Annotated in this window: 51 protein-coding genes (2 of these 51 cut by a window edge); 15 read left to right on the forward strand and 36 right to left on the reverse strand. The window is 59.4% G+C overall.

Going from position 1 to position 57,521, the window contains the following annotated elements:
- The 18 genes from tssM to tssA all read right to left on the reverse strand — a co-directional run.
- Positions 1-3,104 carry the 5' portion of a type VI secretion system membrane subunit TssM gene (gene tssM, locus ACA066_RS28525; protein ID WP_497697517.1) on the reverse strand. It extends 436 nt beyond the left edge of the window, so only the first 3,104 of its 3,540 coding nucleotides appear in the window; it begins with the start codon at positions 3,102-3,104; its stop codon lies off the left edge, out of view.
- Between the two features lie 13 nt (positions 3,105-3,117).
- Complete coding sequence (icmH, locus tag ACA066_RS28530; protein WP_497697518.1) at positions 3,118-3,993, reverse strand: type IVB secretion system protein IcmH/DotU; 876 nt, start codon at positions 3,991-3,993, stop codon at positions 3,118-3,120.
- Positions 3,994-3,998: 5 nt separating this feature from the next.
- Positions 3,999-5,330 (reverse strand): type VI secretion system baseplate subunit TssK, encoded by a 1,332-nt coding sequence (gene tssK / locus ACA066_RS28535; RefSeq protein WP_497697519.1) that lies wholly within the window; start codon positions 5,328-5,330, stop codon positions 3,999-4,001.
- A gap of 2 nt (positions 5,331-5,332) precedes the next feature.
- Entirely contained in the window at positions 5,333-5,833 is a 501-nt protein-coding gene (gene tssJ / locus ACA066_RS28540) for a type VI secretion system lipoprotein TssJ (RefSeq protein ID WP_497697520.1), read from the reverse strand.
- Between the two features lie 5 nt (positions 5,834-5,838).
- The gene (gene tagH, locus ACA066_RS28545; protein WP_497697521.1) at positions 5,839-7,035 is read right to left on the reverse strand and encodes a type VI secretion system-associated FHA domain protein TagH; all 1,197 of its coding nucleotides are present in this window, start codon (positions 7,033-7,035) and stop codon (positions 5,839-5,841) included.
- Positions 7,036-7,052: 17 nt separating this feature from the next.
- The gene (locus ACA066_RS28550; protein WP_008030659.1) at positions 7,053-7,193 is read right to left on the reverse strand and encodes a hypothetical protein; all 141 of its coding nucleotides are present in this window, start codon (positions 7,191-7,193) and stop codon (positions 7,053-7,055) included.
- A gap of 270 nt (positions 7,194-7,463) precedes the next feature.
- Positions 7,464-8,981 (reverse strand): sigma-54 interaction domain-containing protein, encoded by a 1,518-nt coding sequence (locus ACA066_RS28555; protein WP_497697522.1) that lies wholly within the window; start codon positions 8,979-8,981, stop codon positions 7,464-7,466.
- Positions 8,982-8,991: 10 nt separating this feature from the next.
- The gene (gene tssH / locus ACA066_RS28560; RefSeq protein WP_497697523.1) at positions 8,992-11,628 is read right to left on the reverse strand and encodes a type VI secretion system ATPase TssH; all 2,637 of its coding nucleotides are present in this window, start codon (positions 11,626-11,628) and stop codon (positions 8,992-8,994) included.
- Between the two features lie 13 nt (positions 11,629-11,641).
- Positions 11,642-12,649: a type VI secretion system baseplate subunit TssG gene (gene tssG, locus ACA066_RS28565; RefSeq protein WP_497697524.1), complete on the reverse strand. Its 1,008-nt coding sequence runs from the start codon at positions 12,647-12,649 to the stop codon at positions 11,642-11,644.
- Complete coding sequence (gene tssF / locus ACA066_RS28570; protein WP_497697525.1) at positions 12,613-14,400, reverse strand: type VI secretion system baseplate subunit TssF; 1,788 nt, start codon at positions 14,398-14,400, stop codon at positions 12,613-12,615. The genes tssG and tssF overlap by 37 nt, the downstream gene beginning before the upstream one ends.
- Positions 14,401-14,469: 69 nt before the next feature.
- Entirely contained in the window at positions 14,470-14,892 is a 423-nt protein-coding gene (locus ACA066_RS28575) for a hypothetical protein (protein WP_497697526.1), read from the reverse strand.
- A 15-nt stretch (positions 14,893-14,907) separates the two neighbouring features.
- Positions 14,908-15,345, reverse strand: coding sequence for a hypothetical protein (locus ACA066_RS28580; RefSeq protein ID WP_497697527.1), 438 nt, complete (start codon positions 15,343-15,345; stop codon positions 14,908-14,910).
- Between the two features lie 425 nt (positions 15,346-15,770).
- Entirely contained in the window at positions 15,771-16,703 is a 933-nt protein-coding gene (locus ACA066_RS28585; protein ID WP_497697528.1) for a DUF6402 family protein, read from the reverse strand.
- Between the two features lie 66 nt (positions 16,704-16,769).
- Entirely contained in the window at positions 16,770-17,294 is a 525-nt protein-coding gene (locus ACA066_RS28590) for a PAAR domain-containing protein (RefSeq protein WP_497697529.1), read from the reverse strand.
- 10 nt (positions 17,295-17,304) lie between these two features.
- The gene (gene tssE / locus ACA066_RS28595) at positions 17,305-17,712 is read right to left on the reverse strand and encodes a type VI secretion system baseplate subunit TssE (RefSeq protein WP_497697530.1); all 408 of its coding nucleotides are present in this window, start codon (positions 17,710-17,712) and stop codon (positions 17,305-17,307) included.
- A 14-nt stretch (positions 17,713-17,726) separates the two neighbouring features.
- Positions 17,727-19,202 carry a type VI secretion system contractile sheath large subunit gene (gene tssC, locus ACA066_RS28600; protein ID WP_497697531.1) on the reverse strand — a complete coding sequence of 492 codons (1,476 nt, stop codon included), beginning with the start codon at positions 19,200-19,202 and terminating at the stop codon, positions 17,727-17,729.
- Positions 19,203-19,227: 25 nt separating this feature from the next.
- Positions 19,228-19,731, reverse strand: a complete 504-nt coding sequence (tssB, locus tag ACA066_RS28605; RefSeq protein ID WP_497697532.1) for a type VI secretion system contractile sheath small subunit — start codon at positions 19,729-19,731, stop codon at positions 19,228-19,230.
- A 32-nt stretch (positions 19,732-19,763) separates the two neighbouring features.
- Complete coding sequence (tssA, locus tag ACA066_RS28610) at positions 19,764-21,320, reverse strand: type VI secretion system protein TssA (protein WP_497697533.1); 1,557 nt, start codon at positions 21,318-21,320, stop codon at positions 19,764-19,766.
- Between the two features lie 676 nt (positions 21,321-21,996).
- Here tssA and tssI point away from each other — a divergent pair.
- The 4 genes from tssI to ACA066_RS28630 all read left to right on the forward strand — a co-directional run bounded on the left by tssI (position 21,997) and on the right by ACA066_RS28630 (position 27,995).
- The gene (gene tssI, locus ACA066_RS28615; RefSeq protein WP_497697534.1) at positions 21,997-25,425 is read left to right on the forward strand and encodes a type VI secretion system tip protein TssI/VgrG; all 3,429 of its coding nucleotides are present in this window, start codon (positions 21,997-21,999) and stop codon (positions 25,423-25,425) included.
- The gene (locus tag ACA066_RS28620) at positions 25,418-26,089 is read left to right on the forward strand and encodes a DUF2931 family protein (RefSeq protein WP_497697535.1); all 672 of its coding nucleotides are present in this window, start codon (positions 25,418-25,420) and stop codon (positions 26,087-26,089) included. The genes tssI and ACA066_RS28620 overlap by 8 nt, the downstream gene beginning before the upstream one ends.
- 12 nt (positions 26,090-26,101) lie before the next feature.
- A complete protein-coding gene (locus tag ACA066_RS28625) occupies positions 26,102-27,184 on the forward strand; it encodes a hypothetical protein (protein ID WP_497697536.1) in 1,083 nt (360 codons plus the stop codon).
- A gap of 415 nt (positions 27,185-27,599) precedes the next feature.
- Positions 27,600-27,995, forward strand: a complete 396-nt coding sequence (locus ACA066_RS28630; protein ID WP_497697537.1) for a DUF6124 family protein — start codon at positions 27,600-27,602, stop codon at positions 27,993-27,995.
- Positions 27,996-28,215: 220 nt separating this feature from the next.
- On the opposite strand, the gene ACA066_RS28635 is transcribed toward ACA066_RS28630, so the two are convergent.
- The 3 genes from ACA066_RS28635 to ACA066_RS28645 all read right to left on the reverse strand — a co-directional run bounded on the left by ACA066_RS28635 (position 28,216) and on the right by ACA066_RS28645 (position 30,020).
- Entirely contained in the window at positions 28,216-28,491 is a 276-nt protein-coding gene (locus tag ACA066_RS28635) for an HU family DNA-binding protein (RefSeq protein ID WP_003213368.1), read from the reverse strand.
- Positions 28,492-28,682: 191 nt separating this feature from the next.
- Positions 28,683-29,831, reverse strand: a complete 1,149-nt coding sequence (locus ACA066_RS28640) for an NAD(P)/FAD-dependent oxidoreductase (protein WP_497697538.1) — start codon at positions 29,829-29,831, stop codon at positions 28,683-28,685.
- 21 nt (positions 29,832-29,852) lie between these two features.
- Positions 29,853-30,020, reverse strand: coding sequence for a rubredoxin (locus tag ACA066_RS28645; RefSeq protein ID WP_007954349.1), 168 nt, complete (start codon positions 30,018-30,020; stop codon positions 29,853-29,855).
- 201 nt (positions 30,021-30,221) lie between these two features.
- On the opposite strand from ACA066_RS28645, the gene ACA066_RS28650 reads away from it, so the two are divergent.
- A complete protein-coding gene (locus ACA066_RS28650) occupies positions 30,222-30,773 on the forward strand; it encodes a chorismate--pyruvate lyase family protein (RefSeq protein WP_497697539.1) in 552 nt (183 codons plus the stop codon).
- On the forward strand, positions 30,773-31,663 hold the full coding sequence (gene ubiA / locus ACA066_RS28655) for a 4-hydroxybenzoate octaprenyltransferase (RefSeq protein WP_497697540.1): 891 nt from the start codon (positions 30,773-30,775) through the stop codon (positions 31,661-31,663). Before ACA066_RS28650 ends, ubiA begins: the two co-directional genes overlap by 1 nt.
- Positions 31,664-31,792: 129 nt before the next feature.
- Here the strand turns inward: ubiA and ACA066_RS28660 are convergent, their stop codons facing one another.
- Positions 31,793-32,185, reverse strand: coding sequence for a COG4315 family predicted lipoprotein (locus ACA066_RS28660; RefSeq protein WP_497697541.1), 393 nt, complete (start codon positions 32,183-32,185; stop codon positions 31,793-31,795).
- A gap of 153 nt (positions 32,186-32,338) precedes the next feature.
- Here ACA066_RS28660 and phoB point away from each other — a divergent pair, with 153 nt between their 5' ends.
- The 3 genes from phoB (at position 32,339) to ACA066_RS28675 (ending at position 35,926) form a co-directional block, all read left to right on the forward strand.
- Entirely contained in the window at positions 32,339-33,028 is a 690-nt protein-coding gene (phoB, locus tag ACA066_RS28665; RefSeq protein ID WP_007896474.1) for a phosphate regulon transcriptional regulator PhoB, read from the forward strand.
- Positions 33,029-33,175: 147 nt separating this feature from the next.
- A complete protein-coding gene (gene phoR, locus ACA066_RS28670; protein ID WP_497699975.1) occupies positions 33,176-34,462 on the forward strand; it encodes a phosphate regulon sensor histidine kinase PhoR in 1,287 nt (428 codons plus the stop codon).
- 123 nt (positions 34,463-34,585) lie between these two features.
- Positions 34,586-35,926, forward strand: a complete 1,341-nt coding sequence (locus tag ACA066_RS28675) for a hemolysin family protein (protein WP_497697542.1) — start codon at positions 34,586-34,588, stop codon at positions 35,924-35,926.
- A 122-nt stretch (positions 35,927-36,048) separates the two neighbouring features.
- On the opposite strand, the gene ACA066_RS28680 is transcribed toward ACA066_RS28675, so the two are convergent.
- From ACA066_RS28680 to ACA066_RS28715, 8 genes are all read right to left on the reverse strand, one after another.
- The gene (locus ACA066_RS28680) at positions 36,049-36,945 is read right to left on the reverse strand and encodes a peptidoglycan DD-metalloendopeptidase family protein (RefSeq protein WP_497697543.1); all 897 of its coding nucleotides are present in this window, start codon (positions 36,943-36,945) and stop codon (positions 36,049-36,051) included.
- Positions 36,946-37,107: 162 nt separating this feature from the next.
- On the reverse strand, positions 37,108-38,016 hold the full coding sequence (locus ACA066_RS28685; RefSeq protein ID WP_497697544.1) for a response regulator: 909 nt from the start codon (positions 38,014-38,016) through the stop codon (positions 37,108-37,110).
- Positions 38,017-38,183: 167 nt separating this feature from the next.
- Positions 38,184-38,945 carry a phosphate signaling complex protein PhoU gene (gene phoU / locus ACA066_RS28690; RefSeq protein ID WP_497697545.1) on the reverse strand — a complete coding sequence of 254 codons (762 nt, stop codon included), beginning with the start codon at positions 38,943-38,945 and terminating at the stop codon, positions 38,184-38,186.
- A gap of 122 nt (positions 38,946-39,067) precedes the next feature.
- Positions 39,068-39,901: a phosphate ABC transporter ATP-binding protein PstB gene (gene pstB, locus ACA066_RS28695; protein WP_497697546.1), complete on the reverse strand. Its 834-nt coding sequence runs from the start codon at positions 39,899-39,901 to the stop codon at positions 39,068-39,070.
- Positions 39,902-40,053: 152 nt separating this feature from the next.
- Positions 40,054-41,724 (reverse strand): phosphate ABC transporter permease PstA, encoded by a 1,671-nt coding sequence (gene pstA / locus ACA066_RS28700; protein ID WP_497697547.1) that lies wholly within the window; start codon positions 41,722-41,724, stop codon positions 40,054-40,056.
- A 15-nt stretch (positions 41,725-41,739) separates the two neighbouring features.
- Positions 41,740-43,773 (reverse strand): ABC transporter permease subunit, encoded by a 2,034-nt coding sequence (locus tag ACA066_RS28705; RefSeq protein WP_497699976.1) that lies wholly within the window; start codon positions 43,771-43,773, stop codon positions 41,740-41,742.
- Positions 43,774-44,182: 409 nt separating this feature from the next.
- Positions 44,183-45,181: a phosphate ABC transporter substrate-binding protein PstS gene (locus tag ACA066_RS28710; RefSeq protein ID WP_497697548.1), complete on the reverse strand. Its 999-nt coding sequence runs from the start codon at positions 45,179-45,181 to the stop codon at positions 44,183-44,185.
- Positions 45,182-45,414: 233 nt separating this feature from the next.
- Positions 45,415-46,713 (reverse strand): MFS transporter, encoded by a 1,299-nt coding sequence (locus tag ACA066_RS28715; RefSeq protein WP_497697549.1) that lies wholly within the window; start codon positions 46,711-46,713, stop codon positions 45,415-45,417.
- A gap of 361 nt (positions 46,714-47,074) precedes the next feature.
- Here ACA066_RS28715 and ACA066_RS28720 point away from each other — a divergent pair, with 361 nt between their 5' ends.
- Together ACA066_RS28720 and ACA066_RS28725 are read left to right on the forward strand one after the other, a co-directional pair.
- Positions 47,075-47,479, forward strand: coding sequence for an acyl-CoA thioesterase (locus ACA066_RS28720; RefSeq protein ID WP_096514186.1), 405 nt, complete (start codon positions 47,075-47,077; stop codon positions 47,477-47,479).
- Positions 47,480-47,536: 57 nt separating this feature from the next.
- On the forward strand, positions 47,537-48,436 hold the full coding sequence (locus ACA066_RS28725; RefSeq protein WP_497697550.1) for a D-hexose-6-phosphate mutarotase: 900 nt from the start codon (positions 47,537-47,539) through the stop codon (positions 48,434-48,436).
- 115 nt (positions 48,437-48,551) lie between these two features.
- On the opposite strand, the gene ACA066_RS28730 is transcribed toward ACA066_RS28725, so the two are convergent.
- From ACA066_RS28730 to ACA066_RS28755, 6 genes are all read right to left on the reverse strand, one after another.
- Positions 48,552-49,088 carry a DUF3299 domain-containing protein gene (locus ACA066_RS28730; RefSeq protein WP_462020511.1) on the reverse strand — a complete coding sequence of 179 codons (537 nt, stop codon included), beginning with the start codon at positions 49,086-49,088 and terminating at the stop codon, positions 48,552-48,554.
- Positions 49,089-49,176: 88 nt separating this feature from the next.
- Positions 49,177-49,422, reverse strand: coding sequence for a GlsB/YeaQ/YmgE family stress response membrane protein (locus ACA066_RS28735; protein ID WP_033059272.1), 246 nt, complete (start codon positions 49,420-49,422; stop codon positions 49,177-49,179).
- Positions 49,423-49,528: 106 nt separating this feature from the next.
- Positions 49,529-50,611 carry a 5-(carboxyamino)imidazole ribonucleotide synthase gene (locus ACA066_RS28740; protein ID WP_497697551.1) on the reverse strand — a complete coding sequence of 361 codons (1,083 nt, stop codon included), beginning with the start codon at positions 50,609-50,611 and terminating at the stop codon, positions 49,529-49,531.
- Between the two features lie 11 nt (positions 50,612-50,622).
- The gene (gene purE / locus ACA066_RS28745; RefSeq protein ID WP_017341565.1) at positions 50,623-51,114 is read right to left on the reverse strand and encodes a 5-(carboxyamino)imidazole ribonucleotide mutase; all 492 of its coding nucleotides are present in this window, start codon (positions 51,112-51,114) and stop codon (positions 50,623-50,625) included.
- A 36-nt stretch (positions 51,115-51,150) separates the two neighbouring features.
- Complete coding sequence (locus tag ACA066_RS28750; RefSeq protein WP_497697552.1) at positions 51,151-51,369, reverse strand: hypothetical protein; 219 nt, start codon at positions 51,367-51,369, stop codon at positions 51,151-51,153.
- 8 nt (positions 51,370-51,377) lie between these two features.
- A complete protein-coding gene (locus ACA066_RS28755; protein WP_084317704.1) occupies positions 51,378-52,295 on the reverse strand; it encodes a LysR substrate-binding domain-containing protein in 918 nt (305 codons plus the stop codon).
- A 180-nt stretch (positions 52,296-52,475) separates the two neighbouring features.
- Between ACA066_RS28755 and aspA the strand changes: the two genes are divergently transcribed.
- The 4 genes from aspA to ACA066_RS28775 form a co-directional block, all read left to right on the forward strand.
- Positions 52,476-53,900, forward strand: coding sequence for an aspartate ammonia-lyase (gene aspA / locus ACA066_RS28760; protein WP_253433949.1), 1,425 nt, complete (start codon positions 52,476-52,478; stop codon positions 53,898-53,900).
- A 505-nt stretch (positions 53,901-54,405) separates the two neighbouring features.
- A complete protein-coding gene (locus ACA066_RS28765; RefSeq protein ID WP_497697553.1) occupies positions 54,406-55,854 on the forward strand; it encodes an alanine/glycine:cation symporter family protein in 1,449 nt (482 codons plus the stop codon).
- 143 nt (positions 55,855-55,997) lie between these two features.
- Positions 55,998-57,002 (forward strand): asparaginase, encoded by a 1,005-nt coding sequence (locus tag ACA066_RS28770; protein ID WP_497697554.1) that lies wholly within the window; start codon positions 55,998-56,000, stop codon positions 57,000-57,002.
- Positions 57,003-57,177: 175 nt separating this feature from the next.
- On the forward strand, positions 57,178-57,521 hold the start of the coding sequence (locus tag ACA066_RS28775; RefSeq protein ID WP_497697555.1) for an AraC family transcriptional regulator. The gene runs 649 nt beyond the window's last position; the window shows 344 of its 993 coding nt (coding positions 1-344); its start codon is at positions 57,178-57,180; its stop codon lies off the right edge, out of view.

The following is a 57,521-nucleotide window of genomic DNA, read 5'->3' on the forward strand; positions in this document are numbered from 1 at the left end:
GCCGCGGCCATCTGGTCGAGGTAGAGCTTGGAGATCGGCATGCTGTGACCGTCGATGCTGCGCAGACGGTAGTTGCCCGGATCGCCACTCACGAACGGACGCATGTAGGTCTCGAAGAAACGATCGGCGATGCCCTGCGCCTTGAAGAACTCGCGGAAGTCGCTGATCGCCACGTCGCTGGTGCTGTGGGCGCTGAACGGGTAGCGCTTGTTGATCGCCTTGCCGTAGAAGCTGTACAGCTCGCTCTGATAACGCTGGTTCAGGTACTGGTAGGAATCGTTCAGCACCAGACGCCAGGTGTCTTCGGCCAGCACGTTGAACCACACGCTGACCGGACGCGGCAGACGGTTCGACGCATTGCGCAGGTTGCTCAGCGCATCACGCTGGCCGCTCATGCGGGTCTTGGCCATTTCGAACGCGGCCTGCTCCGGCGCACTGGCACGCGCGAGGCTCGCCAGTTGCATTTGCAGGTCGTTGAGCGCATTCAGTGCCGGGGTCAAATCAGCGGCCGGGCCGTTGTTGTCATCCAGCAAACGATGCAGCGGTTCGAAGCGGCGTTGCAGGGATTTCTTCGCGGTGTCCGGCAGGTTCTTTGTGGCGGCCATGTCCGAGGCTTTGTCCGCGGCGGCAGACGCCAGTTTGCCCAGCTTGCCCAACTTGCCTTTCTGCTCGCCCAGTGCAGCAGCGGCATCAGCCGCGCCATCAACCGGATCGGCTTCTGCCGGGAAACGGGTGTTGTCGCGCACTTCCACCAGCAGTTGCAGCACCGGCGAGTTGGCCGAGGTCAGGCCCGCCAGTTGCTCGGCGCCCTCGCTGAAGTCGCTGATCGCGGGCAATGCAACCTGGCCCACGGCTTCGCTCCAGAAGTTGGCGTAGTCGCGGAAGTACAGTTGCTCCAGTTCGACCATCAGGCGACGCAAGTCCATGCCGCTGATGCCCGAGCCTTCGCCCAGCACCCAGTTGTCACGCAGGATGTCGGTGACCAGTGCGGAGCCCTGAACCGAGAAATACTGCTGATAACCCTGCTGGGTGTAGAAACCCGGGATCACGTAATCGGTGCCGACAAACAGCGCACCTTGTGGGCCCAGGTGTTGGCTCAAGCGGTATTCCGGCAGGTTACGGGCCTGCTCGCGCAGCATCCGGTAAACCACGTTGGCCAGCGACTCGCTGCGCAAAACCTGACGCGCCTGAGCCACCAGTTGATCGTTCAGCGGGTAGATAAACGGCTGCTTCAGCAAACGCTCGAAGTGGGTGTTCAGACCGTTCTGCACCGCGGTGTTGCCGGCGTAACGCTGGGACCATTCGGTGGCGACCCAATCCTTGAGCCATGGGCCGTCGCGACGGTCTTGCATGTTCAGCATCAGGTACGCACGCAGGCTGTTGAGCAGGCGTTCGCGGTCCTTCATGTTGGCGCGGATCTGCCCTTCCAGCAGGGTCGCGATCTTCGGCAGCAACTGCGTTTCGAGCTCGCGCTCGTAAGCCGCCCTGACCACCGGGTTGACGTCTTCGCCCTGATACAGGCCGCCGCGTTCGTGGTACGACACGTCACCCTTTTTCGGGAAAACCTGAGTCGCCGCGTAGCTGGTGTCGAGGGTCTTGAGCACCGCCATGGAATCATCACGCGCGGTCAGGGCCGAGCGTTGTTGCGTCCAGGTTTGCGCCAGGTTTCGCAAGTTTTCCAGACGCTCGTAGTTCGCCGAGAAACCGCCCGCCCACAGCAGACCGAACAGGCCCAACGCCGCCAATGCACCGACGTACAACGCACGCTGCCCCCAATGGATACGGCTGCGTTCGCGCTTGTCCAGACCGGCCAGATCGGCCTCGGGAAAAATCACCCGGCTGAGCAAGTGATGAATGAACCGCGAGCGGCCACTGCGCAGGGTTGGCAACACGCCGGAGTTGATCCCCAGATTGGCGCCGATGCCGGCAGTGGTCTGGTCCATCTCTTGGGTCAAGTGTGGTGCGCTGGTCAGGTAGAAACCGCGCAACTGGCTGACACGCTGGTAGCGGTTGCCGGTGAACGCCATGTCGACGAACAGGCACAGGCGCTCGCCGATCTGCCCCAGTTGATGCGGGAAGTCGAGGATGCGGCCACGGCGCTGGGTGTCGCGCTCCTGGTGCATGCGCATGATCACCTGACTGTTCAGGCGACGCAGCAGCTCTTCGAACTCGGCGCGCAGGACGGTCACGTCGGTGCCGCTCTGCTCTTTGCGGAAGCTGGTGCCGAGCACCTGATCGCTTTCTTCGCGGGTCAGCTGATCGAAGAACTCATCGAAACCGAGCAACTGGTCAGCCTTGCTCAGCACCAGATAAATCGGCACATCGACGTGGAGTTTTTGATGCACGTCTTGCAGGCGAGCACGCACCTGACGGGCCAGCGCATCCAGATCCTGCTCGGTGTCGCCCAGCAGCATTTCCACCGGAATGGTCACCAGCACGCCGTTCAACGGACGGTTGCGACGACGCTTGCGCAGCAGGTCGAGCAAAGTGCTCCAGGCGCTGCCGTCAACTTCGGCATCCGGCTGGGTCAGGTAACGCCCGGCGGTGTCGATCAGCACGCCGTGGTCGGCGAAATACCAGTCGCAATGACGGGTGCCGAGGGTGTCGCGGGTCAGCTTGCGGTCGATCTTGTTGATCGGAAACTCAAGGCCCGAGAAGTCCAGCAGGCTGGTCTTGCCGCTGCCCTGCGGGCCGATCAGCAAATACCACGGCAAATCACTGCGCCAGCGTTCACTGCGGCCGCGATACAGGCTCGAGGTCTTCAGGGTTTTCAGGGCGTCCTTGAAACGCTCCTTCAACTCTTTCTGCTCTTCGTCGATCTGCTCTTCGCGACGGATACGGTCCTGACCGTCTTCGGTGTCTTCGACCGCTTTCTTGCGCACACCGGCGCGCCAGCTGACGAAGACCATGGTCAGGCCCCAGATCAGGAACAGCACACTGATGGTCAGCAGGCGGGAGGTCGAACCTTCCCAGAACTTGTAGTCATTGACCGCCAGCAGCGGCCCGACAAACCACACCAGCAGCGCGACGAACAACACCAGCAGCAAGGTCCAGACCCAGGTCTGGCGCACGAACGCGCCGACTTTCTTGAAAAACTTTTTCATCACACGTCCCTGTTTACGGCTGCGACTGCGGCTGGACCGCGGCGGAATCCAGCGGCTGATAAGGTTGCAGAACGGTGTCGCGTTGCTCGCCCAAGACCCAGGCGAAACCCGAATACATCACCACCAGGCAAACCACGGTGAACAACACCACCATCCACGCCGGCACGATGCGCACCAGGCTGCGGCGCTGATCGTTCAAGCCTTCCCAATGCGGCGACAGTTCGCGCGGCACGTCGCCGCGCAGCTGACGAATCTGCCGATACAAAGCATCGCGGATGCCTTCGAGTTCGAGCATGCCGCGCGCTTGCACGCGGTACTTGCCTTCGAAACCGAGGGACAGGCACAGGTACATCAGCTCCAGCATCGGCAGGTGCTTGACCGGGTTTTTCGACAGGCGATCCAGCAGCTTGAAGAACTTCTCGCCCCCGAAGGTTTCGTTGTGGAAGCTGCTCAGCAGGCTCATCTGCGACCACTCGCTTTCGTTGCCCCACGGCGTGGTCACGACGGCTTCGTCGACCACGGTGCAGAGCACGTAACGCGCGGCCATCACCTGGCTGCTTTCCGCACCCTCGTGCAGCGCACGCACTTCAAACAGCTTCAACCCGGCGGTCAGGCGCTCGTTGAGCGCGTACAGGTCTTCGCGGGCGGCGCTGTGCTTGAGTCGCACCACTTCCGACAACAGGTTGGAGCCGGCGGCCACCAGCGAATTGAGGCTGATGTTGAAGGACTCCGCCGGACGCAGGCGCGCGGCGTAAATCATTCGCTCTTCGAGTTGTTCGAAACGTGGCGGTGCAGCGAAGTCAGTCAGCGGGCTTTGCGCCGGGCCGTGGCCCTGGCGGTCGAGCAAGACGGTTTTATCGTCCTGATGGTGTTCCATGTCCTTGATCATGTCGGTCAGTTCCTGATGGCCCAGAATTTCAGTTCAAGCTCGGCGAATTCGCCGGACACGTGGAACGCGAAGCCGCCGGAGCGCTCGAGTTGCGCCAGGTCTTCGGAACTGAGTTCGAGGATGAAATAGGTTTTGTTGGAGTGGAACGCGATCTGCCGCGGGGCCACCGGCAACGGTTTGACCTTGATGCCCGGCAGGTGCAGGTTGACCAGTTGGCGGATGCGCTCCACCGGGCCGACCTTGAGGTGCGCCGGCAAGCGGTGGCGCAGTTCTTCGGAGTCGCAGTTGGCACTGGCCGCGAGCACGAACGACGCCGAGCCCAGCAGTTTGTGGTCGTGCAACGGCGAAACGATGATCCCGTACTGACGCGCTTGCAGGACCAGTTCGATGGCGTGCTGTTCGAGCACCATCGACAGCACCTGACGAATCGCTTCCATCAGTTTGCGGAAGCTCGCGCCCTGGTCGCTGTGCTGGTAACGGCTGTCCAGGCGCGGGCGTTTGCTGTCGCCGGAAAACGTCGCCAGATCACCGAGCATGGTCAGCAGCGTGCGGTACAACTCTTCCGGGTGAACCTGTTCCAGACCGAGGTAGTGACGCAACAGCAGCTCGGTGCGGTTGATCAGTTGCAGCATCATGAAGTCACCGACTTCCGCGCCACCGACCTTGCCGTTGGAACGGATGCGCTCGGCGATGGTGTCGCCGCGATGACCGAGCATGCTGATTACTTCTTTCAAGCACGACAGCAGGTAGCTGGAGGAATGCGCCTGAATGTAGGTCGGCACGAAGTCCGGATCGAGGCTGATCACGCCGTCGGGCGTGGTGTCGAGCACGTCGCAGATCTTCAGTTTCACGTAGGCCTGATCGCTCTGCTGCTCGCCGAGCAACAGCTTGAAGTCCGGGCGGCCGCAGCTGACCTGACTGGCGGAGTCGTCGCCGGCGTTGGAGTCGGCCACTTCGGCTTCGTACGCGGTATAGCGCGCCAGCACGTCGGATTGCTCCGGACGACGGGACTCGATGTGGTTACCGGTGACCAGTGGCAGCGCCAGGTAGATCGGCGTGTTGCCGGTGTTCGGCGGCACGTCCAGCGCCAGCGGCTCGGTGTTGCCGCCGAGTTCGAACAGGCTGCCGTCCGGCAGAATCCCAGAGGCCTGGCTGATCACCAGTTTGCCCATGTTGAGGAACTGCAAATCGATGTCGAGATTGAGGAAACCCCAAGTGTAACTACCCAGCAGCTGGGTACGAGTTTTCATCTGGTGATCGTAGTAGCGATCGTTGTGCTGGAAGTGCTGCGGGCGCAGCAGCATGCCTTCCTGCCAAATGACTTTATGGGAATTCATGATCAGTCATCCGCCTTGGCGAGCGTTTCGTTGCTGTTGCGAATACCGGACTGGTCGAGGGTCAGGTCAGCCTCGGTGACTTCCACCGGCGTGACTTGCACCGTGTAGCGCCATTTGGTTTCCGGCAGGTCGCGATACGCCGCGAGGATCCCGACGTAACGGCTGCCCTCTTCCACGCTGAGCTTGAGTTCGATGGTTTCGCCGGGGCGCAATTCGAGCTCTTCACTGGCCACCAGGTCCGGGGCCAGGGATTCCTTGGCGCGCTCGTAGAGGCTGAAAAAGTCGGCGTTCTCGAACGTCACCGGGTGCTTGAGTTCGAACAGACGTACGACAATCGGCGAAGGGCGCCCGTTAAGGTCCGGGTTCAGCTGATCGCTGCCGGTCAGCTTCAGATTGACTTTGGTCACGTTGGAATACGGCGACAGCGACGAGCAACCGGCCAGCAGCACCAAGGCCATGAGCGTCGTCAGCGTCTTGAAAAAAGCGGTCGAGCAGCGAGACATGTGCATCATCCTTGGTGGTCGGTGTGAAGGGTGGAAATCAGGCGGATCTGTTCTTCGTAGGCTTGAGCGAAGTCGCGGGCCAACAGGCGCTCGCTCCAGTCATCGTCCTGACGCAGCGCCTGGTGATAACGACCGTAGGCTCTCCAGCGACTGCCGGACGTGGCCAGCAACGGCTTGTTGTCGCGCTCGAAACGCAAAGTCAATTGCTGCGGCGAGAAGTGCTCCAGGGTTCCGCGAACAGCGGCGCGGCTGGCGGTCAGCAGAGCAACCTGATGGGCCTGCAAATCGCGGAAGGCGCGGGAGATCGACTGCTCCGCCGGCAACTGGCCCGGTTTGTTCGGCTGCAACAAAATGCCCAGTGCTTCACCGGCATCGACGGCGAATTTCAGCGGGTTCTTGTTGGTGCCTTGCACGGTGGTCTGGGCCAGACGCAGTTCGTTTTTCAGTTCGCTGCGGGTGCGCAGGCTCTGCTGCAAACCGCCGACGCTTTGCTTGAGCAGGCGTGCAGCGTTCAACGCCAGGGCTTCGCGGGCGTCGTGGTCGAGGCCTTTGAGGTCCACGCCCAGCGCGGTGCCGAAGTGCTCCCAGAAACCTTCGCTTTGACGCTCACGCGCTTTCGGCACCGGGGCTGGCGCAGGTTCGGCCGGGGCATCGATCAGCTCCGGCACCATCAGGCTTTCCATGTCGATGCGTGCGTAGTCGGCGCGCTGGCGGGTGTCCTCAATGGTGGTGCTCGGGGAGATCAGTTCGTCAATTTCCGAGTACACGCGCTCTTGCTGATCAAGGGCGTTCAGTGGATCGAGGTCGAGGAACGCGTCGTCCGGAATGATGCTGCCCGCCGCTTGCGGACGTCCGACTTCCACGTCGAAGGTCGCCGGGTCGCGCACCAGCCGCGCACGGATCTCGAAATCACCCAGCACGTAGACGCTGCCGTGTTCGATGCGCATCGGCTCGCCCTTGCGCAGGCGCGCACCGCTTTCGCTGTCCTGAATACCGTTGCTGCTGGTATCGGTCAGGAAAAACGTGCCTTCGCGGTAGCTGATCATCGCGTGGTGGTTGGACAGGTGACGCTTGCGGTCGGGGATGATCCAGTCGCAATCCTCGCCCCGGCCAATCACGCCACCGGCCTGTTTGAAGGTCTTCTGGCACAGCTCCGTGGGCACGAACTGCTTGGTGTTCAGCATTTCGAAAACCAGTTCCATGGTGATACTCCTTGCGGTCACTTGCCGCGATTGACCGCCTGCGGATCACCCAATGGGCGATAGGTGTTGTCGTTGAATTTGTAATTGCCGCTGCAGCCGCCGAGGCCGCATAGAACGACGAGGGTCAGCAGGACGGCTTGCCAGTGACGAACAGACATCAGAGGGTCTCCAGGGGTAGACAAAGCACAAAGCGCCGGCCCGTTCGGGCGGCGCTATCGAAAGCAAATGAAATGGGCTGTGAGGCTCTAATCCGATGGTTAGAGCCAATTCCCTGTGGCGAGGGAGCTTGCTCCCGCTGGGCTGCGAAGCAGCCCCAAATCCAGGCTCTGCGGTGTTTCAGGAAAACCGCATCCAGTGTTTTACGACTGCTGCGCAGCCGAGCGGGAGCAAGCTCCCTCGCCACAGGATTTCGCCGATTGAAAATGGGGTTAACCATCGAAGTCACCCAAATTGATATTCAGGCGCCCGAGGCGGTACAGCAGCGTGCGGCGCGGCAGGCCGAGTTCGCGGGCGGCGAGGGTCTGGTTGCCGTCGTTTTTGCGCAGGCAATCGAGCAGCAGAGTGCGTTCGACCTGCTCCAGGCGTTCGCGCAGGTTCAGGCTGTTGTCTTCCGGCATGGCTTCCATGCGCAGGGAGAAATGCTCGGCCAGCAATTCGCCGCCCTCGCACAGCAACACCGCGCGTTCGACCAGGCCTTTGAGTTCGCGCACGTTGCCGGGGAAGGCATAACCGGACAGGTGATCCAGCGCTGCGTCGGACCAACGCACCGCATCTCGTTGCAGGAATGCGCAGGCCTTGTCGGCAAAGTGCCGGGCCAGATCGAGGATGTCGCCTTCGCGCTGACGCAGGGCCGGCAATTCGATCGGGAATTGCGCGAGGCGGTAGTACAAGTCCTCGCGGAATTTGCCTTCGCTGACCAGCACCGACAAATCCCGGTGCGTCGCGGCGATGATGCGCACGTCGATCTTGTGGGTGTCGTTGGAACCCAGCGGGCGGATCTCGCCTTCCTGCAACACGCGCAACAACTTGGCTTGCAGCGACAACGGCATGTCGCCAATTTCATCGAGCAACAAGGTGCCGCCATTGGCCGCGTCGAACAGCCCGGCACGATCACGGTCAGCGCCGGTGAAGGCGCCTTTGCGGTAGCCGAACAGCTCGCTTTCCAACAGGTTCTCGGGGAACGCTGCGCAGTTCTGCACGATGAACGCCTGGGACCGGCGCGGGCCGCAGTCGTGAATGGCGCGGGCGACCACTTCCTTGCCGGTACCGGTTTCGCCGCGCAACAGCACGGTGTAAGGGCTGTGCAGGACTTTGCTGATCAGCGAATAGGTCTCGCGCATGGCCTTGCTCTTGCCGATCAGGCCGTAACCACTGGCACTCGGGACGCTGGCCTTGAGCGGTCGTGCATCACCGGTCGGCTGACGCAGACGGTGAAGCAAATGCAGTTGGCCGAGCACAAACGAACCCAGTTGACCGAGGGAATCGGCAAAGCCTTGCAGGTCGATGTGCCGGCGGCTGGCGCACAGCAGCAAACCTTCGACCGCCTTCTGCTGATTGACCAGCGGCACGCACAACAGCGACTGCCACGACGTGGCCTGCGGCGGCAGGAAGCTGGTTTCGTGCAGGCTGCCGCTCAGTTCGCCGAGGCTCACCACACGGTTCTGGCACAGGGCGAATTGCAGCAGTTGTTCACCGTTGTAATCCGCCGGCAAGCTCGCAGATTCGCGCGGTTGCAGGATGCCGTTCAGGCACTCGGCGTTCATCCCCAGGCAGGTGTGGGTCGCGTCCAGCAAGTACAGCTGCGTCAATTCGCACCCGCTGAGCTCCGCCACCCCGCGCACGAAGTCACCCAGCAGCGCAGCGCCGTCCGCCGCCCGCGACAGGCTGGCGAACTGCGCCAGCAAGGCTTCGGCATACACCAGCGGCTGCGGCACTTGAGTGAACATCACACCCACCTCAGGCGAACTCGCAGGTCACGCTAGCGCCGCCGTCGAGCGTCGCGTGGACAAGCTTGAGGCTTTCCCCGGTGGCCATCGCGTCGAGCAAACGATCGGCCACCAGCGGTAGCACGTGCAGGTCAAGCAAGTGATCGATCAAACGCGCACCGCTGTCGCTTTGGGTGCAGCGTTCGGCCAGGTGATCGACGAGGTCTTGCGAGTAGGTGAAATCCAGTTGGCGACGGTTCAGGCGCTCGCCCAGACGACCGAGTTTGATTTCGATCAGCTCGCGCAGCACCGGGCCGCCGACCGGGTAGTAAGGCACTACGCGCATGCGCGCCAGCAGCGCCGGTTTGAAGTGTTTGCTCAGCACCGGGCGAATGGTTTCTTCAAGCACTTCGGCGGTCGGCCGCGCACCGTTTTCGCAGAGCTCGCTGATGCGGTCGCTGCCCAGGTTCGAGGTCATCAGGATCAGCGTGTTGCGGAAGTCGATCTCGCGTCCTTCGCCGTCGTTGGCCACGCCTTTGTCGAAGATTTGGTAAAACAGGTTGAGCACGTCCGGGTCGGCCTTCTCGACTTCATCGAGCAGTACGACCGAGTACGGCTTCTGGCGCACGGCTTCGGTGAGCATGCCGCCCTCGCCGTAACCGACGTAGCCCGGTGGCGCACCGATCAGGCGCGAGACGGTGTGCTTCTCCTGGAACTCGGACATGTTGATGGTGGTGATGAAACGGTCACCGCCGTACAGCAAGTCGGCCAGAGCCAGTGCGGTTTCGGTCTTGCCGACGCCGCTCGGGCCGACCAGCAGGAACACGCCGACCGGTGCATCCGGTTTATTGAGGCCAGCAGCGGTGGCGCGCATCGAGCGATCCAGGGCGTGAACGGCTTGTTCCTGACCGCGAATACGCGTGCGCAGGTCGGTGGCGAAGCTGGCGACCTTGGCGTTGTGTTCACGGGCCAGTTGCGCCAACGGCACGCCGGTCCAGGCGCTGATCACTTCAGCCACCAGACGCGGGCAGACTTCGAAGCTCACCAGGCGTTCTTTGACCTGGGCATCGGTCAGGGCTTTGTGGGTTTCGTTGAGCTGGGCTTCCAGGTGTTCGACGCTTTGCGCTTCGTCGACCGGTAGCGTTTCGATCACGCTGCCTTCGGCGTCTTCTTCAACCGTAACGGCAGCAGCTTCGCGAGCCTTGGCCAGTTGCTGACGCAGATCCAGCAGGCGTTCGGCCAGTTCTTTCTGCTCGGTCCACAGCGTTTCGAGGGCGACCATTTCGTCTTCGGCAGTAACCAGACGATCTTCCAAAGCATCCAGCGCTTCGTGATCGATCAACAAACCGGCTTCGGCATCACGACGCAGCGCCTGACGTTGACGGCCCCCTTCAGCCAGCTCGCCACGCAGGCGCTCAAGGCTTTCCGGGGCGGCGGCGAGGCTGACGCGTACGCGGGCGCACGCGGTGTCGAGCACATCGACAGCCTTGTCTGGCAATTGACGACCGGCGAGGTAACGGGCAGACAATTCGGCCGCCGCCACCACCGCGTCATCGCGCAGGTAGATGCCGTGGCTCTTCTCGTAAACCTGAGCCAGGCCACGGAGGATAGTCACCGCTTCGCTGACGGTCGGTTCGTGCAGTTGCACCGGTTGGAAACGACGGGCCAGCGCCGGGTCTTTTTCGAAGTACTTCTTGTACTCCGCCCACGTGGTAGCCGCGATGGTGCGCAATTCGCCGCGTGCCAACGCAGGCTTGAGCAGGTTGGCCGCATCGGAACCACCGGCATTGCCGCCCGCGCCGATCAGTGTGTGCGCTTCGTCGATGAACAGGATGATTGGTTTCGGCGACGCTTTGACCTCGTCAATCACGCCTTTGAGGCGACGTTCGAATTCACCTTTGACGCTGGCGCCGGCTTGCAACAAACCCATGTCCAGCGACAACAGTTCCACGCCTTTCAACACCTGCGGTACTTCACCGGCGGCAATGCGCGAAGCCAGACCTTCGACGATCGCGGTTTTACCGACGCCGGCTTCACCGACCACAATCGGGTTGTTCTTGCGACGACGGGCGAGGATATCGACCATCTGCCGGATCGCGCCATCGCGGCACAGCACCGGGTCGAGTTTGCCGTCGCGAGCCTGTTGGGTCAGGTTGTGGGTGAAGCGCTGCAGCAGCGATTCGCCCGGCACTGCAGGTTTACCAGTCGCTGGTTGTTCTTTCTGCGACAGGGCAAATTCCTTCAGGCGCTCGATGTTCAGTTTGGCCAGCAACGACTGATAACGGCTGCCGGCGTAGCGCATCGGGTTACGCAGCAGCGCGAGGATCAATGCGGCTTGCTCGACCTGGCTCTGGCCCAGTTCGAGGTTGGCCACCAGCAACGCGTCTTGCAGCCACTGCACCAGTTCCGGGGCGAATACCGGATTACGCGAAGCACTGTGTTCGACCCGCGATTGCAACGCGGCGCTCAGCTCGCCGGCATCCACTTCGGAGTCCTGCAGCGCGCGTGCGAGCAGGCCTTGCGGGCGCTCCAGCAGGCCCAGCAGCAAGTCTTCGACGAGGATCTTGCTGCCGCCACGGGCGACGCAGCGCTCGGCAGAACTTTCCAGATCACGACGGGTTTCGGCGTCCAGCGCCTGGATAAGTTGTTGCAGGTCTACGTTGATCATTGGTCATCTGTCCTTAATGAATTTTGCTGCCCAGGGTCACCACGCCGTCCGCTTTTTCGCGGCCGAGCCAACTGGTCCATCCCAGGCGACAGGCGTTCTGCTCACCGATGCGCAGTTCGCGGATTTCTTCCTGGCGCAACACCAGGCGAATGTCGTAATCGAGCGGGTCACGCAGGGTGAACCGCACCAGCGCGCACAGCGGCTGGTAGCCGAAACCGATCGGCAGGAATTCGTGAAAGCGTTGCCAGTCGAGCTCGCGGATGTGGATGCGGAATTTGCCGCTGCGGTCGCGTACGTGTTCGCCCAGCACCAGGTCTTCGCCGAGCAGGCTGTTGGCGCGGCCCAGACGATTGCGCTGTTCGTCGAGAATTTCCACGCGGCGCTCGATGCACTGCTCGATGGTCAGCTCGGCGTGCTTGAAGTAGTAACGCAGCACCGCTTCGATCAGCGCCGCCGAGTGCGCGCGCAAGCTGAGCAAGCCGAGGTACGGCAGCAGGCGTTTCCAGTTCAGTTCCTGTGCCTTGCGGATCTCTTCGCCGCCGAGGCCGATCAGCGCAAACAACTGCGACGAAAACGGGTCGAGGGCGCCACTCTCGAAACTGGCGCGGTAGCGGTACTTGCGCCAGATCGGCAGCATCAACCGTTGCAGGCGATGGTGAAACAGGTCGAGGAAGTTGCGCGTCGGGTTGCCGTCTTCGCTGTCGCCCAGCGCCTGTTCGCCGTAGAACGCCGGCAGCGGCGAACCGGAACCGACCAGGCCGATCAGGTTGAATCGCAGGCGCGCGCGCATCTGCCCGTGCTCGTGAAAAAACTCCACGCGATCAACGTCGCTGCCAGGGAAACCCAGGCTCGGGTTGGCCTGGAATTCCAGCTGGTCGTACAGGTCGTCTTCGCTCAGGTGCGGGTGAGCCTCGCGCAGCCGGTCAACCACCAGCAGCACGGCCTGAAACAGCGAGTACTCGCGTATTCCTCGGGTCAGTCCGCTTAAAGAAGCGGCTGCAGGCCCATACGTGGTGTCCATTGGTACACCTCTCCCTGTGTGCTTTTTACCCGCAGCTCGTGGTACGAATTGAGACTGGCGTAAAGTGCGAAAAACTCGTTGAGAACCGAAGCGAACACGAACAGGTCGCCCTCGCCGATATACCCTTCCGGGTCGATGGTCAGCTCGGTGCGCAACCCGCGAACCGGCAACCCTCGGTGCAGTCGATCGACGTGCTGGTGCTTGATCGACTTGAGTCCGCCGAGCAGGCGTTTGCTGACTTTCTCCGCGTGCTGGTCGTAATAGCGCGGCAGGTCGTAGGTTTCGAGAATCACCTTCAACGCATTGACGTCGGCCAGGGACAAATAGTTAAGCGACATGTTGCTGATCAGCTTCCAGAGGAAGTCGCGGTTCAGCGGCGGCGCGAAGCTCGACGTGGCCGGGGTGATGTTGCGGAAACTCAGGAACTCCGGCGTGTCTTCGCAGGCCATGCTGATGTCGCCGAGCTTGAGCTTGCGCGGCAGGTTCTGGTTGGTGCACATCAGCTCGATCGACAGGGTTTCGTGGGCTTCAGTGTGGCGAATGCCGAAGCTCAGGTAGGTATCGAGGCCGTCGTGCAACAGGGACGAACGCTGGCGAATGCTGTAATGCGGACGGCTGTTGGGCACGTCGAAACTCGGGTCGTGCTCGAAGGATTCGAACGGCACGTACTCCTGATAACCGAGGCCACCGGGTTTCCATCCCGTCACGGTTTCCACCGAAAACACGCCGCAGTTTTGCAGATCGAATTCGGCCGGCAGCAGCAGGTATTCGTCTTGCTTGCCATCGAGGCGGATCGGCAAGGCGTCGTGCTTGAACAGGTTGACGATGGGCGTGCAGTAGAGCTTCACGTTGTCCAGCGTCGGACGCATCCGCATGATGCCGCTCTTGCGAATATCGAAGCGCAATTCGAGGCCACGCATTTGCTTGAGCGTGTCTTCCGGCAGCGCTTTGAGCAGGTCCAGACCGTTGACGTCGACGAAGAGGAATTTGTCCTGGAAGGCGAAGTATTCCTGCAAGTAGCGATAGCCGCGGAAGGTGTTCAGCGGATATGGGATCAACGCTTCTTCTTCGGCGAAACCCACCGGCTGCACGCGGTCGCCGGGCATCTTGAACCCCATCGGCGTGCCGTTGACACCATTGATGGGCTTGCCGGCGCCGTCCAGCGGGATCAGCTCGATGCCTTCCAGGTTGCGCAGCAGGCTCAGGTAAAGCATCTGGCTGATGTAGCGCTCGCCGGCGAAGTGCAGGCGCAGGCGGCTCAATTCCAGCTCGCCGAGATGACCGTCAGCGCTCATCTCCAGACGCAGGCTCAACAGTGAGCCGTCGCCCTTCACCGAGTAATTCAGCGCGGCCAGATCCAGCGGCAACACTTCGGTCGGGTAGCAGGTGCGGAATCGGCAACGCACGTCATCGATTGGCACGCTCTCGACCGGCGTATCGCGCTCGACCATCAACGCAGGACCCGAACGCTTCAACGGGTCGAACTGCAAAATGCTGAACGCCGGCAGCGGCCGCATGTAGTTGGGCCACAGCAGGTGCATCAGGGAATGGCTGAGCTCCGGCAACTCGTCGTCGAGCTTCTGGCGCAGGCGCCCGGTCAGAAAGGCAAAGCCCTCCAGCAACCGCTCCACGTCCGGATCCCGCCCGGCTTGCCCGAGGAAAGGCGCCAACGCCGGGCTACGCTCGGCGAATCGACGACCTAACTGGCGAAGTGCGGTGAGTTCGCTTTGGTAGTAGTGGTTAAAGGACACGGGTTACCTGCCTGGTATTGAATCTCATGAAAAAACTGTCCTGTGGATTTCGCTCGACGCCCGACCTGATCATTGGATGGCACCTGCAGGTAGGTTCGGCTGATTACGACCAGCGATGTTTCGCAATGACCAACGCAACTCGATGACTTGAGTAGCGAGGATCGCCAGCAGCGTGGCACTGCCTTGGGCTACGCCGTAAAACAAGGCTCTTAGCGGGTTGTCTGGCAGCATCCAGAGCAAGATGAAGCCCACCATCAGACACAGGATCACAAGCTTGGCGATGAGGTTCGGCATCACCGCGGCGACCAGATTCACACCCAGGAAGATGTAGAACAGCGCGTAACTGGCCATACCGATCGCAACACCGTGGGATGTGAAACCGCCATTCAGATCCTTGTAAACATGCACAACTGCGTCATTCAAAAACGCGTAGGCCACACATCCGAGGGCGTGGACAATCAGGCACATGGCGAGACGGGCGTAGTTACTCATGCGGGTCTCGTGTTTTCAGTCTTCAACGTGGACATAGGGAGTGTTACTGATGAACATATTCAACCAGTGCGACTCCCAAGCGGGCATGGCTATTTCAAAGGTTTTTTTATCATGATCAAAATATATCCATACCACTCCAACGGTGGTCTCGGTCTCGGTAGTTCTCATATCGAGCAGCTGGGTTGAATATAAAGGCGTTCGATAAACTTCTTGAGGATTCTCTCTATCTATTACTCTCAAGTAAGCCATTCCACCAAGCGTGAGAACTTTACCAACGGGTACATTTTCTAGAATATAACGACCGGAAGGACTAACTACTGTGACATTGGCAGGATAATTCCGCATTGTGGTAACAACAAAAAACAATAAAACAGCCATCGCAATCAGCACAACAACTGTGCGGAAGATGCCTTTGCGGCGTTTGAAAGAAAATAAACCACCGTACCAAGCCATTACTTGCCACTCCCGTTTAACGGTTCAACTGAGTATGCTGTGTTACTGACAAGGTGGTTCAATCTGTACTCTTCCCAATGCTGAGCATGAAAGATGAATTTTTTCTGATCAGTAAGAAAGTCAATATTAGGTATCCCTATCTTCCCCTTGCTTTCACTGACGCGTATTTCCAACAGCCTCGTCGGATACAATGGGCTCCGGTAAATATACTTAGGCGCGTCTTGATCCGTAACTCGAAGATAGGAAAGACTTTCCCCAAAAAAGAAAAAGTCAAACGGTACTCGCTCCACGATGTATTGCCTGGAAGGACTCAACTCAACCACATCTGGACGGCGCTGAGACAGATTATCGACAATAGAATGGAGCGCCAGCAGCCCAACCATCAGGGACGTCAACAAGATTATAAATGCAATGTTCAAACGCATTTACTCTACGACCTTGATCAGAGTGGGCGTTACGCGCTCATACATCATGTCTGAGAACACTGTAAAATCACCGCCTTTTCCAAATTTTTTTCGATACTCGGCAAAATCACTATTCTGAATAAAGTGATAACGTTTGCCGTCAATATCTTTAAACATGGCCTGCACATCTTCTCCGCGCATTGCAGCGGTTCTGGCCATTTCAGCTTTACCGATCGCCGATAAGAAGTTGGAGCCATTACCCGTCACAGGATCTGCTATACCATCATAGTTCCAGTAGCCAAGAGGCTGACTAAACCGAGTACCCTCATCACTAAAATCGTAACTGTCCTCGATATAGAACCCTATGCGATTCACCAAGAAACTGATTTTTTTTGCAGCGACAATAACTTCTCCCTCAGAAATCACCCTGACATTGAAATTCGCAAGCGCTCCCCTTAGTTCATCAAGCAGAAAAATGTTGCTGTTGGGTGTCTGGACTGGAAGCGTATTGGAATAACCAAACTTTTCGGCAGCCCTGGCGCTTCCCGAGAATGTTAACTGGTAGGCCCCGTCTCCCCTGCCCTTGAAATCGCGGAGAATCAACTCTCGAATACGCGGTTGCGCCTTTGGGCTATTCCACAGCGCCCTCAATTGCTTAATTACTTCGTTTGCTCGCGTAAATTTTATCAGCCAGCTCATTTTGACAATGGAGTCCTCTACATAAGGATCCACTGATTCTTTCTTATGCAGTTTGGTCAGTGCATCCATACCACCATCTTCCGTCGGCCATGGATTTCCTTTAAACCAGAAGTTCATCAGCTTGGCTGCGGTTAGCCAGTTGATTTTTTCCATCGCTCCAGGGATATCCGAGACTCCAAATTCGCGCACAGTCGCCTTCTGCCCGGTCCTGTTATTCGCCGGGGTCAACGTTGCGGTCACTGTTGTATTCGCCATCTCAACATCCCTGTCGTTTCTGATTGCCTACCCTGCTAATGACAGGGTGCGAGCTACCGTACATTTTTATGCAATCGCCACTTTTGTTTGCTGCTCAATGATCAGCTCAACTGGCTCGGCAATGTCTGAATGGATCGTCTTAGTCTTGCCATCGGTCCCTGTAACGCCTGTCACCATTTTTCCTGAGGCCGTCTGCAGCGTGTACTCAATTCCGGCCATCGGTTTTCCGGTGTCCTGACAATTGATCACAAAGTGCTCGTTGAATGGCCAACTGAGCTCCACCGGCAGCGGCGCAACAAACGGCACCGGCGAATGCGAATTCCCGATAATTACCGTCCCGGACCCGGCCGTAACTTTGTTGCCATGCGTCCCAACGGAATCCACCGTCGCAGCCGCTTTCCCGTTAATCAAAACCGTCGTCGCCAACCCGCCCGACATCGCACCACCACACGCCGAGGAATCGCCTTGGCGGGCGGCCGCGAGGCCGTCGAAGAAGACGTCGCCGGAACCGGCGGCGATCGGGTTGGTGCCGTGGCCGGGGAGCGGGCAAGCGGTGGGGTCGGTGACACGTGCTGCGGGTTTGCCGGACATACGAATCTCCTTAGGTGACCTTGACTTGACCGCTGCCATCCAGGCGAGCGGCGAAACTGACCTGGCGCTTGAAACCATCAACTTCCAGCAGGCCTTCGATGCTGAAGGACAGGCGAAGCTGATCGTGTTCACGCGGCAGGGAGATGACACGCACGTCGCTCAGGCGCGGTTCGTAGGCTTCGATGAAGCTTTCGATGGCCAGGCGGGCCTGACTCAGGGAGTCGTGCAGGCTCAGGCGCATGTCATTGAGATCGGGTAGCCCGTAATCGGACAGCGTTTGCACGCTGCCCGCACGGGTGCTGAGCATCTTGGCCAGATGGGCAGCCACGGACGCCATGGCGGAAACCTCGCGGCTCCAGCCGACGCGTTTGTCCGCGTCGCCACCCAGGCGTTCGAAAAGGCTGCCGTATCCAGTCATGAGTCAGGCTCCGCTTACTCTTTGTCCAGCTTGCCAACCAGCGACAGGGTGAAATCGGCACCCATGTACTTGAAGTGCGGGCGCACGTTCAGGCTGACGCGGTACCAGCCAGGCTCGCCTTCGACATCGCTGACGATGATCTGGGCAGCACGCAGTGGACGACGGCCACGGACTTCGGCGCTCGGGTTTTCCTGGTCGGCCACGTACTGGCGGATCCACTTGTTCAGTTCCAGCTCGAGGTCGGTACGTTCTTTCCACGAACCGAGTTGCTCGCGCTGCAGCACTTTCAAGTAGTGAGCCAGGCGGTTGACGATCATCATGTACGGCAGCTGGGTGCCGAGCTTGTAGTTCAGCTCTGCGGCCTTGCCTTCTGCGCTGATGCCGAAGAATTTCGGCTTCTGCACCGAGCTCGCGGAGAAGAACGCCGCGTTGTCGGAGCCTTTGCGCATGGTCAGGGAAATGAAACCTTCCTCGGCCAGTTCGTATTCGCGACGGTCGCTAACCAGAACTTCGGTAGGAATCTTGGTTTCGATTTCGCCCATGCTTTCGAAGTGGTGCAACGGCAGGTCTTCAACCGCGCCACCGCTCTGCGGGCCGATGATGTTCGGGCACCAGCGGAATTTGGCGAAGCTGTCGGTCAGCTTGGTGCCGAACGCGTAGGCGGTGTTGCCCCACAGGTAGTGCTCGTGGCTGTTGGCGACGGTTTCCTTGTACACGAACGATTTCACCGGGTTTTCTTCCGGGTCGTACGGGTTACGCAGCAGGAAACGCGGCACGGTCAGGCCAACGTAACGGGAGTCTTCCGACTGGCGGAAGCTCTGCCATTTGGCGAATTGCGGGCCTTCGAAGTGATCCTTCAGATCCTTCAGGTCCGGCAGGCCGGTGAAGCTTTCCAGGCCGAAGAATTTCGGGCCGGCGGCCGCAATGAACGGCGCGTGGGACATGCAGGCGACGCTGGACACGTACTGCATCAGTTTCACGTCCGGCGAGCTTGGGGACATGAAGTAGTTGGCGATGATCGCGCCCACCGGCTGACCACCGAACTGGCCGTATTCAGCGGTGTAGATGTGCTTGTACAGGCCAGCCTGCATCACTTCCGGCGAATCTTCGAAATCGTCCAGCAGGTCTTCTTTGGAGACGTTGAGGATTTCGATTTTGATGTTTTCGCGGAAGTTGGTGCGGTCGACCAGCAACTGCAGACCACGCCACGACGATTCCAGGGACTGGAAGTCCGGGTGGTGGAGGATCTCGTCCATCTGACGGCTGAGCTTGGCATCGATCTCGGCGATCATGCGGTCAACCATGGCTTTCTTGACCGGCTCACCGCTGTTCTGCGGCTTGAGCAGCTCTTCGATGAAGGCCGACACACCGCGCTTGGCGATGTCGTAGGCTTCGTCGTCCGGCGTCAGGCGGGTTTCGGCGATGATGCTGTCGAGAATGCTGTATTCGCCGTTCTTGTTACTCTTTTGCTGCGCTGCACTCGTGCTCATGTTGGCTTCCTTGGCTGATGGAGACTCAGGCGTCCTGGGCGGCGGCGTTCAGGCCCAGCTCACCCAGTACGCGACCGCGGGATTCGTCGTCGGCGAGAACGCCTTCGATGGCTTTGCGGAACGCAGGCGCGTTACCCAGCGGGCCTTTGAGGGCCACCAGCGCGTCGCGCAGTTCCATCAGTTTCTTCAGCTCCGGCACTTGCTCGACCAGCGAGGCCGGGTTGAAGTCCTTCATCGAGTTGACGCGCAGTTTCACGGACAGTTCTTCAGTGTCGCTTTCTTCCTGAAGACGGTTCGGTACGCTCAGTGTCAGCTGCAGCTCTTGCTTGGCCAGCACTTCGTCAAAGGTCATCTTGTCGATGCTGATCGGCTTGCGATCTTCGACTTTGCGTTCGTCCTTGCGGTGGGTGTAGTCACCGATTGCCAGTAGTTTCAACGGCAGTTCAATCTCTTCCTGGGCACCACCGGTGGCAGGTTTGAAGGTGACGTTGATGCGTTCCTTGGGGGCTACCGAGCCTTCTTTGGCCATGGCTTTTCTCCTTGCGGTTGTGGCCCTGGGGCCTATTCGAGTACCACTTCGAGATCGAGGTGGCACAGCCTGCGATAAATCTCTTCCTTGCGTTCACGTACGGCATGGTTCTGCGGCAACAGCTCGCAGCAGCTATGCAGTAAATGCAGCACTTCCAGCGCAAGATCGGGCTCCCAGGCGTTCAGGCCTGAGTCCTGTAATGTTTGGTCGAGGGTTTCGAGTTGGGTCTTGGCCAGTTCGTATTTCTTGGCCATGAAGCACAGCCGCGCGAGGGCGAACTGCCAGAAGAACCGCACGCGCCCGCCGTGGGCGCTTTGCAGGCCCTGCTTGAGGATTTGCACGGCGGCCTTGAGGCCGTCCTTGCGCAGAATCGGCAGGACTTCTTCGAGCGCCAGTTCCCACGCCGGCTGGGTGTCGGCAACTTCAACCTTGCGTGGCGCGCTGGCGCTTTGCAGGTGCGGCATGACGTTGGCGCTGATCCAGGCGCGAGTCGCGGGATCGGCGAACGGAGCACCGTCATGGAAGCGCAATTCGACGATGCCAGGCAGGCGCTGAACCAAAAGCGCGAAGTGGATTTCCACTTCGCGCATCGCCATGTCGGCGTTCAATGCCTGGAGGCATTCCCAGACCATTCGCTGGCCATCGAACCAGAACGGCGCCTTCGCCAGGCTCGCCTCCAGTTCCACCAGCAGGTCGGCGTATTTGCCCTGATCGTAACGGTCCTGATAAGCCTTGAGCTTGTCGGCCGGCAAGCCGCGCAGCATGGTGATCTGTTCCCCGTTGCGCTCGGGAACGGCGTCGATCGGCAACCAAAGCAAGGTGCGATTGAGGCGCAGGGCGCGCAGGTCGGTGGCTTTCTGCTTGAGCCACCAGACGCACAACGGACGGGCACTTTCCTGCTGGGCGCGCAGGGCTTTGTGGGCTTCTTTCTCGTTGTCGATCGGCGCGCCGGGCGTGAACAGTTGCGTGGCGGCCTGCTTGACCTGCGCCACGGCGGCACCGACCACGCCGGGGTCCGGCTGGTTATCGGCAGCGCGTTGCACCATGTTTTTCAGGCGGCGGGAGATCGGCAGCAGCAATGGCGCGTCATCACCCAAGTGCTCGGTGCATGCAGCATCGAGGCCTTCAAGGTGTTCCACCAGACGGCGGAACATCGGCAACTGCTCTTTGATCGCAATGTTTTCAGTCAGCACCTGCTCAAGACGCGACACCAGCCAACTGATCGCAGCGGAGCGCGTACGGGCCTTGTTCGGGTGGACTTCAGCCCAGTGGCTTTCGCACAGGTAGTGCAGCAAACCGAGGCCAGCGAGCAGACCCTGAAAGGATTCGCGCTGGTACAAAGCCCAGGTCAGCCAGGCGCCGACGCGCAAATCCTTGGACTGGGTGCGCAGCAGATTTTCGCTGTTTTCACGGATTTTCAGCCAGTCGATCTGACCGCTTTCGTGCATGGACGAGGCTTTGGCCAGCTCGCTTTCCAGTGCTTCATATTCGCTCGAAAAACGAACGTCCTCGCCCGCGAAATTCTCATTGGAAACAGAGACTTTTGCGAGGTCGAGATAATGAGCAGAAAGTTTGCTTGAGTAGGACATCCATGGCCTTTAGTTTGGATTACGGTCATACGCCCATTGGAGTTCCAACGGCGTGGGACCGAATCAAAGAGCTGCGAAAAGTCTCATCCAATTGAGATCGTGCTCTTTCAAAGTGGGCGCATCGTACTCACGATGGTGGCCACTAGCAAGCACCCGAATAAACAATTAGATGAAGCGTGTTTATCTTTCCTAGGAGATCTCCCTATATGTAGCAAGGGAATCCCTGAGATCGGTTCAACTATTCACTGTTCGACTAACCGGCCGGAAACCGTTGAGATAGAGCCGTCTGACTTCTCACCTGAATAAATCCCATATTCATTGCCCATGTGCTCCCTGAGGCGGACGTGAAGCATGCCAAAAATATGAAAAGAAAAATGTAGGAGCCTTCTGAAATGTTACCGAACACAACGATTAAAACGCCGAGTGACAACAGCCGACAAGAAAAGTGCCATCGAAATGATGGCACTTTATAATTAAACCAAAGTTCCATAGTGGAACTTCCGGTATCGCGGAGATTTCATACCGCACTTCAGGATCCCTCCTACATCAATACTTTGCATGCTCCTGTTAGCGTGCCCGGCATTTTGGCGACTTAATCCGGCCATGCACGGCTCGGCGTCGCGATTTTTTTCTCACTCAGCTTAAGGACGAGCTAAAAAAGCAAAAGGATAAGCGCATGCTCGCACCGGCCAATGCCGCGCAATTCACCCTTACGATCCCGGCGGTTCGCAACGATTTTAAAGTGCTGGCATTTGAAGGCACTGAAACCATCAGCGCCTTGTACTCGATTCGAGTCGACCTGGTCAGCGAGCACCCGAACTTCGATTTGGAGAGCCTGCTTGGCCATCCTGCATTTCTTCAAATCGGCCTTCATGGTGAAGGCATTCATGGCCACATCTCAGTGGCGGCCGTGGGTGAAAGCGGTAAACGCCTGACCCGCTACCGTCTGACCCTGGTCCCGGCGCTGCATGATTTGCAGTTCAGCCACGATCAACGGATTTTCCAGCGCCAGACAGTCCCTCAAATCATCGCTGAGGTACTCAAAAAGCATGGTATCCAGGCGGATGCTTATACCTTCCACGTCAAAACAAATCCCCCACGCGAGTACTGCACTCAATACGGGGAAAGTGATTTCGGGTTCGTCCAGCGACTGTGTGCCGAGCATGGCATCACTTGGCATCACCAACACTCCCGCGATGGTCATGTACTGGTTTTCACCGACGACCAGACGTTCTTCCCCAAGCTGGGCGAAACGCCTTATCAGCAAGATTCGGGCATGGTGGCGGAACATCCTGTGGTCAGCCGGTTCTCCCTGTGTTTCAGCACACGTGTCAGCACAATCACACGACGCAACTACGACCTAAAGCGCCCGAATGCTTTGCTGGAAAGTCGTTTCACCGCCGAATTCAGTCCTGAGCTCGAAGACTACCGTTACCCGCTGTTTTTCGAGAGTGAACAACGCGGCAAACAACTCGCCCGGCAAGCGCTGGAACGGCATCGAGCCGATTACCAGTTGGCAGAGGGCGAAAGCGATCAGCCCTCGCTTCGTAGCGGCCACTTTTTCGGTCTGACGAATCACTCACGCGACGCGTACAACGATTTGTGGCTGTTACTCAGTGTTACGCACACCGGAAAACAACCTCAGGTTTTGGAAGAGTCCATCACTGACGCATCCGAAACTCAGGACGGTTTTACTCAGGGCTACCGCAACAGCTTCAGAGCGATCCCCTGGGACGTGTTTTATCGGCCCCCGATGCCCGAACAACGACCGGCGCTGGTCTGCCAGACCGCCCGCGTCACCGGCCCCGCCGGCGAAGAGATTTACTGCGATGAATATGGCCGCGTCAAAGTCGAATTTCATTGGGACCGCGCGGAGCACAACAGCGAGAAAAGCAGCTGTTGGTTGCGGGTGGCGTCGAGTTGGGCGGGGGATCATTTCGGCACGGTGACCATTCCGCGTGTCGGCATGGAAGTCCTCGTCACGTACCTCGAAGGCAATCCTGACGACCCGCTGATAACCGGTTGCCTGATCAACAAGGTCACGCCGGCGCCCTACCCCTTGCCCGAAAACAAAACCAAAACTGTACTGCGCAGCCACAGCTCGCCGCATACCGGTGGCTACAACGAACTGTCGATTGAAGACCGCGCCGGGCTGGAGTTGATCTACCTGCGCGCGCAAAGGGATATGGAACAGAAGGTCGGGAACGACAGCCGACTGGACGTGGGGAATGAACGCCAGGAAACCATCAAGGGAAACAGCATCGCGGTGCTCGGCGCTGAAGAACATCGCACGGTCACGGCGGATCGCAAGGTTCAGCTCAAGGCCAGTGACTATCTGCAAGTTTGGGGGAGCAGCCACAACCAGATTGGCGAGGCGTTGGTGGTTGAGGCCGGTGAGCATGTTCATATCAAGGCGGGGGCCAATCTGGTGCTCGACGCGGGCGCCAGCATTACGTTGAAGGCGGGTGGTCACCATGTCGTGATCGATGCGGGCGGGGTGTTCAGCAGTAGCGAAGTTGAGGTCGGTGGTTCACCGGTGACGGGGATGGCGGCGCATGCGTTGTTGCCGGGGACGGTGGCGGGATTGTTGGCGGCGGTTGTGCCTGAGCCGTTGGAAGAGGATGAGCTGGAGGAAGAAGAGGAGGAAGCTGAAGAAGAAGGGATTACGTTGCGGATCGGGGTGTTCTTCGATGGAACGGGCAACAACAAAGCCAACAGTGAAACCGTTGCAGCGTGTTATGCACCGGACGCGAACCTGGCGGAGGCGGCCGAGGAAGTACAAAAGTATTGCGCTGCTTATGGGTACGACGGCAATGGGAGCTCGCCGGATAATAGTTATGGGAATGATGTGAGCAACATCGCCAGGCTTTTCGACCTGTATGCCGATCACTCATCCAAACCTATTCCCGCGAACGAGGAAAAAGCCTTTTTGCGTATCTACGTGGAAGGTATCGGCACTAAAAGCAACGGCGATGACTCGTACCACGGCCTGATCACAGGTAGGGGCGAAACAGGTGTAGTTGCTCGTGTTGAACAGACCCCGGCAAAAATCCTGAAGCAAATACGGTTGCTCCAGGAGGAAAACCCAAGCGTAGTTGTCGAAAAAATCGAGTTCGACATTTTTGGTTTCAGTCGAGGTGCTGCAGCGGCCCGGCATTTTGCGAACGAAGTGCTTACCGGTGAAAAAAGCGCTTTAGCGCTGGCACTCCCCGCCACGTCAGCGATCTTTTCACGTAGCTTTAACTGGCGCATAAAAGCCGGTGTTGCCATCAACTTTATTGGCCTGTTCGATACCGTTGCAGCCATTGCCAAGCCTGGTTTTCTCGATTTTACGGTCGCCAACAGTAGAAACCCGGGAGTCAATCTCAGACTCCCCGACGGCTGTGCTGAAAAGATAGTGCACTTGGTCGCGCGAGACGAAGTCCGCGAAAATTTCGCCCTCAATAGCCTCGGTGATACAGACCTGGTTTTGCCCGGTGTGCACTCAGACCTTGGAGGTGGTTATTTGCCAATAGCCCATGAAAAACTTCTGCTGGGTAAACCCTTAACAAGCATCGTGAGCGAGAGCATGGATGCAACTCGCAGTGAAGCCTACCGTTGCGCCGAAAAAGAGGCATTCGACTGGTATGGAAAAGGCGTTATCGACTTCGAAGGTCCGCGTAACAAAATCAAAGTGGCGTATTGGGAAAGGCCGCTGCCTTATTCAAAAGAGCCAGACGGATACAAGACCGAACCACAGAAGAAGGTATATGCAGCTGCCTCCATCGAACGCCCGATTCGTGGCGAACTGTCGTTGGTGTATTTGCGGATCATGCGTGAGTTGGCAGTGAAACACGATGTCCCCTTCAAGCTAATCCCTGATATCCCTGCCCTGCGACTACCCGAGGAATTAGAGCCTATACACAAAAAGCTTCAGGCATATGCCCTTGGTGAAACAACGATAGAGGGATTGACGCTTCAAGAAAGAGCGATGTTACGCAGTCGCTACATCCACCTTTCCGCTTACTGGAACGCAGCTAAAGGCTTTCATAGCAGCGACATAAACATCATGTTTATCAACCGGCCTGCCAATGGCGGCAAACGTGTGGTGCATCCTCATGAGTAATTTCCTCCGTCACACAAAAATAGGCGCCGGTCTACTTTTAGGGTTGTTGTTGATCGCGAGCACACAGAGCTTCGCGCAATCAAGCTACGACGAACCGTGGTCACTAGGCTTCGCAGCACCGGATTACATGGAAGTCTGGATTGAAACAGCGGACGTTGTGGATATCCGCGAACGTGTTTTTCGTCGTGCGGGCTCAGGGATCGCATCGGTACTAACCCCAAGAGACAACAAGGGGGAGCCCGCTGGCTGGCCCAAAAGTCCCGGCCGAGGTGCCGGTCGTGACGTACTTGGCGCGGACCTGCCTCGTCTGATTTACGTGCGATGGCAGTCGTTGGCAGAACCACAAACCTACGAGGCTTACATCGTCATTCCCGAATCTGCGCGGGAGATCATGCGCAAACCTGAAAAGGCCTTTTGCAGGGCTGACGGTAAATGGATCACCGACTACCGAGCCGATATCGGGATAGGTCTGGCACCAGGCGGCATTGCTAAAGTCTGGCTCGGCGGCCCCTGCTTGAAGTCGGTCGAGATTGCTCGGGTAGTGGGCACCATCAATACACAAGGTCCCTCTCAGGGGAAAAATGAAGGCCGTTATGCTCTGCCTTTGTCAGCGGAGTCCAAAGCCTACATCGAAAAATTCGGCATTCCATTTGGAAGCTGGTAGGAGAGTCATTACATGGATTTAAGAACATTATTTTTCGTAGCACTTATGTGGCAGCCCTTTGCTTACGCGGCAGCAGATTCCAAGTCGCTGGAAGGACATTATTTTTTGCATGGAGCAATGGAAATGGGGGCGGAGTTGCTGCTGCGAAAGGACGGTACTTTTTCCGGAGGGATTGCTTATGGAAGCGCTGACGGCATTGCAAAAGGGAGTTGGCATGTCGAGGACAATACCGTAACGCTAAAGACTGACGCCGCCTCTCGGCCTCCAAAGGAATTGGAGTTTCATGCTCGTAGCCGTCACAGCTTTTCATATCTCGAACCGTATCTCACGTATGACAAATTTTATCAGCCTGTACGGGACAACTATGTCTTGCAGATGGTGTACAGCCACTACGCCCGGAGTCCGGAGATTGAGCCCGTATATGCCTACTTTGAGTTCTCGCAGGGTGCCTCGAGCCAGTTGCTCTTGAGTTCAACGAAATCGGGAGAGTTTTGGCTACCCTACGATCCACAAAAAACGCTGAAAAAAATTGGTTTCGGCACCAGTAGGAGTTCGGGGCCAACTAAGTGGTACGAGGTTTCACCTACCACTCGCGCGCTTACCATTTGGTGGAAAAAACCAAAGAACCAACTCATATCGTTTGGAACGCCTGATGAGATGGGTCTTCTCGAAACGCAGAGATACCTGCGAGATGATCCCAGCGCAACCGAACGTCTTAAGAGCAACTACATGATGACGTTGGCCTATGAAGTCACCCCGCCGACGATCAAACCGGTCGATGTGTACTGGCAGTTTAAGGACGGCTCGACCCAGCAGAGCGTGTGGGCCAATTCCAGCCAAAAGCAATTAACCCTCCCCTTCAACCCTACTCGAACCTTGCAAAAAATCGGCATGCGCTCGCATGACTCCACTGCCGCTATAAAGTGGTTTGACGTCGCACCTTCGGAGCGGTGGCTGAACTTTGGTTGGAAGCCATTGACAGACAATACGGAAAATAATCTGGGCGTCTTGTTTGAAGACCTCCAATTGGCCATTGAGCCCAACTGCCTCGCGGTCGATTTTGGCAATGGCAAAGCATGCTTTCGCCGTCGTTAACACGCTCGGTCTGTGAAGGACTTGCTGATGTGCAGGCGCTGCTGTTCTGCGGATTAAACACCGATTGCCAGCGCCTGTTTAAAACGCCTCAAGGTTACTTCTCGCAAGCTACAACACCTTGCGTCGTTGCCTACGGCTACGCCAGAATCCGCCGGCTTGTGCGCCTTGGGGGCGGTCGGTACTTTGATTCGTGTCACTGCTCATCAGTGATCGGGTTTAGCAGCCCGTGGTTGTTAGTGAGGTGCATAGCGTTTCCTTCAGTCAGGTATTCATATCCCTGCACTTGATGGTGGCTGTGCGTGGGGCGCCCTCGGGCGCGCCGGTTTGCTAACTCCCCGGTCTGCTAACCCGCGCACAGCCGCCACCCTTCGTTTAGCAGCGACGTGTGAACGGCTCCATTTCAGGAGTTAGTAAAATGTTTAAGGTCACACCCAACCCGCCAGACCCCGACCCAATCTCCCCCTACGAAAGCCCCGATTCAAACAAACTCAACGAAGCCGCCGAACGCGCCCTCGACCATCACTTCCCGCCAGCCGAACCCAAACCACCAAAACGCAACGGCCAGCTCTTCAGCGTCTGCCCCGGCATCAACACCGAAGCCCTCCTCGCCAACGCCTCGGAAGACCTGCTGTCCATCAGCGCCATCGCCGCCGACCTCGCAGACGATGTGGACGGCTCACGCCGCTCCGTAGCCCAGGCGCTCAGCCGTATGGCTGACGGGGTGCATTTGTTGGTGGAGCGAGCGCTGGATCATCTGGATGAGCCGGAGATGGCGGCGATTTTCGCCAAGCAACAAAGCCGGGGCGGCTGATGTGTAGGAGCCCGCTTGCTGGCGATGGCGTTGTGTCAGGCGACTTCAATGTTGATTGATAAGCCGCTATCGCCGGCAAGCCGGCTCCTACAAGGGTCAGGCGTTGTCTGATCCGTAGGCGACCGGCATGGCCTTCGCGACCACAAAAAATGGGCACCCAACCAAGTTGGCGTGCCCATTCTTTATTCCGCTCTCCCGCTATGCGGGCCGGGAATACTGATTACGGATTAACGCTGTCTTTCAACGATTTACCCGGCTTGAACGCAACGGTGTTGCTGGCCTTGATTTTAACGGGCTCACCGGTTTGCGGGTTTTTGCCGGTGCGGGCTCCGCGGTGGCGTTGCAGGAAGGTGCCGAAGCCTACCAGCGTCACGCTGTCCTTGCGGTGCAGAGCGCCGGTGATTTCTTCGAGAACGGCGTTGAGTACGCGATTGGCCTGCTCTTTGGTGAGATCTGCTTTTTCCGCGATGGCGGCGGCGAGTTCTGGTTTACGCATTAGTGAAGCCCCTTTGACGGTTTTTTGTTGTTATGTCCGTGCTGTTCTCGTGGAACAGCGCCCAAAGCGCCGCAGGTGCTCTACTCTGCGGCAGACGGGAGTGAGAATGGCACGCACGGAAGAGCCGCGCCAGTCTCGGCGCGACGTTTGTAGGGGCAAAAGCGGGGTGATTCCGACAGAACGACCGGTATTTACGCCAGCAGCGGTGGAAGCTCTTTGTTCAGTGCGAGTTTTTCCATTACCGCCGTGCCAGTCAGGGCATAACCGAGCAGTTTTCCAGCCGCATCGCGGCATAAAACCTTGATGTCAGCGCCCTGCCCTTCGACTGTCCAAACACCCTCCAGACCCCGTGGCGGCGGCGAAACCACCAACGGGCAAACCGGCGTTTTGACGGTGATTGGCATCGCCCCATAGCTCACCGCTGTCGGGTTTCCGGCGAGGGTCTGGGCCAGCGCTCTCGCACAGCTCATGAGGGGCATGACGTACAGCAGATTCAGCCCATCGACTTCGGCGCAGTCGCCCAGTGCGTAGATATTGGCGTGAGAGGTTTTCAGGTGACGGTCGACCACCACGCCACGATTGACCTGCACACCGGCCGCGGCCGCCAGGTCGATGCGCGGACGCAGGCCAATGGCCGACACCACCACGTCGCAAGGGATAACCTGACCGTCCGACAGATGCGCTTCCAATCCATCCTCAACACGCTGCAAGCGATTGAGCACCGGCCCGAGGTGGAAGCGTGCACCCAGACTCTCCAGCCCGGCCTGGACCGCAGCGGCTGCCGCCGGGTGCAGCAGCGTCGGCATGACCTGCTCGCACGGTGCAACCAGTTGCACCTCGTAACCGCCGAGGATCAGGTCGTTGGCAAACTCGCAGCCGATCAGGCCGGCACCGAGCAGCAACACCCGACGCTTGCCGGCCGCTGCCGCGCGAAAGCGGGCGTAGTCTTCCAGATCGTTGATCGGGAACACGGCGTCCGCTGCATCACCTTCAATAGGCACCCGCACGGTTTCAGCGCCCCAGGCCAGGATCAGGTCCCGGTAGATCACCGACTCTTCACCGATCCACAGGCGCTTGTGGCCAGGGTCGATGCCGCTGATGCGCGTGTGGGTGCGCACTTCGGCCTTCAACTGTTCGGCCATCGCGCCGGGTTCGGCCATGCTCAGGCCATCAGCGTCTTTGTTCTTGCCGAAGCCCGTGGAAAGCATCGGCTTGGAGTAGGAGCGTCCGTCATCGGCGGTAATCAGCAGCAGCGGGGTTTCGCTATCGAGTTTGCGAAACTCCCGGGCCAGGTTGTAGCCAGCGAGCCCGGTGCCGACGATCACGACAGGTGCGTTCATTCCTTACTCCTCTTAAATGTCTTAGTTGATTTCGATCATTTCGAAATCCATTTTGCCAACGCCGCAGTCCGGGCACAGCCAGTCTTCCGGCACGTCTTGCCACAGGGTGCCCGGCGCAATGCCGTCATCCGGCCAGCCGTCGGCTTCGTTATAGATCAGGCCGCAGACCACACATTGCCACTTTTTCATTCAGGTACTTCCTCAGGGTTCAGGCTTATTGCCGGCGCGAACGGTCGATGGTTGCAGCGTTGCCGTCCGGCTCAGGGCGTTTTGTACTGATCGGGCCCGGCAGATGCAAGCCTGTTCGGCGCAATGGCGCGCCGGTTCAATCAAAATCGCCGAGTGACATGGTAAGCTCGCCGCCTCATTTGCTGCCAATAATGACTCACTGTGCCGCACTCAAAACCTCCATTCTGGCTTCTCCAAAGCCAACTCTCGCCCCTCCCCGACGCTTCTACCCTCGACTGGCTGTTCGACGAAGGCTCGCTGACCCGACGACTGATCCGCTTGTCGAATGACGGCTTCAGCGTCACGCCATTGTTCGAAGGCTGGCAACCGCTGCGCGCGGACGAATGTGCTGCGCTGGATCTGGCCGAAGGCAGCGAAGGCTGGGTGCGCGAGGTGTATTTGCGCGGCCACGGCGAAGCCTGGGTGTTTGCCCGCAGTGTGGCGGCGCGCAGCGCGTTGCAGGGCGACGGGTTGCACATGGACGAGTTGGGCAGCCGCTCGCTGGGCGAATTACTGTTCTGCGATCAGGCGTTTCAGCGTCGCGCCATCGAGGTTTGTCACTATCCTCAGGAATGGCTGCCGCAGGAGTGCCGGGCACCCGAACTGTGGGGCCGTCGCTCGCGCTTCGACCGTGGCGCCTTGAGCGTGCTGGTGGCCGAGATTTTCCTGCCGACCTTGTGGCTCGCCGCCCGCGCCCACCCGGAGAACTGCTGATGTACCAGAGCCTGCTCAAATCCCTGAACCGCTTGAACCCTCGGGCCTGGGATTTCATTCAGCTGACGCGCATGGACAAGCCGATCGGCATTTACCTGCTGCTGTGGCCGACGCTGTGGGCGTTGTGGATTGCCGGCAAAGGTTCGCCGTCGCTGGCCAACGTTGTGATTTTTGTCCTTGGCGTGGTGCTGACTCGTGCCGGCGGTTGCGTAATCAATGACTGGGCCGACCGCAAGGTCGATGGCCATGTGAAACGCACCGAGCAACGGCCACTGGTGAGCGGCAGGATCAGTTCCAGGGAAGCGCTGGTGTTTTTTGCGCTGTTGATGGGCGTGAGTTTCCTGCTGGTGTTGTGCACCAACGCGGCGACGGTCTGGCTGTCGTTTGGCGGCTTGGCGCTGGCCTTCAGTTACCCGTTCATGAAGCGCTACACCTATTACCCGCAAGTGGTGCTGGGCGCGGCGTTTTCCTGGGGGATGCCGATGGCGTTCACGGCTGAAACCGGTGAACTGCCGGCGGCGGCATGGTTGTTGTGGATCGCTAATCTGATGTGGACGGTGGGTTACGACACCTATTACGCGATGACTGATCGCGACGACGACTTGAAGATCGGGGTGAAATCCACGGCGATTCTGTTTGGCGAGGCAGACCGGGTGATCATCCTGACGCTGCAAGGGTTGGCACTGGGTTGCCTGCTGCTGGCCGGGTCGAAATTCGAGTTGGGCGGCTGGTTTCACTTGGGATTGCTGGCGGCGGCGGGCTGTTTTGCCTGGGAATTCTGGTACACCCGTGGCAAGGAGCGGATGCGGTGCTTCCAGGCGTTTTTGCACAACCACTGGGCGGGGTTGGCGATTTTCTTGGGGATTGTGCTGGATTATGGATTGCGTTGAGGCGGCTGACGCCTTCCCCTGTAGGAGCGAGCTTGCTCGCGATGAACTTGATAGCGACGCATTTATCCAGACAGACACGCGTCACCGTTCACGTTTTTCGCGAGCAAGCTCGCTCCTACAGGAGGGGGCTTACATCTTCGGTCCGGAATTGGTGATGACGTGCCAGACGTCCTTCATTTTGTCACCGGCCTTGTCTCCCGGTTTCGCGTCCTTCACGAAGTAGTACAGCGGTTTGCCCTTGTAGGCCCACTGCATCGTGCCATCGTCACGCTTGACGATTGTCCAGTCACCTTCGGCCTTGGCACCCGCTTCCGCCTTGAACGGCGGCCAGTTATCCGCGCACTGGCCTGTGCACACAGACTTGCCACCCGTGTCTTTGTCGAAGGTGTACAGGGTCATGCCCTTGTGGTCCGCCATCACACCTTCTTTCATCATCACAGGCTCAGCCGCGAAGGCCATTGATGGCAACGCCAGGGCTGCGGTCAGCATCAGAGCCTTGAAGGAATGCGAGTATTGCTTCATGGAAACCTTCCTTTTGTGGTTGTCAGGGTTCGGACTTAGAGCTTAGTTCAGGATCATGACAATCGCCGGGCGGCTAAAATACTGTCACACGACTGCAATAATTCCGTTATCTAATGCGGCGCAAGACAGTTAAATGACAAGAGGATTAATGGCATGGTTGGCAGGAGCATTCTGATCGTCGACGACGAAGCGCCCATTCGCGAAATGATCGCCGTTGCGTTGGAAATGGCCGGCTATGACTGTCTGGAGGCCGAGAACTCGCAGCAGGCCCATGCCATCATTGTCGACCGCAAACCGGACCTGATCCTGCTCGACTGGATGCTGCCCGGCACCTCCGGTATCGAACTGGCCCGCCGCTTGAAGCGCGATGAGCTGACCGGGGACATCCCGATCATCATGCTCACCGCCAAGGGCGAAGAGGACAACAAGATCCAGGGCCTGGAAGTCGGCGCCGACGACTACATCACCAAACCCTTTTCCCCACGCGAGTTGGTTGCACGCCTGAAGGCTGTGCTGCGCCGTGCCGGCCCGACCGATGGCGAGGCACCGATCGAAGTCGGCGGCCTGCTGCTGGACCCGATCAGCCACCGCGTGACCATCGACGGCAAGCCTGCCGAGATGGGCCCGACCGAATACCGCTTGCTGCAGTTTTTCATGACCCACCAGGAACGCGCCTACACCCGTGGCCAGTTGCTGGATCAGGTCTGGGGCGGCAACGTCTATGTCGAAGAACGCACCGTCGACGTGCACATCCGCCGACTGCGCAAAGCCCTCGGCGATGCTTACGAAAATCTGGTACAAACCGTGCGGGGCACCGGTTACCGCTTTTCTACAAAAGCCTGACGGCAGCTACGAGCGGCAAGCTTCAAGCGGGAAGCTAAAGCCGAACCGCTTCAAACTTGCCGCTTGAAGCTTGAGACTTGTAGCTGTTTTTCTTCAAGGACACGTGTTCAAGTGAACCAAAACTGGCATGGCACCCTGATTCGCCACATGCTGCTACTGGTCACCGCCTGCCTGGTGATCGGCCTGATCACCGGCTACTACGGCTGGAGCCTCGCCGCGGGCCTGGGCCTTTACCTGGCCTGGACACTCAAGCAATTGCTGCGTCTGCACGAGTGGCTGCGCCTGCAAAAACCCGATGAAGCGCCGCCCGATGGCTATGGCCTGTGGGGCGAAGTGTTCGACAGCATCTATCACCTGCAACGTCGCGACCAACGCGTGCGCGGACGCCTGCAAGCGGTGATCGACCGGGTCCAGGAGTCCACCGCCGCGCTGAAAGACGCGGTGATCATGCTCGACACCGACGGCAACCTCGAATGGTGGAACCGCGCGGCGGAAACCCTGCTCGGTCTCAAGACCCCACAGGACAGCGGCCAACCGGTGACCAACCTGGTGCGTCATCCGCGCTTCAAGGAATACTTCGAGCAGGAAAACTACGCCGAACCGCTGGAAATCCCTTCACCGACCAACGACCGCCTGCGCATTCAGCTGTACATCACCCGCTACGGCAACAACGAACACTTGATGCTGGTGCGCGACGTGACGCGCATCCATCAGCTGGAACAGATGCGCAAGGACTTCATCGCCAACGTCTCCCACGAACTGCGCACACCGCTGACGGTGATCTGCGGCTATCTGGAAACCCTGCTCGACAATGTCGAGGACGTGAACCCGCGCTGGAGCCGTGCCTTGCAGCAAATGCAGCAACAAGGCGGGCGCATGCAGACGTTGCTCAACGACTTGCTGCTGCTGGCCAAACTGGAAGCCACTGATTACCCGTCGGACAACCAGCCGGTGGCCATCGACGGCTTGCTGCAATCGATCACGGGCGATGCTCAGCAACTGTCCGGGCAAAAAAATCAGCGCATCACCCTGGAAGCCGACCCGACGATTCAGCTCAAGGGCAGCGAAGCCGAACTGCGCAGTGCGTTTTCCAACCTGGTGTTCAACGCGGTGAAGTACACGCCGGCCGAAGGCAATATCCGCATTCGCTGGTGGGGCGACGAGCAAGGCGCGCACCTGAGCGTGCAAGACTCCGGCATCGGCATCGACAGCAAACACCTGCCGCGCCTGACCGAACGTTTCTACCGTGTCGACTCCAGCCGCAACTCCAACACCGGTGGCACCGGGCTCGGTTTGGCGATCGTCAAACACGTGTTGCTGCGCCACCGCGCACGGATGGAAATCAGCAGTGTACCGGGCCACGGCAGTACATTTACCTGCCATTTTGCGCCGGCCCAAGTCACGAAAACACGAGTCATCAGCACGGCCGATTGATACCGACCGGCACTCGCCACTAGGCAATCCCCCAGTCAGCCGCTACATTGGCTGACTTGTGCCTGCCTTTCAGGTGCACTTTTTTCTTTCCTTTCGAATACACGGAACCCGCAAAACTCCATCATGGACCCTTCCCCTGGCTTGACCCTCGCGACACTCTTCGCCGATTTCGGCATGATTCTTTTTGCTCTGATCCTGGTTTTGCTCAACGGCTTTTTCGTTGCGGCGGAATTTGCCATGGTCAAATTGCGCTCGACCCGGGTCGAGGCCATCGCTGAGAAAAACGGCTGGCGCGGGCACATCCTGCGCACCGTGCACAGTCAGCTCGATGCCTACCTGTCGGCCTGCCAGTTGGGTATCACGCTCGCCTCCCTTGGCCTTGGCTGGGTCGGCGAGCCGGCGTTCGCGCACATCCTCGAGCCGGTGCTGAGCGCCGTTGGCGTAGAGTCCGCCGAAGTGGTCAAAGGCGTGTCGTTCTTCACGGCGTTCTTCATCATTTCGTACCTGCACATCGTGGTCGGCGAACTGGCGCCGAAATCGTGGGCCATCCGCAAACCCGAGTTGCTGTCACTCTGGACCGCCGTGCCCTTGTACCTGTTCTACTGGGCGATGTACCCGGCGATTTACCTGCTCAACGCCAGCGCCAACACGATCCTGCGGATTGCCGGCCAGGGTGAGCCCGGCCCCCATCACGAGCACCATTACAGCCGTGAAGAACTGAAACTGATCCTGCACTCCAGCCGCGGCCAGGACCCGAGCGATCAAGGCATGCGCGTACTCGCCTCCGCTGTGGAAATGGGCGAGCTGGAAGTGGTCGACTGGGCCAACTCCCGCGAAGACCTGGTGACGCTGGAGTTCAACGCGCCGCTCAAGGAAATCCTGGCGATGTTCCGTCGCCACAAGTTCAGCCGTTATCCGGTGTACGACAGCGAAAGCCAGGAGTTCGTCGGCCTGCTGCACATCAAGGACCTGTTGCTGGAACTGGCGGCCCTGGACCACATTCCCGAGTCGTTCAACCTGGCCGAACTGACCCGGCCGCTGGAGCGCGTGTCGCGGCACATGCCGCTGTCGCAGTTGCTGGAGCAATTCCGCAAGGGTGGCTCGCACTTCGCCGTGGTTGAAGAAGCCGACGGCAACATCATCGGCTACCTGACCATGGAAGACGTGCTGGAAGTGCTGGTCGGCGACATTCAGGACGAACACCGCAAGGCCGAGCGCGGGATTCTCGCGTACCAGCCGGGCAAGCTGCTGGTGCGCGGTGATACGCCTCTGTTCAAGGTCGAACGCCTGCTGGGCATTGACCTTGACCACATCGAAGCCGAAACCCTCGCCGGGCTGGTCTACGAAACCCTGAAACGGGTGCCGGAAGAGGAAGAAGTGCTGGAAGTCGAAGGCCTGCGGATCATCATCAAGAAGATGAAAGGGCCGAAGATCATTCTGGCCAAGGTGTTGATGCTCAATTAAGGCATAAACCTGTAGGAGCTGAGCTTGCTCGCGATGACGGCGGTACATCCAGCATCACCGCGACTGACACACCGCTATCGCGAGCAAGCTCAGCTCCTACAGGGATTGCGGTGTTCAATCGTTCACTGCTTGCCCAACGCAAAGTTGGGCAACGCCCCCACCGGTTGATTGAACTGGTACGGAATCGACACCAGCCCCAATCCTGTATTGCGCTGCACCACGAAATGCAGGTGCGGCCCGCTGCTGTTGCCGGTATTGCCCGACAGCGCCAACGAACTCCCAACCGATACTCGTTGCCCTTCGCGAACACTCACTGACCCTTGCTTGAGGTGCAGGTAAACGCCCATCGTCCCGTCATCGTGCAGCACTCGCACGAAATTGCCTGACGGATCGTTGCCGCGCCCGGTCTGGGCATTCTCGGTTTTCACCACCACCCCGCCTCGTGCCGCGACGATCGGCGTGCCTACAGGCATGGCGATGTCCATGGCATAGCGATTCTTTGGACCAAAGTGGCTGTATTGGCCATTGGCGCCCTGACTAAGCCGAAACGGTCCGCCACGCCAGGGGAACGGGTATCGATAGGCCATGGCAGCCCCTGAGGGATCGCCCAGGGAGTATTCGAATTTTGGGGTATACGCCAGCGGCATCTCCGCTTTCGTGGCCGTGAGCAGCGCCAGACGAATGCTGCTGCGCGCCGGCATGACCCGGCGAATCGGCCGGCTCGGCGCACCGCTGACGTTCTGCAGTCCAGCGAAACTCAACTCGATCTCAACCGGCGCGTACAGGTCATTGCGCACGTAAACGCTGTCCACGCCCTTCTTTTTTGTGATGACGAGGTACACCTGACGCTCAAGGTGCTCGACCATGCGATCACGAAAAGTGAACACCTGGGAGCCCTTAGTGGGGCGGTCGCTGTAGGAGACCACGCCATTGGCATCGGTGGATTTGTAGATGGTCATGGCCATGACCGAGGTGGACGCCATGAACAGACCACAGAAAAACAGCAGGCGCGCGAGCATGGGCAGGATTCTGTCGAGTAAGGCCTGGGAAAGAGCCTAGCAGCTGCAATGGACCCGGGTAGTCGGCAGATGTTTCAAAATGGGCGGTTCAGCGGATGTGTGGTGAATTCGAGAACCCCATCGCTAGCAGGCTAGCGATGGCGGACTGTCAGGCGACGAAGATTACGCGCCCGGAACGAAGTGCTTCTGCGCCGTACCACGTGCGATCAAACGGGAGATGTAATCCAGTTTCTGCGCGTCCTGGTCAACAAAGCGGAATGTCAGTTGCAGCCATTCGCTGTCGGGTTTCTGCTCGTGGGCGACGATGGCGTGCAGGTAACCGTTCAGGCGGGCGACTTCAGCGTTGTCGCCCTGTTCCATGTCGAGCACGGCGCTGTCGAGCACTTGCGGCAGCGCATCGGTGCGTTTCACGACCAGCAGCGCTTCCTTGAGGCTCAAGGCCTTGATAACGCATGGCTGAATGCCGTTCGGCAGGCGCAGTTGGCCTTGCCCACGACCGCCGGAGGCTGCAGCGGCGGCAACCGGAGCCTTGACGAGCGGGCTGTTGAGCAGACCTCGCGATGGCGCAGCAACCGGGGCGGGTGCCGCCGCGACCACTTCCGCCTTGCCGCCGGTCAAAGCGCTCAACGAATCGTTGCCGAACGCCGAGTTCATTTTGGTCGGCGCGCTGTTCATCAAGGTATCGAGCTTGCCGACCTTGTTCAGCGCCTGCTTGACCTTGGTCAGCAGTTGTTCGTTGGTGAACGGTTTGCTGACGTAACCGGAAACCCCGGCCTGGATCGCCTGGACGACGTTCTCTTTGTCGCCACGGCTGGTCACCATCACGAAGGGCATGGTCTTGAGGTTGTCCTGCTCGCGGCACCAGGTCAGCAATTCCAGGCCGGACATTTCCGGCATTTCCCAGTCGCACAGGACCAGGTCGAACGCTTCCCGTGCCAGCAAGGCCTGGGCCTTCCTGCCGTTGACCGCGTCTTCGATCCGGATGCCCGGGAAGTAGTTGCGCAGGCACTTCTTCACCAGGTCACGAATGAACGACGCATCGTCCACGACCAACACACTGACCTTACTCATCCATCACCCCTTTAAAAAATCCCGGCAAGCATACCGCTTTGCTGATGGCACATTGCCAAAAACCTTCAGTCACGCCGGGACTTTTCGTTCGCGGGTGCTGCTTCGAATTCGTAATCCCCTAAACAAAAACGCCCGGCCAAAAGGCCGGGCGCTTTACTTGGGCAATCTTACTTATCGTCAACTTCGCCCGGAACATTAGCGGTTTCGCCACTTGCGCCTTCAACTTCTTCTTTCATGCGCTTGAGGCCCAGGTGACGCACGTCGGTGCCGCGCACCAGGTAAATCACCAACTCCGCGATATTGCGCGCGTGGTCGCCGATACGCTCCAGCGAACGCAGCACCCAGATAATGCTCAGAACCCGCGAGATAGAGCGCGGGTCTTCCATCATGTAGGTCGCGAGCTCACGCAGGGCGGTCTTGTATTCGCGGTCGATGATCTTGTCGTACTGCGCCACCGACAACGCCAGGTCGGCGTCGAAGCGGGCAAACGCGTCCAGGGCGTCACGCACCATGTTGCGCACCTGGTCGCCGATGTGGCGGACTTCGACGTAACCGCGCGGCGCTTCGCCTTCCTCGCACAACTGGATGGCACGACGGGCGATCTTGGTCGATTCGTCGCCGATGCGTTCCAGGTCGATCACCGACTTGGAGATGCTGATGATCAGACGCAAGTCGGACGCCGCCGGCTGACGACGGGCCAGAATGCGCAGGCATTCTTCGTCGATGTTGCGTTCCATCTGGTTGATCTGGTCGTCGATCTCGCGAACCTGCTGGGCCAGGCCGGAGTCAGCCTCGATCAGCGCCGTCACGGCGTCATTGACCTGCTTCTCTACCAGCCCGCCCATGGCCAGGAGGTGGCTGCGCACTTCCTCCAGCTCAGCGTTGAACTGCTGGGAGATGTGATGGGTTAAGCCTTCCTTCGAAATCATGTCTTTGCTCCGCAAAAGCTGTGGACCAAGAGCTGCAAGCTACAAGCTGCAAGCTGATGTGTGTCGATACGCTGAACCGCTCTTACTTGCCGCTTGAAGCTTGCGGCTCGCAGCTGCCTCAACTAGCCATACCGCCCTGTGATGTAGTCTTCGGTCTGCTTCTTCGCCGGATTGGTGAACAGGGTATCGGTGTCGCCGAATTCCACCAGTTTGCCCATGTACATGAACGCCGTGTAGTCGGAAACCCGCGCGGCCTGTTGCATGTTGTGGGTCACGATGACGATGGTGAATTTCGATTTCAGTTCGTAGATCAGCTCTTCGACTTTCAGCGTCGAAATCGGGTCAAGTGCCGAGCACGGTTCGTCGAGCAACAGTACTTCCGGCTCCACGGCGATGGTGCGAGCGATCACCAGACGTTGCTGCTGACCACCGGACAGACCGAGTGCCGACTCGTGCAGACGGTCTTTGACTTCCTCCCACAGTGCCGCGCCTTTCAACGCCCACTCGACCGCTTCGTCGAGGACGCGCTTCTTGTTGATGCCCTGGATGCGCAAGCCGTAAACCACGTTTTCGTAGATGGTTTTCGGGAACGGGTTCGGCTTCTGGAACACCATGCCGACGCGACGACGCAGCTCGGCCACGTCTTCGCCCTTGCGGTAGATGTTATTGCCGTAGAGGTTGATTTCGCCTTCTACGCGGCAGCCGTCGACCAGGTCGTTCATGCGGTTGAAGGTGCGCAGCAGCGTGGACTTGCCGCAGCCGGACGGGCCGATGAAGGCCGTCACGCGCTGTTTCGGGATGTTCAGGCTGACGTCGTACAGGGCTTGTTTTTCGCCGTAGAACAGGTTCAGGCCCGGCACTTCGATGGCCACGGTTTCCTGCTCGAGGCTAAGGCTCTGTTTGTCGCGACCCAGTGCCGACATGTTGATGCCGTGGGTGTGTGCTTCGTGCTGCATGGGAGGCTCCCTGTGCTAACAAATTCGGTTCGGTTGGCCGCTGGTATCTAGACCAGCGGTAGCGCCGCTCTTGTAGGAGCAAGGCTTGCCCGCGATGGCGTTATTGAAATCGCCATCGCCAGCAAGCTGTGCTCCTACAGGGTCGGCGGTGATTAGCTGTCCAGCGCTTTGTATTTCTCGCGCAGATGGTTACGGATATAAACAGCCGACAAGTTCAATGTCGCGATCACCAGTACCAGCAGCAGCGCCGTGGCGTACACCAGCGGTCGCGCGGCTTCTACGTTCGGGCTCTGGAAACCAACGTCATAGATGTGGAAGCCCAGGTGCATGATCTTCTGATCGAGGTGAAGGTACGGGTAGTTGCCATCCAGCGGCAGCGACGGCGCCAGTTTCACCACACCCACCAGCATCAGCGGCGCCACTTCACCGGCGGCGCGAGCCACGGCGAGGATCATGCCGGTCATCATCGCCGGGCTGGCCATCGGCAGCACGATCTTCCACAAGGTTTCCGCCTTGGTCGCGCCGAGGGCCAACGAGCCTTCACGCACAGTGCGAGGAATCCGCGCAAGGCCTTCTTCGGTGGCCACGATCACCACCGGCACCGCCAGCAGCGCCAGGGTCAAGGAAGCCCAGAGCAGACCCGGCGTACCGAAGGTCGGTGCCGGTAGTGCTTCAGGGAAGAACAACCGGTCGACCGAGCCGCCCAGCACATAAACGAAGAAGCCCAGACCGAACACGCCGTAAACGATGGCCGGAACGCCCGCCAGGTTGTTCACGGCGATGCGGATAATCCGGGTCAACGCGTTCTGCTTGGCGTATTCACGCAGGTAAACCGCCGCCAGTACGCCAAACGGGGTGACGACCATCGCCATGATCAGCGTCATCATCACGGTGCCGAAAATCGCCGGGAAGATCCCGCCTTCGGTGTTCGCTTCACGCGGGTCGTCGCTGAGGAATTCCCACATCTTGCTGAAGTAGAAGCCGATCTTGGTGAAGGTGCCCATGGCGTTCGGCTGATAGGCGTGAACCACTTTGCCGATGCCGATTTCGATCTCTTTGCCGTTGGCATCGCGGGCCGTCAGGCTGTCGCGATTGAACTGGGCGTGCAGGTCGTTCAGGCGCGCCTCGATGTCTTGATAGCGCGCGTTCAGCTCAGCACGCTCGGACTCCATGTCCGCTTGTGCGGTAGCGTCCATCGTGCCGGCCAGTTCCAGTTTGCGACCGTGCAGACGGATGCGTTCGAGACCGGCGTTGATCGCGCCGATATCGACTTTTTCCAGGGTCTTGAGCTGTGCGGCGAGCTGGTTGACGCGGGCAACACGGGCCTGCAACTCAGGCCACGCGGCCTCGCCTTCAGCGATGACCTTGCCGTCCTGTTTGACGTTGACCAGGTAGCCGTAGAAATTGCCCCACTCGCGGCGCTCGATGGCCATCAGCTCAGGTGGCGTCTTCTGGTTGGTCAGCCACTCGCCGACGATCCAGGTGAAGTCGTTGCCATTCAAGTCACGGTTGCCGACCTTGATCAGCTCGCGAGTCATGAACTCCGGGCCTTCATCAGGCACCGGCAGCCCGGCGCTTTTCAGGCGCGCGCGCGGCACTTCTTCTTTCTGCACCACTTCGCCGACGACCAGGTGATTAGCCTGGCCCGGTACGTCGTAGCTGGCGTGAATCAAGTCCGCCGGCCAGAAGTGACCCAGACCGCGCACGGCAATCACCGCGAGCAGGCCAATGGTCATGATGACCGCGATGGACACCGCGCCACCGCTGATCCAGACGCCGGGGGCGCCGCTCTTGAACCATCCATTCAGGGAGTTCTGTTTCACAGACTTCTACCTTTCTTAAAGCGACGAGTATTTCTTGCGCAGACGCTGACGAATCAGTTCCGCGAGGGTGTTCATGACGAAGGTGAACAACAGCAGCACCAGCGCCGAGAGGAACAGCACGCGGTAGTGGCTGCCGCCGACTTCCGATTCGGGCATTTCCACCGCGACGTTGGCGGCCAGCGTTCGCAGACCTTCGAACAGGTTCATTTCCATGACCGGGGTGTTGCCGGTGGCCATCAGCACGATCATGGTTTCACCGACCGCACGGCCCATGCCGATCATCAGTGCCGAGAAGATGCCCGGGCTGGCGGTGAGGATCACCACGCGAGTCATGGTCTGCCACGGCGTGGCACCGAGCGCCAGGGAACCGAGGGTCAGGCCGCGAGGCACGCTGAACACGGCGTCTTCGGCGATGGAGTAGATGTTCGGGATCACCGCGAAGCCCATGGCCAGACCGACCACCAGTGCGTTGCGCTGGTCGTAGGTGATGCCCAGGTCGTGGGAAATCCACATGCGCATGTCGCCGCCGAAGAACCAGGTTTCCATGTACGGGCTCATGTACAGCGAGAGCCAGCCCACAAACAGGATCACCGGAATCAGAATCGCGCTTTCCCAACCGTCCGGCACTTTCAGGCGGATGGACTCAGGCAGGCGACTGAAGACGAAACCGGCCACCAGAATGCCGACCGGCAAGAGCATCAGCAGGCTGAAGATGCCCGGCAAATGCCCTTCTACATACGGAGCGAGGAACAGGCCGGCGAAGAAACCGAGGATCACCGTCGGCATCGCTTCCATCAGCTCGATCACCGGCTTGACCTTGCGGCGCATGCCCGGGGCCATGAAGTACGCAGTGTAGATCGCAGCAGCGACGGCCAGTGGAGCGGCCAGCAGCATGGCGTAAAACGCAGCTTTCAGGGTGCCGAAAGTCAGCGGAGACAGGCTCAGCTTCGGTTCGAAATCGGTGTTGGCGGCAGTCGATTGCCAGACGTATTTAGGCTCGTCGTAGTTCTCGTACCAAACCTTGCTCCACAGCGCGCTCCACGAAACTTCAGGGTGCGGGTTTTCGAGCAGCAGCGGTTGAATCTTGCCACCCGCTTCGACGATCACGCGGTTGGCCCGTGGCGACAGACCGAAAAGGCCCTGGCCATCGACCACCTGGTCCACCAGCAAGGTGCGGTGCGCGGTGCTGTGGAACACGCCGAGCTTGCCGGACGCATCAAGGGCAACGAAGCCTTTGCGACGTTCTTCGGCAGTGATTTCAACGATCGGCGTGGTGCCCATCTGGAAGGTGCGGATCTGCTTCAGGCGCTGTTCGCCATCCGGATCGCGAGCCATGAACCACTGAGCGAGGCCGCCCTTGGAATCGCCGAGGATCAGCGAGATACCGCCCACCAGTTGGGTGCTGGCGGTAATCTCGGCATCGCCGTTTTCGAGCAGCTTGTAGCGACCGTTGAGGCTCTTGTCGCGCAGGCTGAACACGTCGGCTTGCGCACGACCGTTAATCACGTACAACCACTGCTGACGCGGGTCGACGAAGATGTTCTTCACCGGCTCGGTCATCTGCGGCAGATCGATACGCTTCTGCTCGCTGGTGATTTCGCCGGTCATCATGTTTTCTTCGCTGGTCAGCGACAGAACATTGAGTTGCGAACCGGTGGAACCCACCAGCATCAGGGTCGAATCGTTGGCGTTGAGGCTGATGTGCTCCAGCGCACCGCCCGCCTCGTTCAGCGCGACCGGGGTTTCGCCGTACGGGTATTCGATAGCCGGCGAGATGGTTTTCTTGCCGTCCGGGTAGCTGACTTTATAGGTGTGACGGAACACCAGCGCCTGGCCATTGGACAAGCCCACCGCCACCAATGGATGGCCTGGTTGATCCTCGCCGATGGAGGTCACGGTAGTGCCGGCCGGGATCGGCAGATCGACGCGCTTGAGTTCGGCGCCACTGTCGATGTCGAAAAACAGCGCCTGCCCTTTGTCGGAAACCCGCATGGCAACCTGGTTCTGCTCTTCCAGGGAGATCATCAGCGGCTTGCCGGCGTCTTGCATCCAGGCGGGCGTGATGGTGTCCTTGGCGGTGAGGTCGGCACCCTGGAACAGGGGCAAGACGACGTAGGCAAGGAAGAAGAAGATCAGTGTGATCGCGGCAAGAACAGCGAGGCCGCCAACGAGGACGTACCAGCGGGTCAGGCGATCTTTGAGCGCGCGGATGCGGCGCTTGCGTTGCAACTCAGGCGTATTGAAGTCAATTCGCTTGGGGGGATTTGTAGTCATGGTGGAATTGGCCAGATCAGTCATGCGCACACCCTAGCGATCCTGTATGACAGAAAGATGACAATGCAGTGACGCAACAAATCCGCCGCCAGCGGGAACTGGCAGAGGACAGAGAAATAGAGGCGTGTGGGGGTGGGCGTACCCACCCCCACTGGAGCCCGGAAATGAGTCCGGGCTCAAGGTGTTACTTCTTTACGACAGAGCCGCCTTCCGACAGACCCAGGTCAGCCAGTGCTTTTGCAGCAACCTTGGCCGGCAGTGGGATGTAACCGTCTTTCACTACAACTTCCTGACCCTGTTTGGACAGAACCAGTTTCACGAACTCGGCTTCCAGCGGGGCCAGAGGCTTGTTCGGGGCCTTGTTGACGTAAACGTAGAGGAAACGCGACAGCGGGTACTTGCCGTTCAGGGCGTTTTCTTCGGTGTCTTCAACGAACTCGGTGCTGCCTTTCTTGGCCAGAGCCACCGTTTTCACGCTAGCGGTTTTGTAGCCGATGCCCGAGTAACCAACGCCATTCAGCGAGGAGCTGATCGACTGCACAACCGAAGCCGAGCCAGGTTGTTCGTTAACGTTTGGCTTATAGTCACCTTTGCACAGGGCTTCTTCTTTGAAGTAGCCATAGGTGCCCGATACCGAGTTACGACCGAACAGTTGAACCGGCTTGTTGGCCAGGTCGCCGGTCACGCCCAGGTCGCCCCAGGTTTTCACGTCGGTTTTAGCGCCGCACAGACGAGTGGACGAGAAGATCGCGTCGACTTGTTCCATGGTCAGGTGCTGGATCGGGTTGTCCTTGTGCACGAACACAGCCAGGGCGTCCACGGCAACCGGGATAGCGGTTGGCTTGTAGCCATATTTGGTTTCGAAGGCTTGCAGCTCGTTGTCCTTCATCTTGCGGCTCATCGGGCCCAGGTTAGCGGTGCCTTCAGTCAGCGCAGGTGGCGCGGTCGACGAACCGGCAGCCTGAATCTGGATGTTTACGTTTGGGTATTCTTTTTTGTAGTTCTCAGCCCACAGGGTCATGAGGTTGGCCAGGGTATCGGAGCCGACGCTGGACAGGTTGCCCGATACACCAGTGGTCTTGGTGTAGCTCGGGATCGCAGGGTCAACAGCGGCGAACGCGTTGGCAGTCGCAACGCCAGCAGCGACAAAAGTCATTGCCGCCATCAAACGCTTCAGTTTCATGCCTTACTCCTAGCAGATAGGGTGTGTTAAGTCGGGCCAAGTATCAGCAGGCCGTGTGAACACTCTATGGCTGAAATATGACAATTGGATGAAAGGCCAGTATTCGAGTTTTTACCGGATAATTCATGCGCCCCTAATCGCTAGCAGGCTAGCTCCCACATTGGAATGCATTTCAATGTGGGAGCTAGCCTGCTAGCGATTTAGGGCCGGTACAGCTACAGACAATTTCGGGATCAGCGCCCCTTCTTCCACAGATAAGCACCCACCAGAATCCCGACCCCGCACAGAACCGCGACGTAATACGCCGGGCCCATCGGGCTTTCCTTGAGCAGCAGGCTGACGATCATCGGCGTCAGGCCACCGAAAATGGCGTAAGCCACGTTGTAAGAGAACGACAGGCCGCTGAAGCGCACCACCGGCGGGAATGCCTTGACCATGACGTACGGAACCGCGCCGATGGTGCCCACCAGCAGCCCAGTCAATGCGTACATCGGGAACAGCCAGTCAGGGTGGTCGGCCAGGCTGTGGTAGAAGGTCCAGGAACTGGCCAGCAACGCGGCACAGCCAAACACAAACACCCGGCCCGCGCCGAAGCGATCCGCGAGGGCGCCGGAAATGATGCAACCAATGCTCAGGAACACGATCGCCACACTGTTGGACTGCAGGGCGGTGGTCGGCGAGAAGTGGTGGACCGTCTGCAACACAGTCGGGGTCATCAAAATCAACACGACGATGGCAGCAGACAGCAACCAGGTCAGCAGCATGGAAATCAGAATCGCCCCGCGATGGTCGCGCAACACAGCGCGCAGCGGCACTTCTTCGGCCAGCGCCTTGCGCAGTTGCAGCTCGGCGAAAACAGGGGTCTCGTGCAACCAACGGCGCAGATAAACCGAGAACAGGCCGAACACGCCGCCCAGCAGGAACGGGATCCGCCAGGCGTAATCGGACACTTCCACCGGGGTGTAAAGGCTGTTGATCGCCGTGGCAACCAGTGAACCCAGGAGGATGCCCGCCGTCAGACCGCTGGTCAGGGTGCCGCAGGCGTAGCCGATGTGCCGCTGCGGCACGTGTTCGGAAACGAAGACCCACGCGCCCGGCACTTCACCGCCAATCGCAGCGCCTTGAATCACCCGCATTAGCAGCAACAGGATCGGCGCCCACATGCCGATCTGCGCGTAAGTCGGCAGCAAACCCATGATCAGGGTCGGCACCGCCATCATGAAAATGCTCAGGGTGAACATCTTCTTGCGACCCAGCAGGTCACCGAAGTGCGCCATGACAATGCCGCCCAGCGGCCGCGCCAGGTAGCCGGCGGCGAAGATGCCGAAGGTTTGCATCAGGCGCAGCCACTCGGGCATGTCGGCCGGGAAGAACAGCTTGCCGACCACCGTGGCGAAGAACACGAAAATGATGAAGTCGTAGAACTCCAGCGCGCCGCCAAGGGCAGACAGCGATAAAGTCTTGTAGTCATTGCGGGTCAACGGACGTGTGGGCTGGGTCGGCTGCGCGATGCTCGAGGGCGCGGTGGTCATGGCAAGGCTTCTCTTATAGTCGGATCTGCAACCCCAACAACGCTGGCGGAGGCTTGGGCAGGTCCGGCACGATAGCAAATTGTTCGAAAAAGCACATAGAGGTGCGTATTTGACGGTCAAAATGAGAACCGGACGGTCGTCTCGGAGTCTACCGACCGATATACTCGCGATCTTGCAACAGTTTGAAAGGGTTGCTGTGCGAAAACGCCTGCCGGGGTATGTAGGCGATTTCGCAGAGTTTCCCTTTAGGCGCCTTACGAAAAACGTGACGAACGTAGTATGTTCGGGCTGAATCGTTTTTTCTGAGACGGCTATTCACCTGAAGTACCAATGAAGAGTCACGGGTCAGAGGCCCCCCGGCATGATAGAGCTCGAACAAGAAGATCCAATCCCGCAAGGCGACCTGGCCCTGCAAATCACCGCGCTTCCCCGTGAAACCAACGGTTTCGGCGATATTTTCGGCGGCTGGCTGGTCGCGCAGATGGATTTGGCCGGCACCGCAATGGCCAGCAAAGTCGCTGGCGGTCGCGTGGCCACCGTGGCCATCGACCGTATGGCGTTCCTGGTTCCGGTCGCGGTTGGCGCTCAGCTCTCCTTCTATACCCAAGCCCAGGAAATTGGTCGCAGCTCGATCAAGATGATGGTCGAGGTCTGGAGCGACGATCCGCTGTCGAGCGAGTGGCGTAAAGTGACTGAAGCCGTGTTTGTGTTTGTTGCCATCGACGGCAGCGGTCGCACCCGTTCGGTTCCGCCACGCGCGCGTTAAACACGGCGACCGTTTTGCGGTCCATTGCTGCCATCGTTCCCGATCGAGAGTTGCCCCATGAGCACGCCCAACGTTGAAGCCGTAAAACTGGATGAACTGAACTGCTGGCGCATCCGTCACGGTCAGGCCGAATTGCTGGTGGCCCAGCAAGGCGCGCACATCCTGAGTTATCAATTGGCTGGCCAACCGCCGCTGATCTGGCTCAACGACGAGGCTGCGTTCAAGACCGGCAAGAGCATCCGCGCCGGCGTGCCGGTGTGCTGGCCGTGGTTCGGCAATTTTGCGCGCAACCCGCAGAGCGTCCAGGCGATGCGCGTCAGCAACGAACCGCCGAGCGCCCACGGTTTTGTACGGGCGATGGACTGGGAACTGGGTGGCATTGAAACCGAAGGTGAAAGCCTGAAGGTGGAATTCGTCCTGCCCTACCCCGAAGGCGGCTTCCCCGGCTGGCCACATCAGGTGGATTTGAAGTTGAGCATTCGTCTGGATGAGCAACTGCACATCAGCCTGACCAGCCACAACCAGGGCTCGGAAAAAGTCACGATCAGCCAGGCCCTGCACAGCTATTTTGCGGTCAGCGATGTGCGCAACGTGCATGTTGAAGGGTTGGATGGCTTGAATTACATCGAGACGCTGGATGACTGGAAAACCGTTCCCCAGACCGGTGACCTGCGTTTTGCCGGCGAGACTGATCGCATCTACCTCAATGCCCCGGCGAAGCTGAGCATCGTCGATCCAGCGTGGGAACGGCGCATCGAGCTGACCAGCAGCGGTTCGCGTTCGGCAGTGATCTGGAACCCGTGGATTGATCGCGCGGCGGCGTTCAGTGATATGGCGGACGATGGCTGGCAGCGGATGCTGTGCATTGAAACGGCGAATGTGATGGGTGATGTGGTGGCATTGGCGCCGGGCGCGAGCCATACACTGGGTGTCAGCATCGGCAGCAAATCTCTCTAACACCACAAAACCAATGTGCGGGCTTGCTCGCGATGGCGGTGTAACAGTCAACATTGATGTTGGATGTTATGGCCTCATCGCCGGCAAGCCGGTCTCGCTCCCACATTTGGATCGCCTACAGATCCGACTCTTTTACCACCCGCACCTTCGCCGCATCCAGCGCATACGCCGCATCAGCCAAATCGTTGTTGACCTTCTCGATCTTCAACGTGCCGGTCACCCACAGCGGCGTGTAGATATCATCCAGCTTCAACCCTTTCGGATAGCGCACCAGCACCAACTGGTTCGGCGGCGGTGGCGGCACGTGAATGCAGGCGCCCGGATACGGCACGAGGAAGAACAGCGTGCTGCGGCCCTTGGCGTCGGATTCCAGCGGTACCGGATAACCGCCGATACGGATGTTCTTGTCGTTCATCGACGGCACGGTTTTGGTCGAGTACATCACCGCCGGCAAGCCTTTGCTCTGCTTCATGCCACCCTTTTCGGTAAAGGTGCCATTGGCTTCGGGAGAGTTGTGGTCGATTTCAGGCATAGCCTCGAGGGCTTTCTGGTCCGACTTGGGCATCAGTTCGAGCCAGTCGGTTTCCGGCAGTTCGCCGGCATGGGCAAGGCCCGTACCCAGTAGAAGAAGAGTCAACAGAAGACGGCGCATGAAGGTGCTCGGCAAAGGAGAGGACTGTGCAACGCCGAGCATTCTAGCCCTCCCCGCGCGTTTGGCAGAGAGAGCTTTGTCGCCTGGATCAGTTCTTTTTGATCAAGCCGTAGATCACCAGCAATATCACAGCGCCAACCAGCGCACCCAGGAAGCCTGCGCCTTGGCCGGCCTGATAAAAGCCCAGGGCCTGACCGCCGTAAGTGGCCGCCAGCGAACCGCCGATACCGAGCAGGATGGTCATGATCCAGCCCATGCTGTCATCGCCCGGTTTCAGGAACCGGGCCAGCAGGCCGACAATCAAGCCGATAAAGATGGTTCCGATAATTCCCATGGCATTTCCCTCTGATTGGTTGGTTATGCGAAAGCCTAGTCAGACTTTCGCATCCTGCCATGAGAGAACGGCGGTCCCTGAATGGTTCCGCCGCTGCCACATGAAACTATTCCGCGATCAGCGCTTCGACCTTGAGGATCTGTGCCGCCAGTGTCTCGCGGTCTGCACAACGCAGGTTGGCGTGACCGACCTTGCGGCCGACCTTGAACGCCTTGCCGTAGTGATGCAGGTGGCAATCGGCGATGGCCAGGACTTTGTCGGTCTCCGGCACTTTACCGATGAAATTGAGCATCGCGCTCTCACCGACCTTGGCCGTCGACCCCAGCGGCAGACCGGCAACGGCCCGCAGGTGGTTTTCGAACTGGCTGCATTCGGCGCCTTCAGTGGTCCAGTGCCCGGAGTTGTGCACGCGCGGGGCAATCTCGTTGGCTTTGAGGCCACCGTCGACTTCAAAGAACTCGAACGCCATCACGCCAACGTAGTTCAACTGCTTGAGCACGCGGCTGGAGTAGTCTTCGGCCAAGGCTTGCAACGGGTGGTCGGTGCTGGCCACGGACAGTTTGAGGATGCCGCTGTCGTGGGTGTTGTGAACCAGCGGGTAGAACTTCGTTTCGCCATCGCGAGCACGCACGGCGATCAGCGACACTTCGCCGGTGAACGGCACGAAGCCTTCCAGCAGGCAGGCGACGCTGCCCAGTTCAGCGAAGGTACCGACCACGTCTTCAGCGGTGCGCAGGACTTTCTGGCCCTTGCCGTCGTAACCCAGGGTGCGGGTTTTCAGCACGGCCGGCAGACCAATGGATGCCACGGCGGCGTTCAGATCGGCTTGCGACTGGATGTCGGCGAACGCCGGGGTGGGAATCCCCAGGTCCTTGAACATGCTCTTCTCGAACCAGCGATCGCGGGCGATGCGCAGCGCTTCGGCGCTCGGGTAGACCGGGACGAATTGCGACAGGAATGCCACGGTTTCAGCCGGAACGCTTTCGAATTCGAAGGTCACCAGATCGACTTCATCGGCCAGTTGACGCAGGTGATCCTGATCGCCGTAATCGGCCCGCAGGTGTTCGCCCAACGCGGCTGCGCAAGCATCCGGCGCGGGGTCCAGGAAAACGAAGTTCATGCCCAGCGGAGTGCCCGCCAGCGCCAACATGCGACCCAACTGGCCGCCACCGATTACACCGATTTTCATCGTCAACAACCTCAGGCGATGCGTGGGTCTGGATTTTCCAGGACGCTGTCTGTCTGCTCAGCACGGAAGGTTTTCAGCACCGCGTGGAACTGCGGGTGCTTGGCGCCAAGGATACTCGCCGACAGCAGCGCTGCGTTGATTGCGCCTGCCTTGCCGATGGCCAGGGTGGCGACCGGAATGCCCGCAGGCATCTGCACGATGGAAAGCAGCGAGTCGACGCCCGAGAGCATCGACGACTGCACCGGCACGCCCAGCACCGGCAGGTGGGTCTTGGCCGCACACATGCCTGGCAAGTGGGCCGCGCCACCGGCACCGGCGATGATCACCTCGATGCCACGTGCCTCGGCCTCTTCGGCGTACTGGAACAGCAGGTCCGGGGTACGGTGGGCAGAGACCACTTTCACCTCGTAAGGGATGCCGAGCTTTTCCAGCATATCGGCGGTGTGGCTAAGGGTGGACCAATCGGACTTGGAGCCCATGATCACGCCAACCAGTGCACTCATCGTCGTGCCTCTTCTCTCTGGGCGCCCGCAGGCGCGTCAAAAAACAACAAGCCACGCAAAATGCGTGGCTTGATTGTACGAAAAATGGCCGGACGAACCGGCCGAAGGCCGCGCAGTATACCTCAATGAAGCAGATAAACAGCCCCCGATGCGACCATCTGTCATACGGCGCAAAGCGCCGGTTTTATTGACTTTAAGGTCAATCAAATACACCACCAATCCCTTGTAGGAGCCGGCTTGCTGGCGATCCAGCAAGCCGGCTCCTACAGTCCGGTAGGCGTTTGCGCGGCGCCACCTTCAAGTTTTCGCCACAACAACCGCACGTTAGCCTTGCGGACCAGCGCGCAGCGGTAAAGACGAATCTCCAGCGGCACATGCCATTGCGGGCCACCGCAAACCACCAGTTCACCGCGCGCCAGTTCGGCGCGCACGCTCAATTGCGGCACCCAGGCGATGCCCAGTCCTTCCAGCGCCATGCTTTTCAGGCTGTCGGCCATGGCGGTTTCATACACCGTGGTAAACCGCAGCGCACGCTGGCGCAGCAAGCCGTTCACCGAACGCCCGAGAAACGCTCCGGCGCTGTAGGCCAGCAACGGAACGCTGGCTTCGCCTTCCAGATCGAACAGCGGCTTGCCATTGGCATCCGCTGCGCACACCGGCAGCATTTCCGTGTGCCCCAGGTGCAGCGACGGAAAGATCTCCGGGTCCATTTGCATGGCGGCGTCAGGGTCATAGAACGCCAGCATCAGATCGCACCCGCCTTCGCGCAGCGCATGCACCGCGTCGCCAACGTTGGTCGCCACCAACCGCGTGGCGATGTTCAAACCTTCATTACGCAACTGCGCAATCCAGCGCGGAAAGAAGCCCAATGCCAATGAGTGAGCGGCAGCCACTTGCATTACTTCGCCCTGCCCGCCTTCCAAGTGATGAAGGTGGCGCAGCACTTCGCCGAGCTGTTCGACCACGGTCCGTGCAGTGACCAGGAACAACTGTCCCGCGGCCGTCAGCTCGACTGGCGTGCGCGAACGGTTGACCAGTTGCAGCCCCAGCGCTGCTTCCAGACTGCGGATCCGTCGGCTGAACGCCGGCTGGGTCACGAAGCGGCGTTCCGCAGCCTGGGAGAAGCTGCGGGTGGCGGCCAGGGCGCTGAAGTCCTCAAGCCATTTACTTTCCAGATTCATCACGTCCTCCCGGACACGCACCAAATTAGGTCACACGCTCGCTACACACACGGCGTCACATGGGCATTATGCCGAATGTGCATAGGCCAGTGTTTAACAGCATTGGCCGAAAATTCTCCACAAGCCTAGCATTTGCAGTGTTCCGGCACAGACCGGGTCCATATCGAGATGATTTCTATCATGTCCTCCGCTGCATCTTTCCGCACAGAAAAAGACCTGCTTGGCGTACTAGAAGTACCGGCTCAAGCGTATTACGGCATCCAGACCCTGCGAGCGGTGAACAACTTCCGTCTCTCCGGCGTTCCGATTTCGCATTACCCGAAGCTGGTTGTCGGCCTGGCCATGGTCAAACAGGCCGCCGCTGACGCCAACCGCGAGCTGGGTCACCTGAGCGAAGCCAAGCACGCTGCCATCAGCGAAGCCTGTGCACGATTGATCCGCGGCGATTTCCACGAAGAGTTCGTGGTGGACATGATTCAAGGCGGCGCTGGCACGTCGACCAACATGAATGCCAACGAAGTCATCGCCAACATCGCGCTGGAGGCCATGGGTCACCAGAAGGGCGAATACCAATACCTGCACCCGAACAACGACGTGAACATGGCGCAGTCGACCAACGACGCCTACCCGACCGCGATCCGCCTGGGTCTGCTGCTGGGTCACGACGCGCTGCTGGCCAGCCTCGACAGCCTGATCCAGTCGTTCGCCGCCAAGGGTGAAGAATTCAGCCACGTCCTGAAGATGGGCCGTACCCAGCTGCAAGACGCCGTGCCGATGACCCTCGGCCAGGAATTCCGCGCCTTCGCCACGACCTTGAGCGAAGACCTGGCACGCCTGAAAACACTGGCACCCGAGCTGCTGACCGAAGTGAACCTGGGTGGCACCGCGATCGGTACCGGCATCAACGCCGACCCGCGCTACCAGGCCCTGGCCGTTCAGCGTCTGGCACTGATCAGCGGTCAACCGCTGGTTCCAGCCGCCGACCTGATCGAAGCCACCTCCGACATGGGCGCCTTCGTGCTGTTCTCCGGCATGCTCAAGCGCACCGCGGTCAAACTGTCGAAGATCTGCAACGACCTGCGTCTGCTGTCCAGCGGCCCACGCACCGGCATCAATGAAATCAACCTGCCGGCGCGTCAGCCAGGCAGCTCGATCATGCCCGGCAAGGTCAACCCGGTTATTCCGGAAGCGGTGAACCAGGTTGCGTTCCAGATCATCGGCAACGACCTGGCACTGACCATCGCGGCCGAAGGCGGCCAGCTGCAACTGAACGTGATGGAGCCGCTGATCGCCTTCAAGATCTTCGACTCGATCCGTCTGCTGCAACGCGCCATGGACATGCTGCGCGAGCACTGCATCACCGGCATCACCGCCAACGAAGCCCGCTGCCGCGAACTGGTCGAGCACTCGATCGGCCTGGTGACCGCGCTGAACCCGTACATCGGCTATGAAAACGCCACCCGCATCGCCCGTATCGCCCTCGAAAGCGGCCGCGGCGTGCTGGAACTGGTGCGCGAAGAAGGCTTGCTCGACGAAGAAATGCTCGCCGACATCCTGCGCCCGGAAAACATGATTGCTCCGCGTCTGGTTCCGCTTAAAGCCTGATCCGACACATTAGTAGCACCGCTCACCAGGTCGAGGGACTAGACACCTCTCACCTTTTGAGGGCTTGGGGATTATTCCCCAGGCCCTTTTTTTTAACTCGTTTAGCAACAACACCGACCCTGTGGGAGCGAGACCGGCTTGCCGGCGATAAACGATAACGCGGTCTACCTGAAAAACCGCGGTGCCAGCATCGCCGGCAAGCCGGTCTCGCTCCCACAAAAGCCCGGCGCCATCAACGCCGGGTGTTTCAAAGCTTCGTTTCGATGCTTGCACCACAACCGTGCAGACGGACGGCACACTCATAGGTATAGTGCCGCCCCTCTTCGCATGAGCGGTCGTCGGTAACGAGGCCCATACCCATGCGAAACCCGAACTAATAACAAACCCGCAATATGAAATCGGGACGAACCGTCGCCTCGCCTGTTTTGCCGCGCGCAAACCGGTGTAACGCGATGTTTCCGACCGCCCAGCATTTGCCTACACAAAAAACAGCGAGGAATAATCCATGCTCGAAGTCATTAACGACTTCCTCTCAGGGAAAGTACTGATCGTGCTCATTGTCGGGCTCGGTAGCTACTTCACGATCCGCTCGCGTTTCGTTCAATTGCGTCACTTCTTCCACATGTTCGCGGTGTTCCGCGACAGCCTCAAAAGCAGCGCCGGTCAACTCAGCTCGTTCCAGGCCCTGATGCTCAGCCTCGCCGGCCGCGTCGGTGCAGGCAACATCGCCGGTGTCGGCATTGCCGTGACCCTCGGTGGGCCAGGTGCGGTGTTCTGGATGTGGGTGACCGCGCTGGTCGGCATGTCCAGCAGCTTCTTCGAATGTTCCCTCGGCCAGCTCTACAAGCGCTGCGATTCCGACGGCACTTACCGTGGCGGCCCGTCCTATTACATCCAGCACGGCCTGCAGAAACGCTGGTTGGGCATGATCATGGCGTTCCTGTTGCTGGTGACCTTCGGGTTTGCCTTCAACGGCCTGCAATCCCACGCCGTGACCCACTCGTTGAACAACGCGTTCGGCCTCGACACCACCTGGACCGGCCTGGCCCTGGCAGTGTTGCTGGGTCTGGTGTTCATTGGCGGGATCAAGCGTATCGCCAAGGTTGCTGACCTGCTGGTGCCAGTGAAAACCCTGGTGTACATCGGCGTGACCATCTACGTGATCGTGCTGCAATTCGACCACGTCCCGGGCATGTTGATGACTATCGTCAAAAGCGCCTTCGGTCTCGACCAGGCCTTCGGCGGCCTGATCGGCAGCGCCATCGTCATGGGCGTGAAGCGTGGCGTGTTCGCCAACGAAGCGGGCCTGGGCAGTGCGCCAAACGTGGCGGCCGTGGCGTCGGTTGAACACCCGGTGTCACAAGGCGTCGTTCAGGCGTTCAGCGTGTTCCTCGACACCTTCGTGATCTGCACCTGCACCGCGTTGCTGATCCTGCTCTCGGGCTTCTACACCCCTGGCTTCGAAGGCGATGGCATTGCCCTGACCCAGAACTCGCTCGCCGCTGTCGTGGGCGACTGGGGCCGGATGTTCATCTCCGTGGCACTGGCGTTGTTCGTGTTCACCTCGATTCTCTACAACTACTACCTGGGCGAGAGCAACCTGCGCTTCCTGATCGGTGAAAACCGCAAGGCGCTGATCGGCTACCGCGCGCTGGTACTGGTGTTGATCTTCTGGGGTGCGATCGAGAACCTCGGCACGGTGTTCGCGTTTGCCGACATCACCATGACCCTGCTCGCGTTCGTGAACCTGATTGCGCTGTTCCTGCTGTTCAAGGTCGGCATGCGCATCCTGCGTGACTACGATGACCAGCGCGCTGCCGGCATCAAAACGCCGGTGTTCGATTCGAGCAAGTTCCCGGACCTGGACCTGGACCTGAACGCCTGGCCAGCCAACCCGCCAGCCGCCACCAAGGCTCAAGCCGAGCCCCAAGGCGTACCCGCAGCGCAACGCTGATCGTTAAACGAAGGGTGCACAACCTGTGGGAGCCAGCCTGCTGGCGATGACGGACTGTCAGTTGACACATTAATGTCTAACATACCGCCATCGCCGGCAAGCCGGTCTCGCTCCCACATGTCATCTCTTGCGGAGACTTCCCCATGGTTCCCAATTCCTTTCCTGCCGCCCAGCACGTCATGGTGCTCTACACCGGTGGCACCATCGGCATGCAAGCCAGCGAACATGGTCTGGCACCGGCATCCGGTTTTGAAGCGCGGATGCGCGAATACCTGCAAAGCCAGCCGGAGCTGGTGGTGCCGCAGTGGCGCTTTCGCGAGATGTCGCCGCTGATCGACAGCGCCAATATGTCTCCAGCGTACTGGCAGCAACTGCGTGAAGCGGTGGTCGATGCCGTCGACGTACAGGGCTGCGACAGTATGCTGATCCTGCATGGCACCGACACGCTGGCTTACAGCGCTGCGGCCATGAGCTTTCAATTGCTCGGCCTGCACGCCCGCGTGTGCTTTACCGGTTCGATGCTGCCGGCCGGCGTGACTGACAGCGATGCCTGGGAAAACCTCGGCGGCGCGCTGGTCGCCCTCGGCCAGGGCCTGGCGCCGGGTGTGCACTTGTACTTCCACGGCGAGCTGCTGGCCCCGACCCGTTGCGCGAAGGTGCGCAGTTTCGGTCGACATCCGTTCAAACGGCTGGAGCGTCAGGGTGGCGGCGTGAAAGCGCCGTCGATACCTGCACAACTCAACTACAACCAGCCTAAGCAGTTGGCGAAGGTCGCGGTGTTGCCGTTGTTTCCAGGCATCGGCGCCGAGATTCTCGACGGCCTGCTCGACAGCGGCATTCAGGGGCTGGTGCTGGAGTGCTACGGCAGCGGCACCGGGCCGAGCGACAACCCCGAGTTTCTTGCCAGCCTCGGTCGCGCGCGGGACAACGGGGTGGTGGTGGTTGCGGTGACGCAGTGCCATGAAGGCGGTGTCGAGCTGGATGTGTATGAGGCCGGTAGCCGCTTGCGTGGAGTCGGTGTGTTGTCCGGTGGAGGCATGACCCGTGAAGCGGCGTTCGGCAAGTTGCATGGGTTGCTGGGTGCCGGGCTGGATACTGCTGAAGTTCGCCGGCTAGTTGAATTGGACCTTTGCGGCGAACTGATCTGATACACCTCAAATCCTGTAGGAGCGCGCTTGCTCGCGAAGGTCGTGAACGATAACGCGTAAAACCAGATACCCAGCGGCGCCTTTTGGTTTTTCGCGAGCAAGCTCGCTCCTACAGTGTCCATCGCTCGGCATGTAACTTGCTGTTCTTCAGCCATCCCAAGGCTGGAAACCGCCCATGCTCCACTCCCACCTCACCACCCTCAACGCCGTCTCTCTGGTGCTCAACACTTTCAAGGCCGAAGGCCTGTCGAGCGAAGCGCTGCTCGCCGGAAGTGGCATCAGTGCGGCGGACCTGAGCCGGGCCGACACGCGCATCACCACCAACCAGGAGATGCAGGTCTGCGCCAACGCGGTTGCGCTCAAGCGTGACATAGGCCTGGAGCTGGGTCGGCGCATGCACGTTTCCTGCTACGGGATGCTCGGTTATGCACTGCTCACCAGTGCCACCTTCGGTGACGCTTTGCGCCTGGCGATGCGGTATCCGGCGCTGTTGGGAACACTTTTCGAGCTGACCCTGGA

The organism is Pseudomonas sp. LBUM1651 (assembly GCF_059716135.1).

What these genes read in the sequence shown, in the direction of transcription:
- icmH (WP_497697518.1), bottom strand. Translation starts at nt 3,993, where the DNA reads ATGATCAAGGACATGGAACACCATCAGGACGATAAAACCGTCTTGCTC.
- tssK (WP_497697519.1), bottom strand. Translation starts at nt 5,330, where the DNA reads ATGAATTCCCATAAAGTCATTTGGCAGGAAGGCATGCTGCTGCGCCCG.
- tssJ (WP_497697520.1), bottom strand. Translation starts at nt 5,833, where the DNA reads ATGTCTCGCTGCTCGACCGCTTTTTTCAAGACGCTGACGACGCTCATG.
- tagH (WP_497697521.1), bottom strand. Translation starts at nt 7,035, where the DNA reads ATGGAACTGGTTTTCGAAATGCTGAACACCAAGCAGTTCGTGCCCACG.
- ACA066_RS28550 (WP_008030659.1), bottom strand. Translation starts at nt 7,193, where the DNA reads ATGTCTGTTCGTCACTGGCAAGCCGTCCTGCTGACCCTCGTCGTTCTA.
- ACA066_RS28555 (WP_497697522.1), bottom strand. Translation starts at nt 8,981, where the DNA reads ATGTTCACTCAAGTGCCGCAGCCGCTGGTGTATGCCGAAGCCTTGCTG.
- tssH (WP_497697523.1), bottom strand. Translation starts at nt 11,628, where the DNA reads ATGATCAACGTAGACCTGCAACAACTTATCCAGGCGCTGGACGCCGAA.
- tssG (WP_497697524.1), bottom strand. Translation starts at nt 12,649, where the DNA reads ATGGACACCACGTATGGGCCTGCAGCCGCTTCTTTAAGCGGACTGACC.
- ACA066_RS28575 (WP_497697526.1), bottom strand. Translation starts at nt 14,892, where the DNA reads ATGAGTAACTACGCCCGTCTCGCCATGTGCCTGATTGTCCACGCCCTC.
- ACA066_RS28580 (WP_497697527.1), bottom strand. Translation starts at nt 15,345, where the DNA reads ATGGCTTGGTACGGTGGTTTATTTTCTTTCAAACGCCGCAAAGGCATC.
- ACA066_RS28585 (WP_497697528.1), bottom strand. Translation starts at nt 16,703, where the DNA reads ATGGCGAATACAACAGTGACCGCAACGTTGACCCCGGCGAATAACAGG.
- ACA066_RS28590 (WP_497697529.1), bottom strand. Translation starts at nt 17,294, where the DNA reads ATGTCCGGCAAACCCGCAGCACGTGTCACCGACCCCACCGCTTGCCCG.
- tssE (WP_497697530.1), bottom strand. Translation starts at nt 17,712, where the DNA reads ATGACTGGATACGGCAGCCTTTTCGAACGCCTGGGTGGCGACGCGGAC.
- tssC (WP_497697531.1), bottom strand. Translation starts at nt 19,202, where the DNA reads ATGAGCACGAGTGCAGCGCAGCAAAAGAGTAACAAGAACGGCGAATAC.
- tssB (WP_497697532.1), bottom strand. Translation starts at nt 19,731, where the DNA reads ATGGCCAAAGAAGGCTCGGTAGCCCCCAAGGAACGCATCAACGTCACC.
- tssA (WP_497697533.1), bottom strand. Translation starts at nt 21,320, where the DNA reads ATGTCCTACTCAAGCAAACTTTCTGCTCATTATCTCGACCTCGCAAAA.
- tssI (WP_497697534.1), top strand. Translation starts at nt 21,997, where the DNA reads ATGCTCGCACCGGCCAATGCCGCGCAATTCACCCTTACGATCCCGGCG.
- ACA066_RS28620 (WP_497697535.1), top strand. Translation starts at nt 25,418, where the DNA reads ATGAGTAATTTCCTCCGTCACACAAAAATAGGCGCCGGTCTACTTTTA.
- ACA066_RS28625 (WP_497697536.1), top strand. Translation starts at nt 26,102, where the DNA reads ATGGATTTAAGAACATTATTTTTCGTAGCACTTATGTGGCAGCCCTTT.
- ACA066_RS28630 (WP_497697537.1), top strand. Translation starts at nt 27,600, where the DNA reads ATGTTTAAGGTCACACCCAACCCGCCAGACCCCGACCCAATCTCCCCC.
- ACA066_RS28635 (WP_003213368.1), bottom strand. Translation starts at nt 28,491, where the DNA reads ATGCGTAAACCAGAACTCGCCGCCGCCATCGCGGAAAAAGCAGATCTC.
- ACA066_RS28640 (WP_497697538.1), bottom strand. Translation starts at nt 29,831, where the DNA reads ATGAACGCACCTGTCGTGATCGTCGGCACCGGGCTCGCTGGCTACAAC.
- ACA066_RS28645 (WP_007954349.1), bottom strand. Translation starts at nt 30,020, where the DNA reads ATGAAAAAGTGGCAATGTGTGGTCTGCGGCCTGATCTATAACGAAGCC.
- ubiA (WP_497697540.1), top strand. Translation starts at nt 30,773, where the DNA reads ATGTACCAGAGCCTGCTCAAATCCCTGAACCGCTTGAACCCTCGGGCC.
- ACA066_RS28660 (WP_497697541.1), bottom strand. Translation starts at nt 32,185, where the DNA reads ATGAAGCAATACTCGCATTCCTTCAAGGCTCTGATGCTGACCGCAGCC.
- phoB (WP_007896474.1), top strand. Translation starts at nt 32,339, where the DNA reads ATGGTTGGCAGGAGCATTCTGATCGTCGACGACGAAGCGCCCATTCGC.
- phoR (WP_497699975.1), top strand. Translation starts at nt 33,176, where the DNA reads ATGCTGCTACTGGTCACCGCCTGCCTGGTGATCGGCCTGATCACCGGC.
- ACA066_RS28675 (WP_497697542.1), top strand. Translation starts at nt 34,586, where the DNA reads ATGGACCCTTCCCCTGGCTTGACCCTCGCGACACTCTTCGCCGATTTC.
- ACA066_RS28680 (WP_497697543.1), bottom strand. Translation starts at nt 36,945, where the DNA reads ATGCTCGCGCGCCTGCTGTTTTTCTGTGGTCTGTTCATGGCGTCCACC.
- ACA066_RS28685 (WP_497697544.1), bottom strand. Translation starts at nt 38,016, where the DNA reads ATGAGTAAGGTCAGTGTGTTGGTCGTGGACGATGCGTCGTTCATTCGT.
- phoU (WP_497697545.1), bottom strand. Translation starts at nt 38,945, where the DNA reads ATGATTTCGAAGGAAGGCTTAACCCATCACATCTCCCAGCAGTTCAAC.
- pstB (WP_497697546.1), bottom strand. Translation starts at nt 39,901, where the DNA reads ATGCAGCACGAAGCACACACCCACGGCATCAACATGTCGGCACTGGGT.
- ACA066_RS28705 (WP_497699976.1), bottom strand. Translation starts at nt 43,773, where the DNA reads ATGCAAGACGCCGGCAAGCCGCTGATGATCTCCCTGGAAGAGCAGAAC.
- ACA066_RS28710 (WP_497697548.1), bottom strand. Translation starts at nt 45,181, where the DNA reads ATGAAACTGAAGCGTTTGATGGCGGCAATGACTTTTGTCGCTGCTGGC.
- ACA066_RS28715 (WP_497697549.1), bottom strand. Translation starts at nt 46,713, where the DNA reads ATGACCACCGCGCCCTCGAGCATCGCGCAGCCGACCCAGCCCACACGT.
- ACA066_RS28720 (WP_096514186.1), top strand. Translation starts at nt 47,075, where the DNA reads ATGATAGAGCTCGAACAAGAAGATCCAATCCCGCAAGGCGACCTGGCC.
- ACA066_RS28725 (WP_497697550.1), top strand. Translation starts at nt 47,537, where the DNA reads ATGAGCACGCCCAACGTTGAAGCCGTAAAACTGGATGAACTGAACTGC.
- ACA066_RS28730 (WP_462020511.1), bottom strand. Translation starts at nt 49,088, where the DNA reads ATGCGCCGTCTTCTGTTGACTCTTCTTCTACTGGGTACGGGCCTTGCC.
- ACA066_RS28735 (WP_033059272.1), bottom strand. Translation starts at nt 49,422, where the DNA reads ATGGGAATTATCGGAACCATCTTTATCGGCTTGATTGTCGGCCTGCTG.
- ACA066_RS28740 (WP_497697551.1), bottom strand. Translation starts at nt 50,611, where the DNA reads ATGAAAATCGGTGTAATCGGTGGCGGCCAGTTGGGTCGCATGTTGGCG.
- purE (WP_017341565.1), bottom strand. Translation starts at nt 51,114, where the DNA reads ATGAGTGCACTGGTTGGCGTGATCATGGGCTCCAAGTCCGATTGGTCC.
- ACA066_RS28755 (WP_084317704.1), bottom strand. Translation starts at nt 52,295, where the DNA reads ATGAATCTGGAAAGTAAATGGCTTGAGGACTTCAGCGCCCTGGCCGCC.
- aspA (WP_253433949.1), top strand. Translation starts at nt 52,476, where the DNA reads ATGTCCTCCGCTGCATCTTTCCGCACAGAAAAAGACCTGCTTGGCGTA.
- ACA066_RS28765 (WP_497697553.1), top strand. Translation starts at nt 54,406, where the DNA reads ATGCTCGAAGTCATTAACGACTTCCTCTCAGGGAAAGTACTGATCGTG.
- ACA066_RS28770 (WP_497697554.1), top strand. Translation starts at nt 55,998, where the DNA reads ATGGTTCCCAATTCCTTTCCTGCCGCCCAGCACGTCATGGTGCTCTAC.